Source organism: Lentzea kentuckyensis, from assembly GCF_002150765.1.
Classification (GTDB): Bacteria; Actinomycetota; Actinomycetes; order Mycobacteriales; family Pseudonocardiaceae; genus Lentzea; species Lentzea kentuckyensis.
On record NZ_MUYM01000071.1, the window covers coordinates 1 to 56,721 of the forward strand.

The 56,721-nt window shown below is 68.1% G+C and carries 54 protein-coding genes (1 of these 54 only partly in view); 21 read left to right on the plus strand and 33 right to left on the minus strand.

The annotated features are described in order from the left end of the window. On the minus strand, window positions 1-679 hold a 679-nt coding region (locus B0F77_RS30520; RefSeq protein WP_425435745.1), incomplete at its 3' end, for a DUF6923 family protein. Window positions 680-994: 315 nt separating this feature from the next. On the opposite strand from B0F77_RS30520, the gene B0F77_RS30525 reads away from it, so the two are divergent. Further along, a complete protein-coding gene (locus B0F77_RS30525) occupies window positions 995-1,753 on the plus strand; it encodes a bestrophin-like domain (protein ID WP_086666459.1) in 759 nt (252 codons plus the stop codon). Here B0F77_RS30525 and B0F77_RS30530 read toward each other — a convergent pair. Genes B0F77_RS30530 through B0F77_RS30540 form a run of 3 tightly spaced genes read right to left on the minus strand, consistent with a single transcriptional unit; the run spans window position 1,750 to window position 5,800 of the window. Next, window positions 1,750-2,406: an EcsC family protein gene (locus tag B0F77_RS30530; protein WP_086666460.1), complete on the minus strand. Its 657-nt coding sequence runs from the start codon at window positions 2,404-2,406 to the stop codon at window positions 1,750-1,752. The genes B0F77_RS30525 and B0F77_RS30530 overlap by 4 nt on opposite strands. Window positions 2,407-2,416: 10 nt before the next feature. After that, a complete protein-coding gene (locus tag B0F77_RS30535; RefSeq protein WP_086666461.1) occupies window positions 2,417-4,912 on the minus strand; it encodes a PEP/pyruvate-binding domain-containing protein in 2,496 nt (831 codons plus the stop codon). 51 nt (window positions 4,913-4,963) lie between these two features. Beyond that, on the minus strand, window positions 4,964-5,800 hold the full coding sequence (locus B0F77_RS30540) for an alpha/beta fold hydrolase (protein WP_086666462.1): 837 nt from the start codon (window positions 5,798-5,800) through the stop codon (window positions 4,964-4,966). A gap of 45 nt (window positions 5,801-5,845) precedes the next feature. Here B0F77_RS30540 and B0F77_RS30545 point away from each other — a divergent pair, with 45 nt between their 5' ends. Beyond that, on the plus strand, window positions 5,846-6,304 hold the full coding sequence (locus B0F77_RS30545; RefSeq protein ID WP_158102860.1) for a CGNR zinc finger domain-containing protein: 459 nt from the start codon (window positions 5,846-5,848) through the stop codon (window positions 6,302-6,304). On the opposite strand, the gene B0F77_RS30550 is transcribed toward B0F77_RS30545, so the two are convergent. Together B0F77_RS30550 and B0F77_RS30555 are read right to left on the minus strand one after the other, a co-directional pair. Beyond that, window positions 6,301-7,182 carry an ADP-ribosylglycohydrolase family protein gene (locus B0F77_RS30550; RefSeq protein WP_086666464.1) on the minus strand — a complete coding sequence of 294 codons (882 nt, stop codon included), beginning with the start codon at window positions 7,180-7,182 and terminating at the stop codon, window positions 6,301-6,303. The two genes, B0F77_RS30545 and B0F77_RS30550, sit on opposite strands and share 4 nt — an antisense overlap. Window positions 7,183-7,232: 50 nt before the next feature. After that, a complete protein-coding gene (locus B0F77_RS30555; protein WP_086666465.1) occupies window positions 7,233-7,784 on the minus strand; it encodes a hypothetical protein in 552 nt (183 codons plus the stop codon). A 95-nt stretch (window positions 7,785-7,879) separates the two neighbouring features. Between B0F77_RS30555 and B0F77_RS30560 the strand changes: the two genes are divergently transcribed. Further along, complete coding sequence (locus B0F77_RS30560) at window positions 7,880-8,401, plus strand: HNH endonuclease (protein WP_086666466.1); 522 nt, start codon at window positions 7,880-7,882, stop codon at window positions 8,399-8,401. A gap of 19 nt (window positions 8,402-8,420) precedes the next feature. On the opposite strand, the gene B0F77_RS30565 is transcribed toward B0F77_RS30560, so the two are convergent. Both B0F77_RS30565 and nrdR read right to left on the minus strand, forming a co-directional pair. Further along, window positions 8,421-11,246, minus strand: a complete 2,826-nt coding sequence (locus tag B0F77_RS30565) for a vitamin B12-dependent ribonucleotide reductase (protein ID WP_086666467.1) — start codon at window positions 11,244-11,246, stop codon at window positions 8,421-8,423. 66 nt (window positions 11,247-11,312) lie between these two features. Beyond that, the gene (gene nrdR, locus B0F77_RS30570; RefSeq protein ID WP_086666468.1) at window positions 11,313-11,783 is read right to left on the minus strand and encodes a transcriptional regulator NrdR; all 471 of its coding nucleotides are present in this window, start codon (window positions 11,781-11,783) and stop codon (window positions 11,313-11,315) included. Window positions 11,784-12,090: 307 nt separating this feature from the next. Here nrdR and B0F77_RS30575 point away from each other — a divergent pair, with 307 nt between their 5' ends. Both B0F77_RS30575 and B0F77_RS30580 read left to right on the plus strand, forming a co-directional pair. Further along, window positions 12,091-12,510, plus strand: coding sequence for a hypothetical protein (locus tag B0F77_RS30575; protein ID WP_143466975.1), 420 nt, complete (start codon window positions 12,091-12,093; stop codon window positions 12,508-12,510). 20 nt (window positions 12,511-12,530) lie between these two features. Then, the gene (locus B0F77_RS30580) at window positions 12,531-15,527 is read left to right on the plus strand and encodes an AfsR/SARP family transcriptional regulator (protein ID WP_245848839.1); all 2,997 of its coding nucleotides are present in this window, start codon (window positions 12,531-12,533) and stop codon (window positions 15,525-15,527) included. A gap of 37 nt (window positions 15,528-15,564) precedes the next feature. Here B0F77_RS30580 and B0F77_RS30585 read toward each other — a convergent pair whose 3' ends face one another. After that, the gene (locus B0F77_RS30585; protein ID WP_143466976.1) at window positions 15,565-15,978 is read right to left on the minus strand and encodes a hypothetical protein; all 414 of its coding nucleotides are present in this window, start codon (window positions 15,976-15,978) and stop codon (window positions 15,565-15,567) included. Window positions 15,979-16,410: 432 nt separating this feature from the next. Then, window positions 16,411-16,686 (minus strand): hypothetical protein, encoded by a 276-nt coding sequence (locus B0F77_RS30590; RefSeq protein WP_143466977.1) that lies wholly within the window; start codon window positions 16,684-16,686, stop codon window positions 16,411-16,413. Between the two features lie 234 nt (window positions 16,687-16,920). On the opposite strand from B0F77_RS30590, the gene lexA reads away from it, so the two are divergent. Then, window positions 16,921-17,598, plus strand: coding sequence for a transcriptional repressor LexA (gene lexA / locus B0F77_RS30595; protein ID WP_211294131.1), 678 nt, complete (start codon window positions 16,921-16,923; stop codon window positions 17,596-17,598). Here lexA and B0F77_RS30600 read toward each other — a convergent pair. Beyond that, window positions 17,573-18,334, minus strand: coding sequence for a GbsR/MarR family transcriptional regulator (locus B0F77_RS30600; RefSeq protein WP_086666473.1), 762 nt, complete (start codon window positions 18,332-18,334; stop codon window positions 17,573-17,575). The two genes, lexA and B0F77_RS30600, sit on opposite strands and share 26 nt — an antisense overlap. Before the next feature lie 109 nt (window positions 18,335-18,443). Between B0F77_RS30600 and B0F77_RS30605 the strand changes: the two genes are divergently transcribed. Further along, a complete protein-coding gene (locus tag B0F77_RS30605) occupies window positions 18,444-19,553 on the plus strand; it encodes a cytochrome P450 (protein WP_245848841.1) in 1,110 nt (369 codons plus the stop codon). Window positions 19,554-19,695: 142 nt separating this feature from the next. Here the strand turns inward: B0F77_RS30605 and B0F77_RS30610 are convergent, their stop codons facing one another. The 3 genes from B0F77_RS30610 to B0F77_RS30620 are packed head-to-tail and all read right to left on the minus strand — an operon-like array spanning window position 19,696 to window position 22,635. Next, window positions 19,696-20,652 (minus strand): SdiA-regulated/phytase-like domain-containing protein, encoded by a 957-nt coding sequence (locus B0F77_RS30610; RefSeq protein WP_143466978.1) that lies wholly within the window; start codon window positions 20,650-20,652, stop codon window positions 19,696-19,698. Then, a complete protein-coding gene (gene hflX, locus B0F77_RS30615) occupies window positions 20,649-22,109 on the minus strand; it encodes a GTPase HflX (RefSeq protein WP_086666475.1) in 1,461 nt (486 codons plus the stop codon). Before hflX ends, B0F77_RS30610 begins: the two co-directional genes overlap by 4 nt. A 25-nt stretch (window positions 22,110-22,134) precedes the next feature. Beyond that, window positions 22,135-22,635, minus strand: coding sequence for an ArsR/SmtB family transcription factor (locus B0F77_RS30620; RefSeq protein ID WP_281252558.1), 501 nt, complete (start codon window positions 22,633-22,635; stop codon window positions 22,135-22,137). 54 nt (window positions 22,636-22,689) lie between these two features. On the opposite strand from B0F77_RS30620, the gene B0F77_RS30625 reads away from it, so the two are divergent. Further along, on the plus strand, window positions 22,690-23,931 hold the full coding sequence (locus tag B0F77_RS30625) for an MFS transporter (protein ID WP_086666476.1): 1,242 nt from the start codon (window positions 22,690-22,692) through the stop codon (window positions 23,929-23,931). Further along, entirely contained in the window at window positions 23,924-24,805 is an 882-nt protein-coding gene (locus B0F77_RS30630) for an SMP-30/gluconolactonase/LRE family protein (protein WP_086666477.1), read from the plus strand. The genes B0F77_RS30625 and B0F77_RS30630 overlap by 8 nt, the downstream gene beginning before the upstream one ends. Window positions 24,806-24,835: 30 nt before the next feature. Here B0F77_RS30630 and dapF read toward each other — a convergent pair whose 3' ends face one another. From dapF to B0F77_RS30645, 3 genes are read right to left on the minus strand one after another with little or no spacing between them, the layout of a single operon-like run. Further along, window positions 24,836-25,672, minus strand: a complete 837-nt coding sequence (gene dapF, locus B0F77_RS30635; RefSeq protein ID WP_086666478.1) for a diaminopimelate epimerase — start codon at window positions 25,670-25,672, stop codon at window positions 24,836-24,838. Continuing rightward, window positions 25,660-26,580 carry a tRNA (adenosine(37)-N6)-dimethylallyltransferase MiaA gene (miaA, locus tag B0F77_RS30640; protein WP_425435746.1) on the minus strand — a complete coding sequence of 307 codons (921 nt, stop codon included), beginning with the start codon at window positions 26,578-26,580 and terminating at the stop codon, window positions 25,660-25,662. Before miaA ends, dapF begins: the two co-directional genes overlap by 13 nt. Further along, window positions 26,577-27,257, minus strand: coding sequence for a class III extradiol ring-cleavage dioxygenase family protein (locus B0F77_RS30645; RefSeq protein ID WP_086666479.1), 681 nt, complete (start codon window positions 27,255-27,257; stop codon window positions 26,577-26,579). The genes miaA and B0F77_RS30645 overlap by 4 nt, the downstream gene beginning before the upstream one ends. 170 nt (window positions 27,258-27,427) lie before the next feature. Here B0F77_RS30645 and B0F77_RS30650 point away from each other — a divergent pair, with 170 nt between their 5' ends. Then, window positions 27,428-28,786, plus strand: coding sequence for a DUF349 domain-containing protein (locus B0F77_RS30650; RefSeq protein WP_086666480.1), 1,359 nt, complete (start codon window positions 27,428-27,430; stop codon window positions 28,784-28,786). Between the two features lie 53 nt (window positions 28,787-28,839). Here the strand turns inward: B0F77_RS30650 and B0F77_RS30655 are convergent, their stop codons facing one another. Both B0F77_RS30655 and miaB read right to left on the minus strand, forming a co-directional pair. Next, complete coding sequence (locus B0F77_RS30655; RefSeq protein ID WP_245848842.1) at window positions 28,840-29,331, minus strand: Rv2732c family membrane protein; 492 nt, start codon at window positions 29,329-29,331, stop codon at window positions 28,840-28,842. Next, the gene (gene miaB / locus B0F77_RS30660) at window positions 29,316-30,797 is read right to left on the minus strand and encodes a tRNA (N6-isopentenyl adenosine(37)-C2)-methylthiotransferase MiaB (RefSeq protein ID WP_425435747.1); all 1,482 of its coding nucleotides are present in this window, start codon (window positions 30,795-30,797) and stop codon (window positions 29,316-29,318) included. The genes B0F77_RS30655 and miaB overlap by 16 nt, the downstream gene beginning before the upstream one ends. A gap of 178 nt (window positions 30,798-30,975) precedes the next feature. Between miaB and B0F77_RS30665 the strand changes: the two genes are divergently transcribed. Then, window positions 30,976-31,866 (plus strand): TAXI family TRAP transporter solute-binding subunit, encoded by an 891-nt coding sequence (locus B0F77_RS30665; protein ID WP_245848844.1) that lies wholly within the window; start codon window positions 30,976-30,978, stop codon window positions 31,864-31,866. 26 nt (window positions 31,867-31,892) lie between these two features. On the opposite strand, the gene B0F77_RS30670 is transcribed toward B0F77_RS30665, so the two are convergent. After that, window positions 31,893-33,278 (minus strand): sensor histidine kinase, encoded by a 1,386-nt coding sequence (locus B0F77_RS30670; RefSeq protein ID WP_086666482.1) that lies wholly within the window; start codon window positions 33,276-33,278, stop codon window positions 31,893-31,895. 54 nt (window positions 33,279-33,332) lie between these two features. Next, window positions 33,333-34,007: a response regulator transcription factor gene (locus tag B0F77_RS30675; protein WP_030464939.1), complete on the minus strand. Its 675-nt coding sequence runs from the start codon at window positions 34,005-34,007 to the stop codon at window positions 33,333-33,335. Window positions 34,008-34,166: 159 nt separating this feature from the next. Between B0F77_RS30675 and B0F77_RS30680 the strand changes: the two genes are divergently transcribed. The 4 genes from B0F77_RS30680 (at window position 34,167) to B0F77_RS30695 (ending at window position 37,443) form a co-directional block, all read left to right on the plus strand. Next, window positions 34,167-34,895 carry an amino acid ABC transporter ATP-binding protein gene (locus B0F77_RS30680; protein WP_207311886.1) on the plus strand — a complete coding sequence of 243 codons (729 nt, stop codon included), beginning with the start codon at window positions 34,167-34,169 and terminating at the stop codon, window positions 34,893-34,895. A 39-nt stretch (window positions 34,896-34,934) separates the two neighbouring features. Further along, on the plus strand, window positions 34,935-35,825 hold the full coding sequence (locus tag B0F77_RS30685) for a glutamate ABC transporter substrate-binding protein (protein ID WP_086666483.1): 891 nt from the start codon (window positions 34,935-34,937) through the stop codon (window positions 35,823-35,825). Between the two features lie 80 nt (window positions 35,826-35,905). Continuing rightward, on the plus strand, window positions 35,906-36,553 hold the full coding sequence (locus B0F77_RS30690) for an amino acid ABC transporter permease (RefSeq protein ID WP_086666484.1): 648 nt from the start codon (window positions 35,906-35,908) through the stop codon (window positions 36,551-36,553). Continuing rightward, window positions 36,550-37,443 carry an amino acid ABC transporter permease gene (locus B0F77_RS30695; protein ID WP_086666485.1) on the plus strand — a complete coding sequence of 298 codons (894 nt, stop codon included), beginning with the start codon at window positions 36,550-36,552 and terminating at the stop codon, window positions 37,441-37,443. The genes B0F77_RS30690 and B0F77_RS30695 overlap by 4 nt, the downstream gene beginning before the upstream one ends. A gap of 49 nt (window positions 37,444-37,492) precedes the next feature. Here the strand turns inward: B0F77_RS30695 and B0F77_RS30700 are convergent, their stop codons facing one another. Further along, complete coding sequence (locus tag B0F77_RS30700) at window positions 37,493-37,771, minus strand: hypothetical protein (protein ID WP_086666486.1); 279 nt, start codon at window positions 37,769-37,771, stop codon at window positions 37,493-37,495. 135 nt (window positions 37,772-37,906) lie between these two features. On the opposite strand from B0F77_RS30700, the gene B0F77_RS30705 reads away from it, so the two are divergent. Beyond that, window positions 37,907-38,548, plus strand: a complete 642-nt coding sequence (locus B0F77_RS30705) for a LuxR C-terminal-related transcriptional regulator (RefSeq protein ID WP_342746854.1) — start codon at window positions 37,907-37,909, stop codon at window positions 38,546-38,548. Here the strand turns inward: B0F77_RS30705 and B0F77_RS30710 are convergent. The 4 genes from B0F77_RS30710 to B0F77_RS30725 all read right to left on the minus strand — a co-directional run bounded on the left by B0F77_RS30710 (window position 38,538) and on the right by B0F77_RS30725 (window position 42,298). Next, window positions 38,538-39,284 carry a succinate dehydrogenase/fumarate reductase iron-sulfur subunit gene (locus tag B0F77_RS30710; protein ID WP_086666488.1) on the minus strand — a complete coding sequence of 249 codons (747 nt, stop codon included), beginning with the start codon at window positions 39,282-39,284 and terminating at the stop codon, window positions 38,538-38,540. The two genes, B0F77_RS30705 and B0F77_RS30710, sit on opposite strands and share 11 nt — an antisense overlap. Next, on the minus strand, window positions 39,281-41,149 hold the full coding sequence (locus B0F77_RS30715) for a fumarate reductase/succinate dehydrogenase flavoprotein subunit (protein WP_086666522.1): 1,869 nt from the start codon (window positions 41,147-41,149) through the stop codon (window positions 39,281-39,283). Before B0F77_RS30715 ends, B0F77_RS30710 begins: the two co-directional genes overlap by 4 nt. 9 nt (window positions 41,150-41,158) lie before the next feature. After that, on the minus strand, window positions 41,159-41,923 hold the full coding sequence (locus B0F77_RS30720) for a hypothetical protein (RefSeq protein WP_086666489.1): 765 nt from the start codon (window positions 41,921-41,923) through the stop codon (window positions 41,159-41,161). Window positions 41,924-42,007: 84 nt separating this feature from the next. Continuing rightward, complete coding sequence (locus tag B0F77_RS30725; RefSeq protein ID WP_086666490.1) at window positions 42,008-42,298, minus strand: hypothetical protein; 291 nt, start codon at window positions 42,296-42,298, stop codon at window positions 42,008-42,010. A gap of 227 nt (window positions 42,299-42,525) precedes the next feature. Between B0F77_RS30725 and edd the strand changes: the two genes are divergently transcribed. From edd to B0F77_RS30745, 4 genes are all read left to right on the plus strand, one after another. Next, entirely contained in the window at window positions 42,526-44,382 is a 1,857-nt protein-coding gene (edd, locus tag B0F77_RS30730) for a phosphogluconate dehydratase (protein WP_169731003.1), read from the plus strand. A gap of 303 nt (window positions 44,383-44,685) precedes the next feature. After that, on the plus strand, window positions 44,686-45,309 hold the full coding sequence (eda, locus tag B0F77_RS30735; RefSeq protein WP_086666491.1) for a bifunctional 4-hydroxy-2-oxoglutarate aldolase/2-dehydro-3-deoxy-phosphogluconate aldolase: 624 nt from the start codon (window positions 44,686-44,688) through the stop codon (window positions 45,307-45,309). A gap of 214 nt (window positions 45,310-45,523) precedes the next feature. Then, complete coding sequence (locus B0F77_RS30740; RefSeq protein WP_245848846.1) at window positions 45,524-47,500, plus strand: PEP/pyruvate-binding domain-containing protein; 1,977 nt, start codon at window positions 45,524-45,526, stop codon at window positions 47,498-47,500. After that, entirely contained in the window at window positions 47,500-48,750 is a 1,251-nt protein-coding gene (locus B0F77_RS30745) for an MFS transporter (protein ID WP_086666492.1), read from the plus strand. Before B0F77_RS30740 ends, B0F77_RS30745 begins: the two co-directional genes overlap by 1 nt. Here the strand turns inward: B0F77_RS30745 and B0F77_RS30750 are convergent. From B0F77_RS30750 to B0F77_RS30760, 3 genes are all read right to left on the minus strand, one after another. Then, on the minus strand, window positions 48,710-51,250 hold the full coding sequence (locus B0F77_RS30750) for a helix-turn-helix transcriptional regulator (protein ID WP_158102861.1): 2,541 nt from the start codon (window positions 51,248-51,250) through the stop codon (window positions 48,710-48,712). The two genes, B0F77_RS30745 and B0F77_RS30750, sit on opposite strands and share 41 nt — an antisense overlap. 234 nt (window positions 51,251-51,484) lie before the next feature. Beyond that, entirely contained in the window at window positions 51,485-51,907 is a 423-nt protein-coding gene (locus tag B0F77_RS30755) for a zf-HC2 domain-containing protein (protein WP_086666494.1), read from the minus strand. A gap of 4 nt (window positions 51,908-51,911) precedes the next feature. Further along, window positions 51,912-52,439 carry a sigma-70 family RNA polymerase sigma factor gene (locus tag B0F77_RS30760; RefSeq protein WP_086666495.1) on the minus strand — a complete coding sequence of 176 codons (528 nt, stop codon included), beginning with the start codon at window positions 52,437-52,439 and terminating at the stop codon, window positions 51,912-51,914. 260 nt (window positions 52,440-52,699) lie between these two features. Here B0F77_RS30760 and B0F77_RS30765 point away from each other — a divergent pair, with 260 nt between their 5' ends. After that, a complete protein-coding gene (locus B0F77_RS30765) occupies window positions 52,700-53,926 on the plus strand; it encodes a DUF4142 domain-containing protein (protein ID WP_158102862.1) in 1,227 nt (408 codons plus the stop codon). A 154-nt stretch (window positions 53,927-54,080) separates the two neighbouring features. Here B0F77_RS30765 and B0F77_RS30770 read toward each other — a convergent pair whose 3' ends face one another. The 4 genes from B0F77_RS30770 to B0F77_RS30785 all read right to left on the minus strand — a co-directional run. After that, the gene (locus tag B0F77_RS30770; protein WP_086666497.1) at window positions 54,081-54,473 is read right to left on the minus strand and encodes a hypothetical protein; all 393 of its coding nucleotides are present in this window, start codon (window positions 54,471-54,473) and stop codon (window positions 54,081-54,083) included. A gap of 69 nt (window positions 54,474-54,542) precedes the next feature. Next, window positions 54,543-55,676 (minus strand): AAA family ATPase, encoded by a 1,134-nt coding sequence (locus tag B0F77_RS30775; protein ID WP_086666498.1) that lies wholly within the window; start codon window positions 55,674-55,676, stop codon window positions 54,543-54,545. Further along, window positions 55,669-56,436, minus strand: coding sequence for an RNA ligase family protein (locus B0F77_RS30780; RefSeq protein ID WP_086666499.1), 768 nt, complete (start codon window positions 56,434-56,436; stop codon window positions 55,669-55,671). Before B0F77_RS30780 ends, B0F77_RS30775 begins: the two co-directional genes overlap by 8 nt. 42 nt (window positions 56,437-56,478) lie before the next feature. Then, window positions 56,479-56,721 carry the end of a hypothetical protein gene (locus B0F77_RS30785; protein ID WP_086666500.1) on the minus strand. The gene runs 522 nt beyond the window's last position, so only the last 243 of its 765 coding nucleotides appear in the window; its start codon lies off the right edge, out of view; it ends in the stop codon at window positions 56,479-56,481.

Sequence of the window (56,721 nt, forward strand, 5' to 3'; positions counted from 1 at the left end):
CCTCGGGACGGGGTGCGGGCGGGTCGATGCGGGGTGGCATCGGGTTCGGCAGACAGCCCGCCGCGTCGATCATGCCCAGCTGTGGGCCCGCCGACAGCTCCACCGCGGTGCCGGAGATCCGATAGGTGCGGCTGCGGCCCTGGTAGCCGTTGTTGGTGGCGTAGACGGTGCCGGCCGAGTCGATCACGACGGCGCCGTAGGTGGATTTTCCTGGCAGCTCAGCGATTTCCGTTCTGCTGAGCAGGCGGCCGGACACCGGGTCGAACGTCACGACCTCGCCCGGTCCCCAGCCCGCCGCCGACACGCCGGCCAGCTTGCCGTTCGCCGGGTTCACGGCGAAGTCGTCGAGCGTCAGCGCTGGCCAGTCCAGCACGACGGTGCGCACGATCTTGAGGTAGGACGCGCTCGCGGGGTCGATGTCGATCGCGTGCAGCCGGGCGTTGTCGCGCACGTAGAACGTGGTGCCGACGACCGCGCCCGCGGACACGTCGTCGGTGCGGAACCAGTGCGCGTCAACGGGTCCGAGATCGTTGACCACGCCCTTGGTGTCGATCAGGACGACGTGCGACGGGTTCTTCCACCAGTGATGGCCTCTCGACGTGAGGCCGACCAGACGTCCCAACGACGGCGAGTACCCCAGCGCGTTCACCGCGTAGTCCAGCCGAGCTATCTCCGTCACCCCACCGGATGACGCGTCGAACTTCGCCAACGTCGAGAAATCACCACGATTGGATGAACGGACTTGAAATGCGTCACAGTTCGGCGGTGCAGCATGAGCAACGGCGCTGGTGAACGGCGTGGAAAGCACGAGCAGAGACGAGATGGCGCTCAACGCGAGCAAATCCTGCCGCCACCGGAATGGAGCAGTCCAATACGACAACCGGGTATCACTGCTGTTGCCGCGCATTCCCACCTGACCATTGCTCGTTAACCAGACCGTGCTGTACCGGTCACAGTAGACCGTGGTCTAATCCCACACCAGAAAGGAGCCGAATTGAGCATTTACCTGACCGGCACGCTCTGGGTTATCGGTGCCGCCGTCATCTCCGCCGTCCTCGTCGTGATCACCCGTCGGTTCGGCTCGGAGGAAGTCGGGGAGAAGAACCTCGGCGCGGGCGGATCGGTGTTCAGCATCGTCGCCGGCCTGCACGCCGTGCTGGTCGCGTTCATCCTGATCTCCCTGTTCGACGCGTCCAACGGCGCCGAGGAGCAGGTGCAGAAGGAGGCCAACGCGCTCGTCGCCGTCGACTGGTCCTCCGACTCGCTGCCGGAGCCCGCGAAGACCAAGGTGGAGCAGCTGATCCGGGACTACGTCTCGACCGTCGTGGACGACGAGTGGCCGCGGATGCGCGACGGCCAGGAGGTGGACAACCGGGGCTGGACCACGTTGAACCAGCTCAGGGACACGATCGCGACAGCGGCTCCGGACGGCGCCTGGCAGGAGGACCGCAAGGCCGAGGCGGCGAACCAGCTGTGGGAGGTCTACCAGGCCAGGCAGGAGCGGCTGGACGCGGCGGGCAACGGGATCAACCCGGTGGTGTGGCTCGCGCTGCTGATCGGCACGGGTCTGTCGCTGCTGTTCCCGTTCCTGTTCGGCGGGCCGAACCTGATCTCACAGCTGCTGATCACCATCACGCTGAGCTCGACGCTGGTGCTGCTGTTGTTCGCGATCTACCAGATGCAGAACCCGTTCAGCGGCGGCGTGCACATCCCGCCGGACGCCTTCAGTTCCGCACTGGACCGGCTGAGCTAGCGCGAATCGGTCATTCCGTCCGCGTCTTCGATCTCCACCGAGAGCACCTCGCCGTCGATGACCTTCGGCAACGGGTCCGCGTGAGCGAAGTAGCGATTTGCGAATGCGCCGACCGCTCTGGTAGAGGCGGCGTCGACACCACCACCGATGACGCCGCCCAGCAACGGAACACCCTTCGCCGCGATCGTGCCGAGCTTCTTTGTACCGTATTTTGTGATAAGCGCCGAGGCGGCCTTCTTGGTGAACTGCTTGATGCCGACCTTTTTGAACAGTTCGGTTCCGGCATTGCCGAGCAGGCACAGCAGGATGGCCGTCTGCACCTCTTCGCTGTCCACGTCGTGACCGCGCAACGACGCTATCGACGCGATGAGGTGCGTCTGGATCACGTACGCGGCCGCGACGTTGGACGGCAGTGAGATCGGCAGCGTGATCAGGCCGCCGAGGTTCGTGATGAAACCCTGCGCGCCGGCCAGCGCCACGTGCGTGCGGATGAGGTGCTTGATCGCGTCGTTCTCGTCGCCCTTCTTGACGAGGGCGTCGGACGCGGCGTCGCGCGCGCTCTTGAACGGGCCGAACCCGTCCACCCCGGCACGCAGCAGGTAGTCGGCGAGGCCCTGCTGGACCTTGTTCAGCTCACCCTTGGACTCAGCCACAACTCCGAGATTACGCGGTCAGGTCCTCGAGTGTGGTCACTGCGCCCGTGCTGCCGTCGACGGTGATCCGCTCCCCTGTCTTGATCCGGGTCACGGCCTCGCGCACACCCACGACCGCGGGAATCCCGTACTCACGGGCGACAACCGCGCCGTGCGAGTTCGCACCGCCCATCTCCATCACGAGCCCGCCCGCCGTCAGGAACAACGGCGTCCAGCCAGGATCCGTCGACGGCGCCACGAGGATCTCGCCGGGTTCGAGGTGCGCGCCGACCGGGTCCATCACGACCCGTGCGATGCCGGTGATCGTGCCCGCCGACGCCGGCGTGCCGACCAGATCGCCCTCGGCCGGGGTGCCGTGGTGCACGGCTTCGGGTTCGGTGCCGTCCGAGAGCAGCACGCGCGGGATGTGCCTGCGCCGCATCTCGCGGTCGTAGACCTCACGCCGCGCGGCCACGATCGAACGCAGATCTCCTTCCGCGGCACGCATTTCCTCGAAGGTGAGGAAGTAGACGTCGTCGACCTTGGCGAGCCTGCCCTGGTCCACCAACTCAGCGCCGATGTCCGCGATGCGCTTCCGGAGTGCGCCGAACAGGGTGATGATCAGGTACTTCGGGTACTCCCGCAGGCCGGCGAGCAATCTGGTGCGGCGCAACGCGAAGCGCACGAACCAGCCGCGACCCCAGGCGCGTTTGGCCAGAGTCTCGATCATCGCTTCGGCTTCCGCGGCGCCGCGTGCGAAGACGCCGTCCGGGGCGGCGTTCTCGTCCTCCAGCAGCAGGAAGTTCCGCACCACACCGATGACGTAGGTCGGATCGTCGGACCACCTGGGCAGGCCGAGGTCGATCTCCGCGACGGCGCGGTGGCCCCACGTCGCGAGGAAGCGGTCGAGTGCGGCCGGGCGTTCGCCGCTCTGGAACTGCCGCAGCGCAACAGGATCACGCCTGATCTCCTGCGCGAGATCCCACATCGCCATGTCCATCTCGGTGGTGATGTTGTTGGGCAGGCCACGCAGAACGGTCTGCAGCTCGCCCGGCTTGACCTTGACCACCTTGCCGACGAGCGCGAGCATCACGAACCCGATCAGCGCGGTCGGCGCGAGGCGCGGCAGCACCGGCACGACGCACTGCCGCAGAGCCTGTTCGATCGAGAGGTTCGCGGACTTCTCCAGGATGTCGCGCTCCATCACCAACGCGTTCCGCACGGCCTTTTCCGGGTTCACCAGCGCCTTCGCGGCGATCACCGGCACGTGGAACCGCCGTGCGAGCCGCAGCACGCGCTTGACGGCGGGCATGGGCGACGAGTTCGTGATCGCGAACCTCGGATCGTCGAACAGTCCGCGCAGCACCTCGGAGGAACGCGCCTCCATCACGCCGAGCAGCCGGGTGACGAACTCACGGCCGACCCTGCTCCGCAGAACCTTGGTGGCGTCGAAGAAGATGCGTTCGCCGTTCTCCACATAGGACTGGCTCGTCGGGTCGCCGATCACGATCTCGAAGGCCGACTTGGCGATCTCACGGAACGCCGCGCGGCCCATCGGCGTGATCGGGCGTTCGAGGCCCTGCGCGAGGCTGAAGCAGAAGTAGACGTGGGCAGCGCCGTCGGGGTTGTCGGGCAACGGGAACAGCGTCGTGATCGGCCGGGCCTGGGTGAGGTGCAGCTCGCCGTCCGCGTCGATCGCCCACTCGGTGTCCTGCGGCGAACCGTAGTGCCGCTGCACCTTGCGGCCGAGCACGGCGAGCGCGTGGATCTGCCCGTCGGTCAGGCAGGCCGCGTCGTTCTCACCGACCTCGACGTGCTCGGTGCCGCCGCCCGGCAGCGAGCGGATGACGAACTTCTTGTCCCCCAGCCGCCTTTCGACGATCTCGGTCCCGTCGACGACGAAGTGGTCCGGGTTGACCGCACCCGACACCACCGCCTCGCCCAGGCCGGGGCTCGCGTCGATGACGATCTGGTCGCGCGTGCCGGTGACCGGGTTCGCCGTGAACATCACGCCGGAGACCGCGGACTGCACCATCCGTTGCACCACAACGGCGAGGTAGGTCGTGGTGTGGTCGATCCCGTTCGTGTCGCGGTAGCTGACCGCGCGGTCCGTCCACAGCGAGGCCCAGCAACGGCGCACGGCGTCGACCACCGCGTCCTCGCCGACGACGTTGAGGAACGTGTCCTGCTGGCCGGCGAAGCTCGCGAACGGCAGGTCCTCGGCCGTCGCGCTGGACCGCACCGCCACCGGGACGTTCTCACCGAGCTTGCGGTACCCGGCGACGATCGCGTCCTGGATCTCCTGCGGCACAGGGGTTTCCACCAACGTCCGGCGGGCGTCCTCCGGGGTGGTGTTCGCCAGCTCGTCGGTGGCCGCGACCGCCCGGTACGCGTCCGTGGTGACGCAGAAGCCCTGCGGCACCGGCAAACCCGCCCTGGTGAGCTCGCCCAGGTTCGCCGCCTTGCCGCCCACGGTCGCGAGCATCGTGCCGTCGATGGCCCCGAAATCCACGCAGTAGTCGTCCATGGCCCTGAGGCTACGAGCGTCCGGCCAAAAACTCAACACGTGATGAATAAATCACTCCGTTGAGATGAACGCCCTGATCAGCGTGGCGATCTCCCTCAGGTTCTCCTCCAGCGCGAAGTGGCCGGTGTCGAACAGGTGCAGCTGGGCGCCGGGCAGGTCGCGCAGGTACGCCTTCGCGCCGGGCTCGAGGAAGAACGGGTCGCCGCGGCCCCACGTGATGAGCGTCGGCGGCTGGTGCTCGCGCAGGTAGGCCTGCCACTCCGGGTACTTCGCGACATTGCTGTGGTAGTCGAGGAAGAGATCGATCTGGGGCTGCGGACGCAGGTCGAGGTAGTGCTGGTCGAGGGTCCACGTGTCGGGCGAGATCGCCTCGGGGTCGCGCACGCCTTCGAGGTAGCCGAACTTCGTGTACCGCAAAGCGAGCATGTCGCGCGCGGCCTGCGGATCGCGGTTGCCGATGAAGCCCCGCGCGAGGTCCGAGAGGCCGTCCTCGTAGGCGTTGCCGTTCTGGACGATCAGGCCCTTGATCCACTCGGGATGCCGGGTCGCGACGCGGAAGCCGACCGGGGCACCGAAGTCGAAGACGTACATCGAGAAGCCGGTGAAGTCGATGACCTGCAGGAACTTCTCGATCGCGGCAGCGAGGAAGTCGAAGCTGCAGGGCCGGTCGGGAGCGTCGCTGTGGCCGGAGCCGGGATTGTCGGGCGCGATGACGTGGAAGTCGTCCTGGAGCTCCTCGATGAGCCGCGCGTACTGGTGCGACGCCGACGGGAAGCCGTGCAGGAGCAGGAGTTTGGGCGCGGCCGGGTCGCCGGCCTCTCGATAGAAGATCTTGATGCCGTCGACGTCGGCGAACCGATGCTTCGTCACATGCGTCTTTGCCGTCATGACACATTAGGCTAATGGGTACTTCGCGTGATGTACAGTTAGATGATGCTCGCGCTTGAGTTCGTCAACACGCTGACGTCCGAGGACGACCACTTGGAGGAGTGGTTGTCGTCGCAGGGTCTGCCCTGCTCGGAAGCCCTGAGAGAGCTGCGCGGGCACGTCGAGGCGGCCGTGCTCGCGGCGCGGGACGGCCAGGAGCCTGACCTGGCACCGTTGAACGCGGCTTTGCGCGGTGCACCGGCTTACGACGTGCTGTCGTGGTCCGGCGCGGTGGAGGTCTCGCGCGAACGGGACGGTGACGAGGTCGCGCGGGCACTCGCGCTGCTGGCGGGCGCGGCGGGCGAACTGCTGGCGTCACCGGCCGTGCGGAAGGTGAAGACGTGTGAGGGGCCGGGGTGCCGGCTGCTGTTCGTGCCCGCGCACCCGCGACGCCGGTGGTGCGACCCCGCGACGTGCGGGAACCGGGTGCGGGTGGCGCGGTACTACCAGCGGCACAAGGACTAGCGGCGCACCCAGTCCGGGAGTTCTTCGCGTTCCCGGCGCCACTCCGGCGGCGGTGTCGCGATGATGCCGCCGACGATCGCGGCGGTCGTGTCGACGTCACCGCCTGCTTTGACGCACGCCGTGATGGCGGCACGGTAGTCGTCGAGGTGATGGGCGGCGACCCAGAGCGTGAACGGCACGGTGTCCTGCGCCGTCACGCGTGAGCCGTTACCGAGGACGTAGGCCGCCTCCTCGGCGTTCTCGATCTTGCGCGCCTTCTCGATCCCCTTGCGCACGAACGAATCCTCGAGGTGGTCGAGAACGCTGCCGAGCAGGTCGCTGGGTGGCGATCCGGACAGCCGGGCCTTCGCCGCGATGGCGGCGGCATGGGCCACGGCCACACCGCCCGCGATGCCCTCCGGATGCTGGTGCGTGACCTCGCTCGCCCGGATCGCTTGCGCTGTCACGGTTTTCGCGTCGTCGGCGAAGTACGCGCCGAGTGGCGCGATCCGCATGGCGGCACCGTTGCCGCACGAACCCTGCCCGTCGAACGCGCTTGCGGCCGCCTCTTTCCACGGCGTGCCTTGGCGGATCTTGCGCAGGATGGTGAACGCTCCCGCACCGTAACCGCGGTAGGGCTCGCAGCGGTCGGCGAAGATCGCCGCGAGCCGGTCCTGGTCGACGTCACCGTGATCACGAAGCTCGGCGACGAGATTGCAGGCCATTTCGGTGTCGTCGGTCCACTCCCAGGGCCCTCGTGGCGGCTTGCCGGCCACGAGGTCGGACAGCGAGCGGCCGACCATGAAGAACTGTGCGCCCAGAGCATCGCCGACAGAGAGCCCGTCGAGCGAGTCGTATGCAAGGTCCAGGCGCGCACGTGCATGCAGAACTATGCGCATCACCTGCCATTTTACCTTGCCCAGCAACGGATTTCAGGCGAGCTGAGGAGTCAGCGCGATTGCCCGGCAGGTGTGAAGACGAAACTGTCGCGGAACCCTCCGTCACCCCGCCGCGTCGCCATCAGCCGGAGCTCCGGCATGAAGTGGAAGAACACCAGCGACCCGGACCGGTCCGGATAGCCGAGCGTCTTCGAGTACTTCGGGTTGGTGCCGCCCAGCCACAACGGCGGCTCGCCGTACTCCTCGATCACGTCGTCGAGCAAGCAGTCACGTTCGCCCAGCACACCGGGAATCCGGCTGTCGGCGTCGAGCGACAGCCAGCCCTGCCGGTGCGCGAGGTCCGCGTACACCGAGGCCATGACGTCCTCGCTGCGGTGACCGAGCACCTCGTGCACCGCGCCGCTCACCATCGCCGCATTGGCCGCACCGCGCGCCACCAGCGCGTCGAGCTCGACCTGCCACCGATCCGTGCGGTCGTCGGCGAACGCCAGCGCGTCGAGCAGGGTGAGGATCACCGCCTCGCCGCCGTACATGCCAGGTCGCCGGACAGCGGCGTTGAGCTGGCCGAGCAGGTAGCGGCGTAAATCGTCGAACGAGCGCATCTGTTCCCCTCCCCCGTTTTTCTATCAGTTGAACGATGGTGAAACGCAATCGCCTTCGTCACCGACAGGAAGGTCAACTCAACTGGGGAGGGCACGTGGGCGTCAGCAACGAGCAGATCGTCGGGTACTGGGTCGAGCACGAGATCGACCTGGCCATCGACTGGAGCGAGGCACACGAACGGTGCTGGCGGTGCGGGTACCTGGCGCAGCTGGAGAAGTGCCACGTCGTGCCCGCGGCACTGGGCGGCGGCCACACGGCCGACAACCTGGTCCTGCTCTGTGGCCGGTGCAGTCGCGAGGCGCCCAGCCACCAGGACCCCCAGTACCTGTGGAGGTGGCTGCGGGCGACGTCCGTCTCGTCCTACGACACGTACTGGACGTTGCGCGGCTGGAAGGAGTTCGAGGTCATCTTCGGCCGCAAGCCGCTGGAGTGCTTCAAGGAGGCCGCGGTCGACCACCGCTCGCTGAACGCCGAGTGCCGGGCGCTGGCGGCGGACGAGTTCGCGAAGACCGTCATCCACTTCGGCGAGGGACGGCTCAACCCGTCGACGATCGCGTGCGTGATCGCGGAGATCGAGAAGAAACTGGCGGACCGCCACGGCATCGAGCTGCCGTGACGGTCCGCCAGGTGTTCGATCAGCTGCAGCCGGACGTGCTGCCGCAGCCCTCACACAGGTAGCACGAACCGGCCGGGCGCATCTTCGTGCCACAGGTCATGCACAGCGGCGCGTCCGCGGCCTTGCCGAGGTGCAGCTCCAGCAGCTCGGTCGAGCTGCCCACCTGCTTCGGGGTCTCGACGGCGGCCTCGACCTGCTTCGGAGTGGCCTCCACCGACCCGCGCAGACCCTCGAGGTCCACATCGGACGACGCGGGCGCGCCGTACTCGCCGGCGACCTGCGCGGAACGCTCGTCGGCGGTGAAGATGCCGAGCTGCGCGCGCTTGTCGTACGGCAGGTAGTCCAGCGCCAGGCGGCGGAACAGGTAGTCCAGCACCGACGTCGCGATGCGCACGTCCGGGTCGTCGGTCATGCCCGCCGGCTCGAAGCGCAGGTTCTGGAACTTCGAGACGTAGAACTCGAGCGGGATGCCGTACTGCAGACCCACCGAGATGGACATCGAGAACGCGTCCATCACGCCGGCCAGCGTCGAGCCCTGCTTGCCCAGCTTGACGAAGATCTCGCCGAGGCCGTTGTCCGGGTACGAACCGGCGTGCAGGTAGCCCTCGGCGCCACCGACCGTGAACGACACGGTCTGCGACGGGCGCTTCTTCGGCAGGCGCTTGCGGACCGGGCGGTACTCGACGACCGTCTCGGTCTTGGCCTCGGCACCCTTGTTCGCGCCCTTGCCCGCGGACAGCGGCTGGCCGACCTTGCAGTTGTCGCGGTAGATCGCGAGCGCCTTCAGGCCGAGCTTCCAGCCCTGGTAGTAGATCTCCTCGACGTCGGCGATCGTCGCCGTCTCCGGCATGTTGACCGTCTTGGAGATCGCGCCGGACAGGAACGGCTGCGTGGCCGCCATCATCCGCACGTGGCCCATGGGCGCGATCGAACGCTCGCCCATCGCGCAGTCGAAGACCTCGTAGTGCTCGCGGCGCAGGCCAGGCGCGTCGACGACGTGGCCGTGCTCGCCGATGAACTCGACGATCGCCTCGATCTGCTCGTCCTGGTAGCCCAACGACTTCAGCGCGCGCGGCACCGTCTGGTTGACGATCTGCATCGAGCCGCCGCCGACGAGCTTCTTGAACTTGACCAGGGCCAGGTCCGGCTCGATACCGGTGGTGTCGCAGTCCATCATCAGGCCGATGGTGCCGGTCGGGGCCAGCACGGACGCCTGGGCGTTGCGCCAGCCGTTCTTCGCGCCGATCTCCAGCGCCTGCTGCCACGCCTCGGTCGAGACCTTGTGCACCGCCGCGTCGTTCGCGTGGTACGTGCGGATCAGGTCGTTGGCGGCGGCGTGCTTGCGCATGACGCGCTGGTGCGCCGTGGCGTTGCGCTTGTAACCGTCGTACGCGCCGACCATGCCCGCGAGCTCGGCGGAACGGCGGTACGAGACACCGGTCATCAGCGAGGTGATGGTCGCGGCGAGCGCGCGGCCGCCCTCGGAGTCGTACGCGTGGCCGGTCGCCATCAGCAGCGCGCCGAGGTTGGCGTAGCCGATGCCGAGCTGGCGGAACTTGCGGGTGGTGTCCGCGATCGGCTCGGTCGGGAAGTCCGCGAAGCAGATCGAGATGTCCATCGCCGTGATGATCAGCTCGACGGCCTTGGCGAACGTGACGGCGTCGAAACGGCCGTCGTCACCGAGGAACTTCATCAGGTTCAGCGACGCGAGGTTGCAGCTCGAGTTGTCGAGGTGCATGTACTCCGAACACGGGTTGGACGCGGTGATGCGGCCCGACTCGGGGCAGGTGTGCCAGTCGTTGATCGTGTCGTCGTACTGGATGCCGGGGTCGGCGCACTCCCACGCGGCCTTCGCCAGCTTGCCGAACAGCTCCTTGGCATCGACGCGCTCGATGACCTCGCCGGTCTGACGGCCGCGCAGACCGAAGTCGCCGCCGCTCTCGTAGGCGTGCATGAACTCGTCCGAGACGCGGATCGAGTTGTTCGCGTTCTGGTACTGCACGGACACGATGTCCGCGCCGCCGAGGTCCATGTCGAACCCGGCGTCGCGCAGTGCGCGGATCTTGTCCTCTTCGCGCGCCTTGGTCTCGATGAACTCCACGACGTCCGGGTGGTCGACGTCGAGGACGACCATCTTGGCCGCGCGGCGGGTCGCGCCACCGGACTTGATGGTGCCCGCGGACGCGTCGGCGCCGCGCATGAACGACACGGGGCCGGACGCGGTGCCGCCGGAGGACAGCAGCTCCTTGGAGGAACGGATGCGCGAGAGGTTCAGGCCGGCACCGGAGCCGCCCTTGAAGATCAGGCCCTCCTCGCGGTACCAGTTCAGGATCGACTCCATGGTGTCGTCGACCGCGAGGATGAAGCACGCGCTGACCTGCTGCGGCGAGCTGGTGCCGACGTTGAACCACACCGGCGAGTTGAAGCTGAACACCTGGTGCAGAAGCATGTAGGTGAGCTCGTGCTCGAAGATCTCGGCGTCCTGCTCGGAGCCGAAGTAGCCGTGCTCCTTGCCCGCGCCCACGTACGTCTTCACGACGCGGTCGATCAGCTGGCGCAGCGACTGCTCGCGCTTCTCACTGCCGACGGCACCGCGGAAGTACTTGCTGGTGACGATGTTGGTGGCGTTCACCGACCAGAACCCGGGGAACTCCACACCGCGCTGCTCGAAGTTCACCGAGCCGTCGCGCCAGTTCGTCATGACGACGTCGCGGCGTTCCCAGGTGACCTCGTCGTAGGGGTGGCGGCCCTCGGTGGTGTAGACGCGCTGGACCTTCAGCGCGGCAGGCTTGGCAGCCGCCCGTGCGGCTGTCTTCTTGGCTGAGCCGCCGACGGTCTCGGTCACGGTGGATCTCCCTCGTACTGGTGCTTAGAAAGTGTTGGTGTCTGCACGCGCTTCGAAGCGCGCGGATCACTGCTCGGCCGGAACGTCCTCGGCTCTGGCAGTGCGAAGATCAAGAATTTCCTTCTCGAAGTCCTCGACGGACGAGAAGGACCTGTAGACGCTCGCGAAGCGGAGGTACGCAACTTCGTCGAGCTCCCGCAGCGGGCCGAGAATGGCGAGGCCCACCTCGTGACTGGCGATTTCCGCGCATCCTGTCGACCGGATCGACTCTTCCACCCGCTGGGCGAGCTGCTGGAACGCGTCCTCGTCGACCGGGCGGCCCTGGCACGCCCTGCGCACGCCGACGACCACCTTGTCGCGGCTGAACGGCTCCGTCACCCCGGAGCGCTTGACCACGGCGAGAACCGCTTCTTCGACCGTGGTGAACCTGCGGCTGCAGCTGTTGCAGGAGCGACGACGACGGATCACCTGACCCTCGTCGACCTCACGGGAATCAACCACCCGTGAGTCCGAATGACGGCAAAACGGACACCGCACGTCTGTTCACCCCTCCCCGGCGCAGCACCCGTCACAGCAGCCGCACGAGGTTGGAGTTACCCACAACCTGTGGACTACTTACAACGGTGTAACCACTAGATGTAGGGGTAGAACCTAGATCGCAACGCAAGAGGTTGCAACTCGACACGGCGTGTCGGGCGACACTCGGATGGAGGAATCGTGGGTGAACTGCGGCTACTGCGCACCGGCGCCGGCACGTGACCGTCGCGCAACCTCCGCCGGCGCCCTCGCGTGATATTCCTGTGACGCGTCACTCGGGTGGCGCAACGACCAGAGGGAGATCATCTTGGGGGCTGGGGTGAAGAGAGCCGCGCTGCTGGCTCTGCTGATGGCCGCGAGCGGCGTGGTGGCACCCGCCGCACAGGCCGTCACGGGGTCGGTGACCGCCACCTGCACGGAAGGAGACTTCAGCGGCACGTTCACGCTGTCGTACGACCGCGGCACGGAGTACCGGTTGAAGAAGGGCACGGGCGCGGCCGGTCCTTACATCGCCGACACCGGTGCGATGCACGTCAAGGTCTTCCACAGCCTGGGCACCACGCTGACCGCGGTGCTCTCGCGGTCGAAGTCCGGCCTGAGGTCGGACGAGACGGCCGAGGTGCCCGTCAACGGCACGACGGTGGAGCGCACGGGGCGCGCCTGGGTCGAGGTGAAGTTCGCCGACCGCAGTGGCGCGAAGTGCACGGCGCAGAAGGGTCTGCGCTGAGGTATCTCCTGCTCGGACCGGTGACGGTCCTCGGCCCGGCCGGGCCCGTGCGCCCGGCCGGGCCGAAACAGGCGTCGGTGCTGGCGGCGCTGCTGCTCAGTCCCGGCCGGGTCGTGCCGGAGGACCGGCTGATCGACCTGACCTGGGGTGAGCAGGCGCCGCGCAGTGCCCGCGGGCGGCTGCAGGTGCACGTGTCCGACCTGCGCAAGCTGATCGGCGCCGACGTGATCACGCGCGGCGCGTCCGGCTACTCGATCGAGGTCGCCCCCGGCGAACGCGACCTCGACCTGTTCGACGAGGCCGTCGCCCACGCCAGGACGCTGACCGGTGAGGCCGCCATCGCGCGGCTGCGCGAGGCACTCGCGTTGTGGACCGGCACGCCGCTGGACGGCGTGAGCGACGAGTTGGCCGAGCTGGAACGCCCGGCGCTGGCCGAACGACGGCTCGCGATCGTCGAGGAACTGCACGAGCTCCAGATCGCCGAGGGCCACCACGCGGAAGCGGCGGGCGGCCTGCGCAAGCTCGTCGACGAGCACCCGTATCGCGAACGGCTGCGCGCGGCGTTGATGCTCGCGCTGCATCGGTGCGGGCGGACGGCCGAGGCGCTGGAGGTGTACTCACAGGGACACGAACTGCTCGCGTCCGAGCTCGGCATCGAGCCGGGACAGGCGTTGCGGGACGCGCAGCTGCGCGTTCTGCGCGGCGAGGACCGGGTTCCGGTGCAGGCCGTCACCGAGGTGCGGCCCGCCGAACTTCCTTTGGCGACACGGGGTTTCGCGGGTCGTGCCGCCGAGCTGGCCGCGCTGGAGGACGGCGAGGACGGCGTGTGGCTGATCACCGGCACCGCCGGGGTCGGGAAGACCGCGCTCGCCGTGCGATGGGCGCACGCGGCCCGCGACCGATACCCGGACGGGCAGCTGTACGTGAACCTGCGCGGGTTCGACGCCGACGACGAACCACTCAGCCCGACCGCGGCGCTCGCCCAGCTGCTGCGCGCACTCGGTGCCTCACCGTCCGAATCGGACGACCAAAGTGGACTGTTCCGGTCGTTGCTCGCGGACCGGAAAGCCTTGGTGGTGCTGGACAACGCCCGCGATGCCGCTCAGGTGCTGCCGCTCCTGCCGTCGTCCGGCCGCGTGCTGGTGACCAGCAGGCACCGGCTGGTGGACCTGGTCGCCCGGACCGGTGCGCGCGCGATCACCCTGACACAGCTCCCGGAACAGGACTCGCACGCGCTGCTCGTGTCGGCGCTCGGCGCGGACCGAGTGGCTGCCGAACCCGCCGCCGCGGCCGACCTGGCCGAGGTGTGCGGGCACCACCCGCTGGCGTTGCGCATCGCCGCGGCCGGCGTGGGCACGAGCATCGAATCGGCGGTCGCGGAGCTGCGCGCCGACCCGTTGCTCGCGTTCGACGGCGCGGAGCAGAACGCGGTCGCCACGGCGTTCTCCATGTCCTACCAAGCACTTCCGGCTGACCAGCAACGGCTGTTCCGGCTGCTCGGAGTCGTACCTGGACCGGACTTCACGCCGCACGACGCGGCGGCGCTGCTCGACGCCGACGCCAGTGTGGCCACCAGGTTGCTGCGGGGGCTGAGTGCCGCGAACCTGGTCGAGGCGCATGCGCCGGGCCGTTACCGGTTCCATGACCTGGTGCGCCGCTACGCTGAAGAACGTTCGGGAACCGCGGAGACCACGCCGGCCTGGGAGAGGTTGTTCGCCGGCTACCTCGCTGCCACCGACGCGGCCGTCGCACAGCTGGGCAAGCGGGTCGTGTCGCTCCCCCGCGACGACGAACCGGCCGAGAGCCCGGTGCGGTTCGCGACCAGTGTGGCGGCCGTGGCGTGGCTGGACGTCGAGGCGCCGAACCTGGTCGCCGCGTTGCGACGTGCCGCGGTGACCGGACCGCGCCCGCAGGTCTGGTACCTCGCCGACGCGGTGCGGCGGTTCTTCCACGACCACGGCAGGCGTGTCGAGTGGCTGGAGCTCGCGTCGGAACTGTTGCCAGCGGCCCGGCGGCACGGTGCGCACGCCGCGGAAGCGTTGCTGCGTCTGACGATGGGCGGCGCCGCGTTCCGCGAGGGACGGCACACCGACGGCGTGGCGCACACCGAGGAGGCGGCGCGGGCCAGCCGCAAGTGCGGCTGGCGCGAATGCGAGGCGACGGCCGTGTCGAACCTCGGGTCGATGCTGGACTGGACGGGCAGGATCGCCGAGGCGGTCGAGCACAGCCTGCGCGCGATCGAGCTGTTCCGCGAGCTGGGCAACCCGTCAGGCGAGAGTCACGCGTTGAACTCATTGAGCTGTCACTACCGGCAGCTCGGCATGCTGGCCGAGGCCAGGAAGTGCCTCGACGAGTCGGTCTCGTTGTGTCGCAACAACTCTCTCGCTTTCTGGGAGGCCGCCAACCTGGCGGACCTGGGGTCGGTGCTGCTGGCGCTCGGCGACGTCGCGGACGCCGAGCACACACTCCTGCTCGCGCTGGAGTCGTTCCGCGAGCAGGGATCCCGCTTCGGTGAGGCGACCGCGCTCAGCGGGCTGAGCGCGGTGCACCTGGCCCGCGACGACCACGAGACCGCCGGCCGGACCGCCGCCGAGGCGCTGGAGTGCGCCCGTCAGGACGGTGACCAGCAGGCCGAGGCGATGGCGTTGATCGGACTCGGCCGCGCGAGGTCCGAACGGGAACACCTGGTGCGGGCGTTGGAGATCGCCGCGCGGTCCGGCCTGCGCGGATCGGAGGCGGAGGCGTCCGCCGCGCTCGCCCACGTCCTCGCCGCGACCGATCCGGCGGCGGCGAGAACGCATGCGGCCACGGCCCTCGACGTGGCGCGAGCGCGCGGGTTGCGGCTCCTGGAGGCGGAGGCGCTGCTCGCCGTCGCCGCCGTGGAGTCCGCTTCCGGTGGGAGCGCGCAGGCCGGACACGCGGTGCGGGAGGCCCTGCACATCTGGCGCGACACCGGACACGTCACCGGCGCCGCACGCGCGACGCGCGCCCTCGCGGGCCTCACCGCGCGGTCGTGAGCGGGGTTGACGGACACCCGCTCACGACCCTGCCAACTCAGGCCACGCCGGTGTCGGTGTCGCAGTACTTGAGCGTTGCGCCCTTTTCCTTCTGCAGACACACCTGCAGGTACACCTTGGTGCCCTCGGGGATGTTGATGTCGTCCGGGTAGGTGTTGCAGTTCAACCGCGGGTCCTGGTGGTGGCCCGAGTGGTGCCACAACTTGTACTCGTGCGTGATGCCGTTGTACGTGTAGGTGAGGCGGCCGCGCACGCCGAGGTCGTCGTAGTCGCGGTCACAGATCCCGAAGTGCTCGCCGTAGGCCTTGAACCAGGCCATACCGCCCTTGGGGTCCGGGTCGTCGGTGTAGACGTCGACGTCCCTGGACGCGGCGGCACTGGCGGCAGGCGCCATCGACATCACGGTGCCCACCGCGATCGCCGCTGCCGCGACGATTCGTCCCATCCTCATTCTTGTTTCCCTCTCGGTGTTTCCAGCGAAGAACCCCAGCGCGGAACAGGTGAAGTCCCGCTGCGGCGGCTTTCAGGAGCGTTGTGCGGCGACGTGCCGCTCAAGCGGAGAGCTGGAGTCGTCCAGCCGGTTGAGCACAGGCCTGGAACCAGGTGGCGGCGGGCCTCTCGGCCGCGCCGTGATGGGGGATGCTGCCGTCGTCCGAGCCCAACCCCAGGGGGCTCGTCTCGACGGTCACGGCCACGCCAGGTCCATCGCGATGTCGAGCATCGCGCCGATGATCACACTTCTCACCACGACGTCAGGTCGTCACGGGGGTGATAGGTCCGCGTCGCCATGGTGTGCCTCCGGGGGTCTCGACTGTCACACCGAATGGTGGACAGGGCCACTTCCGTGAGGCTTCGGTTTCGCTTCGGTCCTACTGGGCCGGTCCTACTGGGTGACGCCGACCTGCTGGAGGTAGAGCACGCCGAGGGCGATGATCGTCAACGCGCTCAGCACGCCGACCGCGAGGAGTTCGAGAGCGGACGACTCGCGCTTCGGCCGGACCTCGCACGAGCTGGAATCGCGCGACGAGGGCACCGCGACCGGTCGCGGCTTGGTCGCCGGGCGTCGCGGCATGACACGGGGACCCGAACGGAGTGGCCGCCCCGCTGCGACATCCGCGTCCTCGACAACGCGCAACCGCTTCTCGACGAGCACCGCCATGACGACCTCCATCGCAGGTCAACCACCATGATCGAACAGGGGTTCGATCGAACGTCCGTGCGAATTTCTACCACGCCGACTCGCCGGACGCCACAACACGCGCCCAAATACCTCGAACAGGTGTTTGATCTGTGCAGCAAACACGACTACCGTCGACCACGAAGATCGACGGAGGCCGGAATCCCATTCGAACTGGGGGCGGCGAGGAGGACAGCGACCGTGGCAGGCAAGACGATCGACCCAGACCCCGCTCTTGCTGAGACAGAGGTAAGCGAGATCGCGGGCAACGCCGGCCTGACCCTGCGCCAGCGCAAGGTGCTCGATGTGATCCGCGACTGGGTCGACCGCTTCGGCTACCCGCCGAGCGTGCGCGAGATCGGCGAGGCCGTCGGCCTCACGTCGACCTCCTCGGTCGCGTACCAGCTGCGCGCGCTGGAGCGGAAGGGCTTCCTGCGCCGCGACGCGAACCGCCCGCGCGCGGTGGGCATGCTGCCGTCCGAGATCGATCCCGGTCTCGACCCGATGTCCAAGCCGACGCCCGCGTACGTGCCGATGGTCGGCCGCATCGCCGCCGGTGGCCCGATCCTGGCCGAGGAGTCGATCGAGGACGTGTTCCCGCTGCCGCGCGAGATCGTCGGCGAGGGCGAGCTGTTCCTGCTGCGCGTCGTCGGTGACTCGATGATCGACGCCGCGATCACCGACGGCGACTGGGTCGTGATCCGCAAGCAGCCGACCGCGGACCAGGGCGAGATCGTCGCCGCCATGATCGACGGCGAGGCGACCGTGAAGACGTTCAAGCGCAAGGACGGCCACGTGTGGCTGATGCCGCACAACCCTGCCTACCAGCCGATCAACGGCGACGAGGCCACCATCCTCGGCAAGGTCGTCACGGTGCTGCGGCGCCTTCCGTAGCTCCCTCACGGGTTTTCTCGCGGGCCCGTTTCTTCTTCTCGAAGAAGTCGAGCCACTTCTGCCTGGTGGACTCCATGTCCACCACGACGAACGCGAAGAACTGACCCATGTCCTTGAGGCGTGCACCCACTGGCGTGTCGAGCCCGAAGATCTCGGCACCGTCCAGTGCGGTGTGCGCCCACACGGAGTTGCGTTCGGCGCTGGACAGCCACGCCCGGTACCAGATGTCCTCGTCGAGGAAGTAGCGCATGCGCTTGCCGTCGCGCTCGCCGCGCAGCAACCCCAGGTCCTGCAGGTAGGCCGTCGAACGCGAGACGGTGCCGGGGCTGACCGACAGCCTGAGCACGAGTTCGGTCGCCGACAGGCTGCCCTTGTCGACCATGAAGATCTCGGCCAGGATCCGCGCGGCCGTCTTCGGTATGCCGGTCTGCACGAACGACGCGACGAGCCTCAGGTGGAACTCCTGCACCTCGCCCGGACTGCGCCCGAACGAGTACGCCTCGTCGTCGACGTCCAGATCGTCCACAGCAGGCATCCGGCGCATCGCCCGCTCACTCGCCGCCCGGTGCGCGGCACCCGGCCGGTAGCTGTTGTGGCCCCCATTGCGAGCCACCTCGCGCTGAATCGTGGACGCCGGCCTTTGCAACCGCCTCCCGATTTCCGAGTAGCCCAGCCCGTCCCACAGGAACTGGGCGATGAGCTGCCGTTCCTCTTCATCTAGCCGCTTACCAGGCACAACCCCATCGTGCCTTGCGCTTCAAGCCATTGCAATGAGTCTTTTGACTTCGTCCGCAAACGTTTTTAGCTTGCAAGGAGGGGAAAGACCTCGTTGCAAGGGGGAGGCAATGCCACTCAGCCCGATGACGTACCCGGACGGGCACGCCGGCTGGCGAGCGCACGACCACGCGACCGTGCGCGCCGTGCTGGCGGACCACCGCTTCAGCATCAGGCCGGACCTGATGCACAACCCGTTCGGCCCCGGCAGCCCCGGCGACGCGCCGCCGTCGCCGCCCGGCGCGTTCACCGACCACGACCCGCCCGACCACACCCGCTACCGCAGCAGGCTGACCGGTCAGTTCACCGTCCGCCGCATGCGGCTGCTCGCCGAACGACTCGAAGTGATCACGGCCGAGCACCTGGACTCACTCGCGGCACAGGGCTCGCCCGCGGACCTCGTCGAGCACTTCGCGGTGCCGGTGCCGGGCCTGATGATCTGCGAGCTGCTGGGCGTCCCCTACGAGCGCCGCACGGAGTTCCAGCAGGACGCGATGCTGCTCACGGGCGGCAGCGGCGCCGAAGCCGACGAGGCCGCGGCGATGTCCGCCGCGTTCGAACGGCTTCAGCGGTTCATGCTGGAAATGGTGGCTGCCAAGCGCGCCCGTCCGACCGACGACGTACTCAGCGACCTCGTCAACTCCGGCAGCGATCTGACCGACGACGAGATGGCCACGATGAGCATGATGTTGCTCGGCGGCGGCCTCGACACGACGACGAACATGCTGTCGCTCGGCACGCTGGAGCTCATGCGCGCGCCGACGCGAGTGGACGCGATGCTGGCTAATCCCGACGCCGCCATCGAGGAGCTCCTGCGATATATCAGTCTGACGCCAGCGACGGTGCGCACCGCGTTGGAGGACGTCGAGGTCGACGGCATCCTCGTGCGCCAGGGTGACACCGTGTTCGTCGAGCTGGGCTCGGCCAACCACGACTTGGCGCGCTACGCCGACCCCGACGTCCTCGACCTCGCCCGCGGCGCGGCCGGGCACGTCGCGTTCGGCCACGGCGTCCACCAGTGCATCGGCCAGCACCTCGCCCGGATCGAGCTGAAGATCGCCTTTCCGGGTCTCTTCACCCGGTTCCCGAAGCTGCGCCTGGCCGTGCCCGAGGACGAGCTGCCGCACCGCGCGAGCCTGGTGATCGGCGGTCTGGAACGCCTGCCGGTCGCCTGGGACTAGCCACCGAAACCGATATATCAGTCGGCCGTGAGCCTGCCCGCTAGGCCTTAGCAATGAGTCTTTTGACGACGACGTCCAAAGACTCATTGCTAAGGGGCAGGTCAGCAGGGGCGCGCGAGGTGCGGGAAGCGGGTGGGCTGGGTCAGGCGCGGCGGCGGAAGCGGAGGCCGATGACGAGGGCGGCGATCAGGACGAGGCCGCCGAGGGTCAGGGCCAGGGGCCAGTTCTGCCAGGAGGAGCTCGACGCGTCCGCGGGCGCGGAGGACTGGGGCTGGTCGGCGGCCGGTGGGGGTTGCGTGGTCGTCGGCGCGGGTGGCTGGGCCAGGGCGGCGGCGCCTGCCACGGCGCGGATCGGGGTGCCGACGCCCTCGGAGGCCGAGAGCAGAGTGCCGTCCGGGTCGAAGGCGATGGCCTCGCCCTGGGGTTCGTTCGGCAGCGGGACGCGGACCGGGTCGCCGGAGAAGGCCTTGACGACATCGCCGTCGGGGACCGGGTAGAGGTAGGCGTCGGTGTAGGTGCGCAGGGCGATGACGGAGCCGTCGGACATGGAGGCGGCGCCGGTCACCAGGCGCGAGTCGAGGGTGCCTTCCAGGGGGCCGCCCGGGGTGTCGGTCGTTGCCAGCGACACGCGCGCTACCTGCTCCAACGGGACTGATATATCGGTTCGCAGCGGGGCTGTGGGGCGATATACCAGCGCGGAGCCCAGGGGTTCCTTGGTGATGATGTACGGGGTGCCGGCCTTGTCGATGAGCAAGGCCTCGGCGTCGTGCTTGCCGTCCGGGTAGGTGACGCGGAACCGCTCCACGGCGCCTGAAGGTGAGACCTTGTGCAGGGCGACCGTGGAGCGGGACTTGTTGTTGTCGCCGGTGTCGGAGGCCCAGAGGGTGCCGTCCGGCGTCATCGCGAGGTCTTCGACGTCGAAGGGGTCGACGGGTGCGGTGATCGTGCGCGTGATCACGCAGTCACGGCCCATGACCTGGATGCGCAGCGTGCCGTTGTCGCTGTCGCTGACGGCGAAGAACTGCTTACCGTCGGACGTGAGCCCGGAGAGCTCCTGCATGGCTACCGGGCACACGTCCACCGGTGGAGGCGGGATCAAGCAGGCGTCCCGTTCGTCGCGAACTCCTCGAGCACGCCGGCGAGGTCCGGACGCACGCGGGCGCTGAGCAACGTGCCCGACTCCGTGTGCTTCTCGGACAGCACCTCGCCGTCGCGGTGCACGCGGGCGACGACCTCGCCGCGCGCGTACGGCACGAGGGCCTCGACGACGACCTCGGGGCGTGGCATCAGTTCGGCGATGCGGACCCGCAGCTCCTCGATGCCGAGGCCCGAGTGCGCCGACACGAACGACGCGTCCGGGAACAGGTGCCGCAGCCGGGCGAGGCCGAGGTCGCCCACGGCGTCGATCTTGTTCACGACGAGCAGCTCGCGCGGCATCGGCGTGCCGGTCTCCTCGTTGATCTCGGAGATGACCTCGCGCACGGCGCTGACCTGCTTCTCCGGCATGCCGTCGGAGCCGTCGACCACGTGCACGAGCAGGTCCGCCTGGCCGACCTCCTCCAGCGTGGAGCGGAACGCCTCGACCAGCTGGTGCGGCAGGTGCCGGACGAAGCCGACCGTGTCCGTCAGCGTGTACGCCAGGCCCTCGGGCGTCACCGCGCGGCGCGTCGTCGGGTCGAGGGTGGCGAACAGCGCGTCCTCCACCAGGACACCGGCGCCAGTCAGCGCGTTGAGCAGCGACGACTTGCCCGCGTTCGTGTAGCCCGCGATGGCGATGCTCGGGATCTCGTTCGCCGTGCGGCGGCCCCGCTTGGTCTCGCGGATGACGCCGATCGCGGCGATCTCGCGGCGCAGCTTGGCGATGCGCGCGCGGATCCGGCGGCGGTCGGTCTCGATCTTGGTTTCACCAGGACCGCGCAGACCCACACCGCCGTTGCCGCCGCCGGCACGACCACCGGCCTGCCTCGACAACGTCTCACCCCAGCCGCGCAGGCGCGGCATCAGGTACTGCAGCTGGGCCAGCTCGACCTGCGCCTTGCCCTCCTTGGACCGCGCGTGCTGCGCGAAGATGTCCAGAATGAGTGCGGTGCGGTCGATGACCTTGACCTTGAGCTTCTCCTCCAGCTGACGAAGCTGGCCTGGCGAGAGCTCGCCGTCGCAGATCACGGTGTCCGCGCCGGTCGCCTGCACCACGTCGCGCAGCTCGGAGACCTTGCCGGAACCGATGTACGTCGCGGCGTCCGGCTTGTCGCGCCGCTGCACCACGCCCTCGAGCACCTCGGAACCAGCGGTTTCCGCGAGGCGGGCGAGTTCGGCCATCGAGGCGTCGGAGTCCGCGGCTGTGCCCTCGGTCCACACCCCGACGAGCACGACCCGCTCCAGGCGAAGCTGCCGGTACTCGACCTCGGTGATGTCCTCGAGTTCGGTCGACAACCCGGCGACACGGCGCAACGCGGCACGTTCGACGCGTTCGTAGTCGCCCGTCGAGAAGTCGTCTTCGTCCCACGTCGAGTCGAACTCGGGGTCGAACTCTGTGCTCTGGATGTTTTCCGTCATTTGCCCTTCATCGTCCCATGGACCGTCAGTCCCCCGGATACACCGCGAGGTAGATCGCCACACGGGGAACATCCGGCTTGACCGGTTGCGCGGCCAGCTCATCCATCAACGACGCGAGCCGCTGCTTTAGTTCCTCGGGGTCGACGGTGACGACCAGACGGCTCTGATCCACGTCTTCGAGCCCGATGTCGGCAACCTCGCCGAGGAAAGCGTGCAGCATCGCCTGACCGACGGCGACCGCATTTTCGCTGTTGTCGAGCTGCCACGACAGTCCTGTCGACCGATAGGGGATTTCCTTCGCACCCCGATTGCCCGCGCGCGGCGGCATCGCCTCCAGGAACCCGGCGGCGACGAGCTTGCGGACGTGGTGCAGCGTCGTGGCCGGGTCCTTGCCGAGCCGCTGCGCCAGCTCCTTGTTGGTGAGCGGGCGGTCGAACGTCATGCGGATCATCCGCAACCGCAGGTCAGAGCTCAGAGCCGCGGCTTCCTCGTTCGTCGCGGGACGACGCTTGCGCGAGAGTGGCACGGCACCAGCATAAGTGATTGACAGTTTCCAATCACTCAGCGCAGACTTCTCGGCATGGCGCTTTGGGGGCATCCCGACTTCCGCCGGCTCTGGATCGGCGACACGATCAGCCAGTTCGGCGCGAACGTCGGCATGACGGTGATCCCGCTGCTCGCGGCAGGTGTGCTGAACGCGACACCGTTCGAGATGGGTCTGCTGGCCGCGGCGAGCACGATCGCGTTCCTGCTGATCGGCCTGCCGGCGGGCGTCTGGGTCGACCGGATGCGCCGCAAACCGCTGATGATCGCGATGGACGTCGTCCGCGCCGCGCTGATGCTGAGCGTGCCCGTCGCGTGGTGGCTGGACCTGCTCGACCTGCCCCAGCTGATCGTCGTGAGCCTCGCGGCGGGCGTGTGCACGGTGTTCTTCGACGTCGCCTACCAGTCGTACCTGCCCTCACTGGTCGGTCGCGGCCAGCTCGTCGAGGGCAACTCGAAGCTGCAGGCCAGCCTGTCGGTCGCGGAGGTGTCGGGACCCGCGATCGGCGGTTACGCGGCCCAGCTCCTCGGCGCGGCCAACGGCGTGCTCGCGACCGGGCTCGGCTACCTGAGCTCGGCGTTCTTCCTGGTCCGGATCAAGACCGTCGAGCCGGCGCCGGAACGACACCCCGACCCGCAGTTGCGGCGCGAGATCGCGGAGGGGCTGCGGTTCGTGTTCGGCAACACCACCCTGCGGATGATCGTGGCCTGCACCGGCACGTCGAACTTCTTCCACGGCGTCCAGAACGCCGTGATGGTGCTGTTCCTGCTGCAGACCGTCGGCCTGAGCGAGGGCACGGCCGGTCTGGTGCTCAGCGCGGGCGGCGTCGGCGGAGTGCTCGGCGCGGCGCTCGCCTACCGGATCGGCGTGCTGGTCGGGCAGGCCAGGATGATCTGGCTCATCCCCCTCGTGACCTGGCCGTTCATCCTGGTGCTGCCGTTCGTCTCCGGCGGCTGGGGCCTGGTGCTGCCGATGGCCGGCCTCGCGGTGACCGCGTTCGGGATCGTCGTCTACAACGTCGGCCAGGTGAGCTACCGGCAGGCGATCTGCCCCGACCAGCTGCTGGGCCGGATGAACGCCTCGATCCGCTGGGTGGTGTGGGGCGCGACGCCGCTCGGCGCACTGCTGGGCGGCGGGCTCGGGTCGTGGATCGGCATCGTGCCGACGCTGTGGGTCTCGGTGATCGGCTCGGTGCTCGGGATGGTGTGGTTGCTGCTCTCCCCGTTGCGGTCTATGCGTGACCTGCCGGCCACGTCTAACGTCGAGGCCCATGGCTGACACGAAGGTTGTTCGCGAAGGTCTCCATTTCGGCGAAGGACCGCGACGCGGCCCCGACGGACGCCTCTACTACTCCGACTTCTACGCGGGCGAAGTACACGCCCTCGACCTCACGACAGGTGCCGACGAGGTCGTCGTCGCCTTCGACGGCCAGCCCTCAGGCCTCGGCTGGCTGCCCGACGGCCGTCTGCTCGTCGTGTCGATGCTCGACCGCACCGTGCGCCGCCTCGAAGGCGACGATCTCGTCCTGCACGCCGATATATCGGATATCGCGACCTTCCACGCCAACGACATGCTCGTCGACGGCGAGGGCCGCGCGTACGTCGGCAACTTCGGCTTCGACCTGCACGGCCTGATCGACGAGGTCGGCATCCCGCGGCTGCTCGAGCCGGACTTCGAACCGCAGGGCGCCGCGCTCGCGCTCGTCCAGCCCGACGGATCCGTGAGCGTCGTCGCCGAGGACCTCAAGTTCCCGAACGGCATGGCCCTGCTGCCCGACCCGACGGGTGAGTCCGAGACCGGCACCATGTTGGTCGTCGCCGAGACCATTGCATTCAAACTCACTTCGTTTTCGGTCGACCGAAACGGATCGTTGCAAAACCGCAGGGTGTGGGCCGATGTGAAGGAGTTCGGGATCGCGCCGGACGGGATCGCCGGGGACGGCGACGGCGTGTGGGTGGCGCCGGCGTTGCAGGCGGCGGCGTTCCGGGTGACCGAGGGCGGGAAGATCACGCACCGCGTGGAGACGACGCAGACGTGCTTCGCGGTCGCGGTCGTCGACGATCACCTCGTCTGCCTGACGGCGCCGGACTCGAACCCGAGCGTGGTCAAGCCCGAGCGGCTCGGGAAGATCGAGGTCTACCGGCTGAACTGATATATCGGATATCAGTTCAGGCAGCATCAGTCAGGCCAGGGCGTCCCACCAGGACTTGTCGAGCTCGCCGCGCGCGACGAGCACGGCGGGTCCGGTGAGCGTGGACGTCGTCGGCTCGATCGTCACGAAGACCTGACCACCGAGGACGTCGACGGTCGCCGAGCCGGTCGTACGGCCCTGGCCCGCGAGCCAGGAGGCGACGGACGCGACGGTGCCGGTGCCGCAGGAGCGGGTCTCGCCGACGCCGCGCTCGTAGACGCGCATCTTCAGAGCGCCACCGCGCGGGGAGCCTGCGTCGGATTTTCCCGGGTCGAGCACGTTGATCAGTTCGACGTTGACTCCGTGCGGGAAGAACACCGGGTCGAAGCCGGGCGGCACGGTCAGGTCGAAGCCGTCGACGTCGGCGTCGGTGACGCACGCCAGGTGCGGGTTGCCGACGTCGACGGCGAAGCCGCCGATGCCCTGGCCGTCGACCGCCGCGATGGACGTCCCGGTCACCCGTGCGGGACCCATGTCGTTGGTGACGGAGCCGTCCGGGTGGGTGATGACCGTGCGATCCCCCGCCCGCGTGCCGACGACGAACTCGCCCTGCGGCTGGTGGCCGGCGTCGACGAGGTAGCGGGCGAACACGCGCAGGCCGTTGCCGCACATCTCGGCGATGGAGCCGTCGGCGTTGCGGTAGTCCATGAACCATTTGCCGCCGGAGTCGCCACCGGACCGCACGACGCGCAGCACGCCGTCCGCGCCCAGGCCGCGCTGCCGGTCGCACAGCGCCCGCACGCGCGCCACCGTCAGGTCCAGCTGGTCATCGAGGTCGGGCAGGATGACGAAGTCGTTCTCCGTGCCGTGCCCCTTCACGAACTCCACGGCACCAGGTTACCGGCGGCTGCCAAAAGATCCGGCCGCGCACCGTCCAGCCAGGTGATGCGCTGGTCACGCCGGAACCACGACCGCTGCCTGCGCACGAACCGGCGGGTGGCGCGCTTGGTCTCCTCGGCGGCGAAGTCGATCGTGCACGCTCCGTCCATTGCGGACAGCACCTGCTGGTAGCCCAGCGCCCGCGAGGCGGTCTTGCCGTCCCGCAGGCCCAGCCGGACCAGAGCACGCACCTCGTCCTCCAAGCCGGAAGCGAACATCACGTCCACCCGCCGGTCGACGCGGGAGTCCAGTTCGGACACCTCGCGGTCGACGCCGATCTGGACGGTGCCGTACCGCGCGGGTCCGGGCTTGGGGAGGTTCGCCGAGAACGGCTGCCCGGTCAGCTCGATGACCTCCAGCGCGCGCACGATGCGGCGTCCGTTGGACGGCAGGATCGCGATCGCGGCGGCCGGGTCGAGCGACCGCAGCCGCTGGTGCAGTGCTTCCGGGCCGACCGCCGCCAGCTCCGCTTCGAAGCGCTCCCGCACGGCGTCGTCGGTACCGGGGAACTTCAGGTCGTCGAGCACCGCCTGGACGTAAAGTCCCGAACCACCGACCAGGATCGGCGGGCGTCCGGCGGCCAGCAGGCGTTCGACGACGGCACGCGTTTCGCGTTGGTAGGCAGCTACGGACGCGGTCTCGGTGACGGAGAGGACGTCGAGCAGGTGGTGCGGGATCCCACGCCGCTCGGCCAGGGTCATCTTCGCCGTGCCGATGTCCATGCCGCGGTAGAGCTGCATGGCGTCGGCGTTCACGACCTCTCCCCCGAACCGTTCCGCCAGCGCGACGGCCAGGTCGGACTTTCCGGACGCGGTGGGTCCGACAACAGCGATCGGAACTATTGGGGTCGTGATCACGGGCGCTCCCAGACAGCGACGTGGTAGCCCACGCCGAACGGTGCGAAGAACTCGGCGCCGGCACAGCGCCACGGTCCGGGCACGCCGGCGAGGACCTGCCACGCCGCGCGACCCTGTGCGCCCAGCTCACGGGCGAGTTCGAGGTCGAGATCGAGCAGGCCGTCCACATCGGCGGCCGCCAGCAAGGAGTGCACGTGCTCGTCGAACGGTCCCGAACGCTCGTCGTGGGAACCTGGCGAACGCAGGCCGTGCCGAGTGGATCCGTCACCGAGGATCAGCAGTCCGGCGTCTTCCCCGGCGAGTTGTTGTCCAAACGAGACACAGTCGGCGGGGGGCAGATCCGGCGGCACGAGTTCAACGCGTGACACCTCGACCGCGCAGTGTTCCCGCAGCCACGCGGTGATTAGCACTGGCAACGGAATTCGGGGGTCAGGCCGCAGGTCACCTCCGAGCGACACAGGTACATCAACGCCGAAACCGAGAAAAGTTCCCGACAACGGTGGCACCACCGTCGCGGGCCCGCTGACGTCGGCCGCGACCGCGATCCACGGACCGGGCAGTTTTCCTGCTGCCGCAAGGGTTGCGGCACGCACGGGGGCGGTTTCGGCGGCGGCTCCCGCGACCAGTTCTGGGACCAGAAGAGGCGGGTGGGGCACCACCGCGGCACGGGTGATCACGACGAACCAGGCTACCTATCGTGGACTCCCAGTACCGAGTCGAGCTCTGACCTGTTTGAATGCGCGCGGGGAACTGGGGACGGGAGACGCCTCCAGCGCCCGTATTGCATCGGCCCCGCCGCGGCGGGGCGCCCGTGGCAGGCACGGGCGTCAGATGGGAGGAACCGGCGATGTCGGAGCAGGACAGCACACCGGAGGCCGTGGTCGAGACCGCCCCCGCAGAGGGCGCCGTCGCGGCCGCAGCCGAGGGTGGAGTCGAGGAGACGCCGAAGGAGACCGCGCAGGCGACGCCTCCGGCCGTCCCCGTGGCGTCGGACCACCCTGACCGCTGGGGGCGCGTTGACGCCGACGGCACCGTGTACGTGAAGACCGAGGACGGCGAGCGCGCCGTCGGGTCCTGGCAGGCGGGCGAACCGGTCGAGGGCCTCGCGCACTTCGCGCGGCGCTTCGACGACCTGCGCACCGAGGTCGAGCTGCTGGTGACGCGGCTCGCGTCCGGTGCCGGTGACCCGAAGCACGCGATGACCAGCGCGAAGCACGTCAAGGAGCAGCTCGCGGAAGCCGCCGTGGTCGGCGACCTCGCGGCGCTCGCCCGGCGCGTGGACTTCGTGCTGGAGCGCGCCGAGGCTGGCATGGAGAAGGCGAAGGAGGCCAAGGAGGCCGCCCGCGCCCAGTCCGTCGCCCGCAAGCAGGCGCTGGTCGACGAGGCCGAGTCGATCGCGAACGAGTCGACCCAGTGGAAGGTCGCCGGCGACCGGCTGCGCGCGATCCTCGACGAGTGGAAGACGATCCGCGGCGTCGACCGCAAGACCGACGAGCAGCTGTGGCGCCGGTTCTCGAAGGCCCGCGACGCGTTCAACCGCCGTCGCGGCTCGCACTTCGCGGACCTCGACCGGCAGCGTTCGGTGGCGAAGTCCTCCAAGCAGGCGCTCGTCGAAGAGGCCGAGAAGCTCATCGACTCCGACGACTGGGGCCCCACGGCCGGTCGCTACAAGGAGCTGATGGTCGAGTGGAAGGCCGCCGGGCGTGCGCCCAAGGAGGCCGACGACGCGCTGTGGCAGCGGTTCCGGGCCGCGCAGGACGCGTTCTTCCAGAAGCGTTCCGAGGCGTTCAGCGAGCGTGACGCCGAGTTCTCGGCCAACGCGAAGCTGAAGGAGGAGCTGCTCGCCGAGGCCGAGACGATCGACCCGACCGGCGACCTCGAGGCGGCGCGCAACCACCTCTACAAGATCCAGGAGCGCTGGGACGCGATCGGCAAGGTGCCGCGCGAGCGCATCCGCGAGCTCGAGGGCAAGCTGCGCACGATCGAGGAGAAGGTCCGCGGCGCGGTCGACGCGCAGTGGCGTCGCTCCGACCCCGAGGCCGAGGCCCGCGTGGCGCAGTTCCGCGAGCGCGTGGAGCAGTTCGAGGCGCAGGCCGCGAAGGCCCGTGCCGCGGGCGACAAGCGCCGCACCGAGCAGGCCGAGGCACAGGCCGCGCAGTGGCGCGAGTGGCTCGCCGCCGCTGAGCAGGCCCTGGCGACCCGCTAGTTCCAACGCATGAAGGCCCCCTCCGCGGAGGGGGCCTTCATCGTGTCGGGGGACTACAGCTGCGGCGGGCGGGAAGCCGCGATCCTGACCCACTTCACCAGCAGGACGATCACCGCGATCACCGCGATGATCAGGCCGACACCGGGACCGGGGCCGATCGCCTTGTTGCTCGTGGTCGTCTGCTGCGTCCAGATCGACAGCACGCCCGTCACCGAGCCGGCGAACAAGCCCAGCGTGCACACCCACGCGAGGCCCCAGCGCCGCACCGCGAGCGTGAGGCCGGACCCGACCACGCCAACGCCGAGCGCGAGGAACGAGAACAGCCGCGGGACGAAGCTCGTGGACTCGCCGAGCACCACGCCGAGGCCGGTCTTGTCCCCGACCCACGGCAGCACGAGCGACACCAGCAACGCCAGCACGGCGATGGAGATCGTCAACGCGCCGGTGCCGGGGTCGATCCGCCTGGCGGCCTGCTGCTCCACCGCGTCGATCTCCTTGCGCAGGTACTCGTCGTCGAACTTCGGGTCGCTCACTGGGCCGCGCACCCGGACACGGCGGGCAGCGGGGCGGGCGCGCCGAACGACGGCAGGCCGAGGCCGATGCCCGCGGTCTTGGGCTTGATGCCCGCCTCGGACCTGTCACCGGCCTTGGTACGCCGCCACGTCAGCGGTTCGCCGTCCGCGACGAGGTAGTGCGGGGCCGCGTAGGTCACGACGGTCTCGACGACGTCACCGGGACGCGGAGCCGTGTCGCCGGGCGTGAAGTGCACGAGACGTCCGTCGCGGGCACGGCCGCTCATGCGGTGCGTCTCGGCGTCGCGCTTGCCCTCACCGGTGGCCACGAGGACCTCGACGGTGCGGCCGACCTGCTCGATGTTCAACGAGTGGGTCATCTCGTTCTGCAGTGCCACGAGCCGGTCGAAGCGCTCCTGCACGACAGCCTTGGGCAGCTGGTCCGGCAGGTCCGCGGCCGGCGTGCCGGGGCGTTTGGAGTACTGGAACGTGAACGCGGAGGAGAACCTGGCCTGGCGCACCACGTCGAGCGTGCCCTGGAAGTCCTCCTCGGTCTCACCGGGGAAGCCGACGATGATGTCCGTGGTGATCGCGGCGTCCGGCATGGCGGCGCGGACCTTGTCGATGATGCCGAGGTACTTCTCGGTGCGGTACGAGCGGCGCATCGCCTTGAGCAGCCGGTCCGAACCGGACTGCAGCGGCATGTGCAGGCTGTGGCACACGTTCGGCGTCTCGGCCATGGCGGCGATGACGTCGTCGGTGAAGTCCTTGGGGTGCGGCGAGGTGAAGCGCACGCGCTCGAGCCCGTCGATGTCACCGCACGCGCGCAGCAGCTTGCCGAACGCCAGCCGGTCGCCGAACTCGACGCCGTAGGAGTTGACGTTCTGGCCGAGCAGCGTCACCTCCAGCACGCCCTCGTCCACCAGCGTCTGGACCTCGGCGAGCACGTCACCGGGGCGGCGGTCCTTCTCCTTGCCGCGCAGCGACGGGACGATGCAGAACGTGCAGGTGTTGTTGCAGCCCACCGAGATCGACACCCAGCCCGAGTAGGCGGAGTCGCGCGCGGCCGGCAGCGACGACGGGAACGTCTCCAGCGCGTCGAGGATCTCGACCTGCGCCTCCTCGTTGTGCCGCGCGCGTTCGAGCAGCACCGGCAGCGAGCCGATGTTGTGCGTGCCGAACACGACGTCGACCCACGGGGCGCGGCGGACGATCTCGCTGCGGTCCTTCTGCGCGAGGCAGCCGCCGACCGCGATCTGCATGCCGGGCTTGGCGGCCTTCTGCGGGGCGAGGTGGCCGAGCGTGCCGTACAGCTTGTTGTCGGCGTTCTCGCGGACCGCGCAGGTGTTGAACACGACGACGTCGGCCTGGTCGTCCCCGGTGGCCCGCTCGTAGCCGGCGTCTTCCAGCAGTCCGGCGAGCCGCTCGGAGTCGTGCACGTTCATCTGACAACCGAACGTGCGAATCTGGAAGGTCTTCGGAACCTGCACGGTGCTCACGACCAACACCATAACCCCTGCTCAGAGCCCCAAGTCACGCGGACCGGGCAGAGGTGCGCGCAGGTGCGCCTTGACCAGGCACGACCGGGACACGCCCGAAGAGCGGACCTTCGTCGGGTGCAGGCTCGCGACGCCTCCGTGGCACGATGCGGTGGTGCTGGGACGAGTGCATGCAGCCGTGAGCCTGTTGACCGCCGCGACGGTCCTGACGGGCTGCAGCAGCACGGTGGAGAACATCAAGATCACGATGGCCACCGGCAGCGAGAACGGCGTCTACTACGCGCTCGGCAACGGCCTCGCGGACATCTGGAGCGGGCGGCTCGGCATCGTGCGCCCCCAGGTCGTCCCGACGGACGGGTCGATCGACAACGTCACCCGGCTGGTCAGCAACCAGGCCGAGGTCGGCTTCTCGCAGGCCGACGCGCTCGACGAGGTGCAGGGCTCGTCCCGGTTGCGCGCGCTGGCCCGCATGCACGACGACTACCTGCAGATCATCGTCCGCAACGACCTGCCGGTGACGAAGCTGAGCGAGCTGTCGGGCAGGCGCGTGTCGATCGGCGCGAAGGGCTCGGGGGTCGAGATCATCGCGAACAAGCTGCTGCGGGCCGAGAACGTGACGCCCCAGAAGGTGAACCTCAGCCTCGACGAGTCCGCCCAGGCGATGGAGGAGGGCAAACTCGACGCGTTGTTCTGGTCGGGCGGGCTGCCGACGAAGAAGATCACCGACCTCACCAAGGGGCTCGGCGTGCGCATGCTCGACCTGAAGGAGGAGCTGCCGAAGTTCCGTCGGCAGTATCCCGTGTACGGCTCGGCCACGCTGCCCGCGTCCACCTACAACCTGCAGTCCGGGCCGGTCGTCACGCTCGTGGTGCGCAACTTCCTGCTCGTGAACGAGTCGATGCCGGACGACGTGGCCGAGGCGCTCGTGCGGCAGCTGTTCGAGGGGCAGCCCGATCTCGTGAAGGCGCACTCGGCGGCGCGCACCATCGAGCAGCGGTCGGCGATCGAGACGTCACCGGTACCGCTGCACAACGGCGCCATGCGCTACTACCGCGAAGCCAAAGTGTAATATCCAATATATTAGACGCCGGTACATCAGACGGCCGGCAGCTCGATCACGACCTTCAGGCCGCCGTCCTCCGGCGACTCCAGCCGGACGACGCCGCCGACGCGCTCGACGACCAGGCGCACGATCGACAGCCCGAGACCGGAGCCCGGCACGTTCTGGTGGGCCGGACTGCGCCAGAACCGGTCGGTCGCCCGCTCGAGTTCGTCGGGCTGCAGGCCGGGCCCGTGGTCGGCCACCGAGAGCCGGACGACGCCGTCGGACTTGCGGACGTCCACCACGATCAGCGTGCCCTCGGGGGTGAACTTCAGGGCGTTGTCGAGCAGCGCGTCGAGGATCGTCTCGACGCCGCGCGGCGGTGCGAGGGCCATGCCGACGCGTTGCCCGTCGAGCACGAGGTGGACCTCCTTCGAGGCCGCGGCCGCCTGCCACGCCGAGAGCCGCGCCGCCACGGACTTGTCGACGTCCACCGGCATCGGGTCCACGGAGCTCGACTCGGCGCGCGCCATGGCGAGCAGCTCGTCGAGGATCCGGTTCAGGCGGTCGGTCTCGCTCAGCGCCTCGACCTGGTGCACCTCGGCCTCGGCGTCGACATGACCCTCCAGGTTGGACAGTCGCAGTTTCAAGGCCGTCAACGGGTTGCGCAGCTGGTGTGAGGCGTCGGCGACGAACGCCCGTTGCGCGGCAAGCACATCGCTCACGTTCGCGGCCATCTGGTCGAACGACCGCGAGAGCTGCCGCAGTTCCGGCGGCCCGCTCTCCGCGCCCACCGGCGGCACCGGACGGCCCGACACGACAGCGCCCAGGAGCTTGCCCGTCGCGTCGTCCAGCGCCTGCACCGGCCGCAACGTCCAGCGCACCACCGGTAACGCCAGCAGCACCGCGAGCGCCAGGACCAGCAGCGACGCCGCCAGCAGCAAAGCCCACCACGCGAGCACCTCGAAGCGGGTCTTCGACGTCGGCGAGAACGTGATCACCGCCCCGCGCACCTCGCCGTCGACCAGCACCGGTTCGGCGAGCACCACCTTCGTGTCGCTCCACGGCATGAACAGCGGCGGCGCGACCGGCAGCCGCCCGGCCAGCGCCTTGCTCACCAGGTCCTTCACCGCGCTGTCGCCGAGCGCCAGGTCGTTGCGCGACGCCACCACCGCGACGGTCGGCGCGTCACGGGTCACCACCGCCACGCCGATGTCGTAGAGCTCGTCGTAGCGCTCCAGCTCGGCCCGCAGCAGATCCGGCTTGTCGTCGATCAGCGGCCGTTGCGCCAGCGAGGCGAACCGGCTGGTGTCGGTGAGCCGGTCCAGGAACATCTCCTGCTGCTCCGCGGCCGCCACGCCGCGGCCCAGCGGCAGGCCGAGACCGACGAGCACCAGCACGATCAGGGCGAGCACCACGCCCAGCAGTCGGGACCTCACGAGCCGTCACCCGGCCCGACGACGACACGCCGACGAAAGATCACCCAATGGAGTTCACACCTGCCCCAGCCGATAGCCGACGCCACGCACGGTCTCCAGCAGCGCTGGCCGCCCCAGCTTGGTCCGCAACGTCGCCACGTGCACGTCGAGGGTCCGGTTCGCGCCGGACCACGTCCGCCCCCACACCTCGGCCAGGATCCGCTCACGCGTGCACACCGCGCCACCCGCCGCCATCACCAGCGCGAGCACCTGGAACTCCTTTCGGGACAGCGCGACGGATTCACCCGCGACGGTGACCTCGTGCCGCCCCAGGTCGACCCGCACGTCGCCGGTCTCGAACACCTCCGTCGACACCGCGCCCACCCCGACCGGGTCCGCGCCACGACGGCGTCGCACGGCGTGCACGCGGGCCACGAGTTCACCCACGTCGTAAGGCTTCACGAGGTAGTCGTCGGCCCCGGCGTGCAGGCCGAGGATCCGGTCGTCGATCTCCCCTCGCGCCGACACCACGATGATCGCGACGTCCGACGCCGCGCGGATGGCGCGGCACAGCGTCACGCCGTCCATATCGGGCAGACCGAGGTCGAGCAGCACCACGTCGACGCCGGTGAGGCGATCGAGCGTGCCGCGGCCGGTGGCCTGCCGATCCACGTGGAAACCCCGTCTGGTCAGGGCTGGGACCAAGGCCTCTGCGACCCTGTCGTCGTCCTCGACGAGCAGCACGCGCACTTTCGCTACCTCCCGGGCAACCGATGTCTGCCTGTGACAGAGTTGAGACCCTAAGTCTTGCTCAATGTCCTGGACTGGTGTGGTGGCGGACACCTAGGTTTCCGCCAACGCCGACGACCCCAAATGGAGGACTGGATGACTGCCGCCTCTGCCCCGCCGATGATTCGTGTGGCGGGCGTGGACAAGTTCTTCGGCCCACTGCACGTGCTCAAGAACGTGCAGCTGGAAGTGCCGAAGGGGCAGGTCGTGGTCGTGCTGGGGCCGTCGGGTTCCGGTAAGTCGACCCTGTGCCGGACCATCAACCGCCTCGAACCGATTGATTCCGGTGTCATCGAGGTCGACGGGCAGCCGCTTCCCGCCGAAGGAAAAGAACTGGCCCGCCTGCGCGCCGATGTCGGCATGGTGTTCCAGTCGTTCAACCTTTTCGCGCACAAAACCATCGTCGAGAACGTCATGCTCGCTCCGACGAAGGTGCGCAAGACGCCGGCCGCCGAAGCGCGCAAGACCGCCATGGAACTGCTGGAGCGGGTCGGGATCGCCAACCAGGCGGAGAAGTACCCGGCTCAGCTCTCGGGTGGGCAGCAGCAGCGCGCCGCGATCGCCCGCGCGCTCGCGATGAAGCCCAAGGTGATGCTGTTCGACGAGCCCACGTCCGCGCTCGACCCGGAGATGGTCCAGGAGGTCCTGGACGTCATGACGGGCCTGGCGAAGGACGGCATGACGATGCTGGTCGTCACGCACGAGATGGGCTTCGCCCGCAAGGCCGCGGACCGGGTGATCTTCATGTCCGACGGCGAGGTCGTCGAGGATTCCACCCCGGAAGAGTTCTTCTCGGCCCCGAAGTCCAACCGCGCGAAGGACTTCCTTGGCAAGATCCTGACTCACTAGTAGTCAGCCCACTTTCGAACGAATGGCAGGAGAAGGACGATGAGGGTTCGCACCCTTGCGGCGGTGCTGCTCACGGGCGCACTGGCCCTGACCGCGTGTGGCAAGGAGGGCAGCCCGACCGACCAGGCGGCGCCCGCCGGCCTCTTCGAGGTCGCCAAGGACGTCAAGGTCGAGGGCTCGCCCACGTTCGACAAGGTCAAGGCGCGCGGCAACCTCGTCATCGGCGTCAAGGAGGACCAGCCGGGTCTCGGCTACAAGGACCCGACGACGAACAAGTACAGCGGTTTCGACATCGACATCGCGCGGCTGATCTCGGCGAAGCTGGGCTTCGACCCCGAGAAGATCCAGTTCAAGACGGTCCAGTCGGCCGCTCGCGAGCAGGCGCTGATCAACGGTGACGTCGACTACTACGTCGGCACCTACACGATCAACGCCGGCCGCAAGGAGAAGGTCAGCTTCGCCGGCCCGTACTTCGTCGCCGGCCAGGACCTGCTGATCAAGGCCGACAACACGACGATCACCGGCAAGGAAACCCTCAAGGGCAAGAAGGTGTGCTCGGTGACCGGCTCCACGCCGGCCAAGCGCATCAAGGACGAGGGCCTGACCGAGGCCACGAACGTCATCGAGTTCCAGGGCTACTCGCAGTGCGTCACGAAGCTCCTCGAGGGTGAGGTCGACGCGGTCACCACGGACGACGCGATCCTCAAGGGCTACGCGGCCGCCGAGGAGGGCAAGCTGAAGGTCGTCGGCAAGACGTTCTCCAGCGAGCCGTACGGCATCGGCCTGCCCAAGGAGGACAAGGCCCTGCGCGACAAGGTGAACGACATCCTGCAGGCCTCGCTGGACGACGGCACCTGGCAGAAGATCTACGACGGCACCCTGGGCAAGTCTGGTTCGGCCGCCCAGAAGCCGAAGATCGACCGGTACTGACCGGGGAGTTCACGTGGCCGGTGGATCCCACGTGGGTCCACCGGCCGTTCCTTTAGAGGCGGACGACGGCAAGGAAACCGATGAGCGTCCTCACCAACAACCTCCCGCTCTTCCTGGACCTGTTCTGGAAGACACTTCAACTCTTCGCGGTCTCCGCGGTGCTGTCGCTGGTGCTGGGCACGATCCTCGCCGCGCTGCGGGTCAGCCCGGTGCCGGTGTTCCGGGCCATCGGCACGGGGTACGTGACCGTGCTGCGCAACACGCCGTTGACGCTGGTGTTCGTGTTCTTCGTCTTCGCGTATCCACTGCTGGACATCCTGAAGATCGAGAACTACACCGCGGCCGTGGTGGCGTTGTCGCTCTACACGGCGGCTTTCGTGTGCGAGGTCGTGCGATCGGGCATCAACACCGTGCCGGTCGGCCAGGCGGAGGCGTCCCGCGCGCTCGGGCTCACGTTCGTGCAGATGCTCGGCAACGTGGTGCTGCCGCAGGCGTTGCGCTCGGTGGTGCCGCCGATGACGAGCACCATGATCGCGTTGCTGAAGAACACGACGGTGGCGTCCGGCTTCGCGGTCGCCCAGGCAGGCAACATCCGCGACTCGCTGTCGGAGCAGGGTGAGAACGTCCTGTTCGGACTCCTGTGGGTGGCGCTCGGGTTCGTCATCCTGGTCATGCCGCTGACGTACGTGCAGCAGGTCTTCGAGAAGCGGTGGAGCGTGGCCCGATGAGCATGGTGCTGTTCGACGTCCCCGGCCCGAAGGCCCGCGCTCGTCACAAGATCATGGCCGTCATCGGCATCGCGGCGGTGCTCGCGGGCCTGGCGTACGTGGCCATGCGTTTCATCTCCACCAACCAGTTCTCCGCCCGCAGGCTCGACTGGATCAACTACAAGCAGATCCAGCTCTCGCTCGTCGAGGCCATCGGCAACACGCTCAGCGCGTTCGCCGTCGGCGCGGTGCTGGCGCTCGCGTTCGGTGCGATCTTCGCCGCGGCCAGGCTCTCCGACCACGCGTGGGTGCGCACTCCCGCGGCGGTGATCGTCGAGATCTTCCGCGCGATCCCGCTCGTGATCATGATGTTCTTCTTCTACTACGGCCTTCCCGTGGCCGGGGTGAAGCTGAGCGCGTTCACGGCGGTCGTGCTGAGCCTGATGCTCTACAACGGCTCGGTGCTCGCGGAGATCTTCCGCGCGGGCATCAACTCGTTGCCGAGGGGGCAGAGCGAGGCGGCGTACGCGCTGGGCATGCGCAAGACGCAGGTGATGACGCTCGTGCTGCTGCCGCAGGCGTTGCGGGCGATGCTGCCGACCATCATCAGCCAGCTGGTCGTGCTGTTGAAGGACACCGCGCTCGGCTTCCTCATCACCTTCGAGGAGCTGCTGCGGTGGGGTACCCGCATCGGTGGTGACGCGGTGAACTTCGGTCGTCCGATGATCTCGGTGATGATCGTGGTCGCACTGATCTACATCGGCCTGTGCCTGTTGCTGACGTGGCTCGCGACCTACCTGGAGAAGCGCAACCGCCGCAACAAGAAGGTCATCCACCTCGATGACGACGCGGCCGGTCAGGTCCAGCTCGGCAACGCGTCGACCACGATCGGCGTCGGGTTGACCGTCTGACGCCGAAACCGTGAAAAGAGGGCGTGTCCACATCGGACACGCCCTCTTTTCACGCGTGGACGTTCCAGTCGACGACACCGCACCAGTCCTGCCCCGGACCCACGACGTCCAGCGAGAAGGTGGTGCCGGCGCGGAAGTTCGTCCCCAGGCAGCGCCTCGAGCGATCCCCCGCGGGGAACAGCACGGGACTGCCGGCCACGCGGCGGTCACCGTCCTGGTAGCAGCGGATCTCCAGGTCGACGGGACTGGACGTGACCCGCAGGTAGACGTCCGAGCCGTCGACGGTGATCGTGCGGACGGAGAGCAGGTCGGCCGATGCGGTGCGCATGCAGCGGAACGTATCGACGCGAGCGGAACCGGGTCGTCTCACGAAGAGTGGATCTCCCGTCAACTTTCGCGGTACGCTCTGAGTTGGGGGATCTACCGCGGTGACGTCACATGAATGAGGGGCATTGTGACGCGCGTGTTCGTTGTCGACGACCAGCCGTTGTTCAGAGCGGGCCTGGTCGCGTTGCTGAACGCTTCACCTGATCTGACCGTCGTCGGCGAGTCCGCGGACGGCGAGACCGCCGTGCGGCTGGCCGAGTCGCTGAGTCCGGACGTGATCCTGCTGGACATCCGCCTGCCGGGAATCGCGGCGCTCAAACGCGTCGCGACGTCCGCGCGGTTGCTGGTGCTGACCACTTTCGACCTGGACGAGCACGTCCACGAGGCGTTGCGCCTGGGCGCCGCCGGATTCGTGCTGAAGGAGTCGGAACCGGCCAGGCTGATCGCCGCGATCGCCGCCGTCGCGTCCGGGGAGATGCAGTTCAGCCCCACCGTCATGCGCCGGCTCGTGGCCGCGTACCTGCGGGGTGACGCGGTGGTTTCCCCGTCGGGTTCGGTCGGTCTGGACGAGCTGACCGGTCGCGAACGCGAGGTGTTGCGGCTCGTCGGCACCGGTCTGACCAACGCCGCGATCGCGGCCAGGCTGACCGTCACGGAGGGCACGGTGAAGACCCACCTCAACCGCGTGATGACGAAGCTGCGGCTGACCAGCCGGGCGCAGGCCGTGGTGATGGCCTACGAGTCCCGGCTGGTCATTCCGCAGGCCGTTACCGCCTGAACAGCTTGTTGCCGAGCCAGACGATCGGGTCGTACTTGCGGTCGGCGACGCGCTCCTTCATCGGGATGAGCGCGTTGTCGGTGATGTGGATGTGCTCGGGGCACACCTCGCTGCAGCACTTGGTGATGTTGCAGAGCCCGAGGCCGTGCTCCTCCTGCGCCTGGTCGACGCGGTCCGCCGTGTCCAGCGGGTGCATCTCCAGTTCCGCGACCCGCATCAGGAACCGGGGCCCGGAGAACGCCTCCTTGTTCTCCTCGTGGTCACGCACCACGTGGCAGGTGTTCTGGCACAGGAAGCACTCGATGCACTTGCGGAACTCCTGCGAGCGCTCGACGTCGACCTGCTGCATCCGGTACTCGCCCGGCGCCAGGTCCTTCGGCGGCGCGAACGACGGCACCTCGCGCGCCTTGGTGTAGTTGAAGGACACGTCGGTGACGAGGTCTCGGATGATCGGGAACGTCCGCATCGGCGTGACCGTGATCGTCTCCGCCTCCTCGAAGGTCGACATCCGGGTCATGCACAGCAGCCGCGGGCGTCCGTTGATCTCCGCGGAGCACGAGCCGCACTTGCCCGCCTTGCAGTTCCACCGCACCGCGAGGTCCGGTGCCTGCGTGGCCTGCAGCCGGTGGATGATGTCGAGCACGACCTCACCCTCGTTGACCTCGACGGTGAAGTCCTCCAGCGAGCCGCCGGAGTCGTCACCGCGCCACACCCGGAACTTGCCCTGGTAGCTCATGACAACTCCTCCGCGGTGAGGTACTTCTCCAGCTCGGTGCGGTCGAACAGGTCCAGCAGGTCGCCGCGGATCGGGATCTGCGGTTTCTCCTCGACGGTGACAGCATCGTCGGAAACGTTGCACACCAACAGCTTCCGCCGCCACTCAGCGTCCATCACCGGGTGGTCGTCGCGGGTGTGACCGCCACGCGACTCCGTGCGCAGCAGTGCCGCCTTCGCCACGCATTCCGACACCAGCAGCATGTTGCGCAGGTCGAGCGCGAGGTGCCAGCCGGGGTTGAACTGCTGGTGTCCCTCGACCGTCAGCGCCTGGGCGCGCTCCTTGAGCTTCTCCAGACGCTGCAACGCCTCTTCCATCTCACCGGCGCGCCGGATGATGCCGACGAGGTCGTTCATCGACTGCTGCAGCTCCATGTGCAGCGTGTACGGGTTCTCGCCGCCTTCCTGCTGGAACGGCTTGAGCGCGGTCGCCCGTGCCTCGGTGACGGTGTCCTCGGAGACGGTCGGCCTGGAGCCGAGCGCCCGCACGTATTCCGACGCACCCGCACCAGCACGGCGGCCGAACACGAGCAGGTCCGACAACGAGTTGCCGCCCAGGCGGTTCGAGCCGTGCATGCCGCCGGAGACCTCGCCGGCGGCGTAAAGCCCTGCCACGGAAGAGGATCCGGTGTCCGGGTCGACCTCGACGCCGCCCATCACGTAGTGACAGGTCGGGCCGACCTCCATCGGCTGCGCGGTGATGTCCACGTCGGCCAGTTCCTTGAACTGGTGATGCATGGACGGCAGTCGCTTGCGGATCTCCTCGGCGGGCAGACGCGTTGACACGTCGAGGAAAACGCCGCCGTGCGGTGATCCGCGCCCGGCCTTGACCTCGGAGTTGATCGCGCGCGCGACCTCGTCACGCGGCAGCAGCTCCGGTGGGCGCCGGTTGTTCGCCTGGTCGGTGTACCAGCGGTCGCCCTCCTCCTCGTTGTCGGCGTACTTGTCCTTGAACACCTCGGGGATGTAGTCGAACATGAACCGCTTGCCGTCGGAGTTGCGCAGCACGCCGCCGTCACCGCGCACGGACTCGGTGACGAGGATGCCCTTGACGGACGGCGGCCAGACCATCCCGGTGGGGTGGAACTGGATGAACTCCATGTTGATCAGCGAGGCGCCCGCGCGCAGGGCCAGCGCGTGGCCGTCTCCGGTGTACTCCCACGAGTTCGAGGTGACCTTGAACGACTTGCCGATGCCGCCGGTCGCGAGGATCACCGCGGGTGCCTCGAACAGCACGAAGCGGCCGGACTCGCGCCAGTAGCCGAACACGCCGGCGATGCGGTCGCCGTCCTTGACGAGGTCGGTGACGGTGAACTCCTGGAACACCCGCAGGCGTTCCTCGTAGTCGCCGAACTCCTTGAAGTCCTCCTGTTGCAGCGAAACGATTTTCTGCTGCAACGTGCGGATGAGTTCGAGGCCGGTGCGGTCGCCGACGTGCGCGAGGCGCGGGTACTCGTGGCCGCCGAAGTTGCGCTGCGAGATGCGGCCGTCCTTCGTGCGGTCGAACAGCGCGCCGTACGTCTCGAGTTCCCAGACCCGTTGTGGTGCCTCCTGGGCGTGCAGTTCGGCCATCCGCCAGTTGTTGAGGAACTTGCCGCCGCGCATGGTGTCGCGGAAGTGCACCTGCCAGCTGTCGCTCGAGTTCACGTTGCCCATGGCGGCGGCGATGCCACCCTCGGCCATCACCGTGTGGGCCTTGCCGAACAACGACTTGCAGAGAACGGCGGTGCGCATGCCGTGCTCACGGGCCTCGATCGCGGCACGCAGTCCGGCACCACCGGCGCCGATCACGAGAACGTCGAACGAGTGCCTTTCCAGCTCGGGCAAAACCACTCCTTAGTTGATGAAGCGGAGGTCGGAGATCGTTCCCGAGGCGACCAGCGCGACGTACAGGTCCGTGAGGCAGACGAAGATCAGCGAGGCCCACGCCAGCTGCATGTGCCGGTTGTTCAGCTTCGAGATCTGCGTCCACATCCAGTACCGGACCGGGTGCTTGGAGAAGTGCTTGAGCCGCCCGCCCGCGATGTGGCGGCACGAGTGGCAGGACAGCGTGTACGCGCCGAGCAGCGCGACGTTCGCGAGCAGGATGATGTTGCCGAGCCCGACACCGGTGCCGAACGCGAGGACCGCGTCGTAGATGTTGATCAGCAGCAGGATCGAGGCCGCGTAGAAGAAGTAGCGGTGCAGGTTCTGCGCGATCAGCGGGAACCTGGTCTCACCGGTGTACTTGCTGTGCGGCTCGGCCACGGCGCACGCGGGCGGCGACGCCCAGGCTGCCCGGTAGTAGGCCTTGCGGTAGTAGTAGCAGGTGATCCGGAAGCCCAGCAGGAACGGGATGATGATCACCGGCGGGGTCAGGAAGCCGGGCAGCGCCGGGAACCACTGACCGAAGTGCGAAGCGGCCGGGACACACTCCTCGGTGAGACACGGCGAGTACATCGGTGTGAGGTAGTGGTACTGGTCGACCCAGTAGTAGTCCCCCTGGAACGTGCGGAACGCCGCGTAGATCGAGATGAGCAGCAGGCCGACGAATGTCGTCAGCGGCGGCAACCACCATCGGTCCGTGCGCAGAGTCCTGGCGGCGATCTCTGCCCTCGCCATTACTCACCTTTCTGGGGGTCCACGTCGTTGTGGAGAAACGCCGAACGGCCCCCGCGTCGGCGGGGGCCGTCTGATCAGTTCGGCTCAGGTCCGGTTGCGGTAGCCACCGAGTCCTTCGTCGTCCGCGTCCTTCCACAACGACTCGTCGTAGGGCGTGTCGGGCACGACCACGACCTCGCGTTCCACTTGAGGAGCTTCACGCTGCCTCGGGGTGCTGAGGTCGACGAGTTCGGTGGCGTCGATGTCCATGCGTTCAACGTCGTTGGCAAGGCGCTGAACCGCTGCCACGTCGCCATACCTGCCGCGCAACGCGCTGACGGCATGTCGCATCTGACCGATGACCCGGCGCAGTTCGACGATCTCCGTGGACGTCATGGGACACCTCCGTTCCAAGGTCGTGCCCCGCACTCTGCCCAATCTCAAGCCATGTGACAAGCACCACACGCGAAGATTCAAAACTGGACCCCTCCCAGTTACTGAATCGTTTTTGTGTCTTCCACCAGCCATGACTTACTGTGTGTGGCGTCACGCCCGTCTGTGGGACGCCACCGTTGTCGTCTCGTAAGGGCCCCACCACGGCCCGTGATGACCCGGAGACCCCCATGACCGAACTGCATCCTGTTCTGACCGAGGTCACCCGCCGGATCGCCGCCCGCAGCGCCGATTCCCGTCGTGTGTACCTCGAACGTGTGGCCGCGGCCGCGCAGGACGGAACGTCCCGGTCCGGCTTCGCCTGCAGCAACCTGGCGCACGGCTTCGCCGGAATCACCGGCGGCGACAAGGCGGCGCTGCGGGCGCTGCGCAAGTCCAACGTCGCGATCGTGTCGTCCTACAACGACATGCTGTCCGCCCACCAGCCGTTCCAGGAGTACCCGGCCTGGATCAAGGAAGCGGTCCGCACGGCGGGCGGGGTGTCCCAGTTCGCCGGTGGCGTGCCCGCCATGTGCGACGGCATCACCCAGGGCCGGGACGGCATGGAGCTGTCGCTGTTCAGCCGCGACGTCATCGCGATGTCCACCGGGGTGGCCCTGTCGCACGAGATGTTCGACGCCGCGGTGTTGCTGGGCGTCTGCGACAAGATCGTGCCGGGCCTGCTGATCGGCGCGCTGTCGTTCGGTCACCTGCCGTCGATCCTGGTGCCCGCGGGTCCGATGTCGTCCGGCCTGTCGAACAAGGAGAAGGCCCGCGTCCGGCAGCTCTACGCGGAGGGCAAGGCGTCGCGCGAGGACCTGCTGGAGGCCGAGGCCGCCTCGTACCACTCCCCCGGCACCTGCACGTTCTACGGCACCGCGAACTCGAACCAGATGGTCGTCGAGGTCATGGGCCTGCACCTGCCGGGCGCCTCGTTCGTGCCGCCGGGCACCTCGTTGCGACGCGCGTTGACCGAGCAGGCCGGCCGCCGCGCCGTCGAGATGGCCCGCGGTGACGACTACACCCCGATCGCGCACATCGTCGACGAGAAGGCCGTGGTCAACGGCGTGGTGGCGCTTCTGGCCACCGGTGGCTCCACCAACCACACGATGCACCTGGTCGCCATCGCCGCCGCCGCGGGCATCGAGCTGAGCTGGGACGACCTCAACGACCTGTCGGCGGTCGTGCCGCTGATCGCGCGGGTCTACCCGAACGGCAGCGCCGACATCAACCACTTCCAGGCCGCGGGCGGCGTCCAGTTCGTCGTGGGCACCCTGCTGGACGCCGGTCTCCTGCACGCCGACGTCAACACGGTGGCCGGTTTCGGCCTCGACCGCTACCGCCAGGAGCCGACGCTCGTCGACGGCTCGGTGGTCTGGGTCGACGGCCCCGGCCGCTCGCTGGACCTCGAAGTCCTGCGTCCGGCCACCGACCCGTTCGCCCTGGACGGCGGCCTGCGGATGCTCACCGGCAACCTCGGCCGCTCGGTCATCAAGGTGTCCGCGGTGGCGGCGGAGAACCACGTCGTCGAGGCGCCCGCCCGCGTGTTCACCACGCAGGAGGCCTTCCAGGAGGCCTTCCAGGCCGGCGAACTCGACCGCGACGTGGTCGTCGTCGTCCGCCAGCAGGGCCCGCAGGCCAACGGCATGCCCGAACTGCACAAGCTGACCCCGCCGCTGGGCGTCCTGATGGACCGCGGCTACAAGGTGGCCCTGGTGACCGACGGCCGCATGTCCGGCGCCTCGGGCAAGATCCCGGCCGCCATCCAGCTGACCCCGGAAGCCGCGGTCGGCGGCCCGCTCGGCCGCGTCCGCGACGGCGACGTCGTGCGGCTGGACGCCTCCGCCGGAACGCTGGAGGTCCACGTGCCCGCCCAGGAACTGGCGTCACGACCCCTCGTCGACTTCCCGCCGACCGGCCGCGAATGGGTCGGCACGGGCCGCGAACTGTTCGCCGCCCTGCGCCGCACCGTCGGCCCTGCCGACCGCGGCGCGACGGTGTTCGGCCCCATCACCGCCGATCACTTCGCCCCGGTCACGCACCACTGACCGGCCCGCACCGCCAATATATTACTTCCGCACCATCGCTGACCTGCCCCTTAGCAATGAGACTTTGGACTTCGTCGTCAAAAGACTCGTTGCAAAGGGGTGGTGGCGTCCGACCAGCCCGCCCGCCACACCCGCCCCGCCGGTCCGGCAGTCCAACCCTGCCGACCCACCCCGCCAGCCTTTGCAATGAGTCTTTTGACTTCGTCCGCAAACGTTTTTTGCATCCGGGTGGGTGCGGGGCAGGTGTGACAGCATGCGATATATCGGTTTCCGATCCCCCAAGATCTGGCTAGGAGAGCAGCAGTGACAACCGGCGCGGACCTTCTCACGCTGTCGCCCGTCATCCCCGTCGTCGTGGTCGACGACGCCGACCACGCGGTGCCGCTCGCCCAGGCGCTGCTGCGAGGGGGCGTCCGCGTCATCGAGCTCACGCTGCGCACGCCAGCCGCGCTCGCCGCGATCGAGAACGTCGCGCGGGAGGTGCCGGAGATCGTGATCGGCGCCGGCACCATCACGGCGCCGGAGCACGCGGAGCAGGCGGCGAAGGCGGGGGCGGCGTTCCTCGTCACGCCCGGCACGACCGACCGGGTGCTCGACGCCGCCGACGCGACCGGGCTGCCGTACCTGCCGGGCGCGGCGACGGTGTCCGAGGTGATGCGGCTGGCCGAGCGCGGGCTCAGCGCACTGAAGTTCTTCCCTGCCGAGGCTGCCGGTGGCGTCGACTACCTGAAGTCGATCGGCGGGCCGATCCCGCACGTGAAGTTCTGCCCGACCGGTGGCATCACGCCGCAGACCGCGCCGAACTATCTCGCGCTGCCGAACGTCGGCTGCGTCGGCGGCTCATGGCTCGCCCCGAAGGACGCGCTGGCGAACGGCGACTGGGATCGCATCGAGACCCTCGCCCGCGAGGCGAGCCGACTCGGGTAACCCAGGTCACGGACCGGAAATTCGGCTCACATCACGAGACCGGCGTCCCACCACGTTGGAATCTTCACCCAACGGGAGGTGACGCCGGTCTCTAATTGACGGGAGTTTGATGAAAGGTGAACTAAATCGTCGCCTATTGAGATTTCTCCCGGAATAACGCCCAGGCCCCCGGTGTCACACTTGCTCGTTGCAATGGCGCACGAGAGGAGCGGGTGTGGCTGTCCAGGAAGTCGACGTAGCGGGATTGGTGGGGGAACAGCTGACGATGTCGGCATTCAACCAGCTGTCCGGCAGTCTGGGTGGATATTCCTTCGTCAAAGTGGTCGTCGACCGACACAACGAGACGATCCACTTCCTGAACAACGCGCGCCACGAGTTCCACGCGCTCTACATCGGACAGGAGATCCTCGGCATCGGCGGCGAGGAGATGCGCGCGCGGATCGACGAGTTCAACCAGAGCTTCTACCACGCCTCTGACCGGCGGTTCTTCCTCGGCATCCTGTCGCTGCACAAGCGCGAGGACAGGCGCATGTTCTCGCTGGAGACGGTCGAGGTCGACACCATGTCGGCGGACATGATCGAGTTCTTCCACGCCGAAGTGCGCAGGAACGTGGACCCCGCGACGCCGTTGTTCTTCAAGCCCGCCAACCACCTTCAGGAACAGGCGGTGGCGGAACTTCCCGCGGAAAGGCTTCCACGGATCCTCGCGCACGAATTGTTCTCCACCGCCGAGTTCGTGGCGTTGAACCCCGGTACGACCAAGGGCCGGTTACGCGCATTCCGTTCCGAGCAGGAGTATCGCGAGAACTCGCTGGAGTGGTTCGACATCGTGGTGATGCACCGCGTTCCCGACGACATTCCGCGGCTGGCCGGCATCATCAACGCCAGCCACACCACTCCCCTGTCGCACACGAACGTTCTCGCGACCGGATGGTCCATTCCGAACGCGATCCAGCTCGGCGCGTTCGACCTGATCGACCGGGAGAACCTGGACGGTCAGTGGGTCGAGTACGAGGTGTCGCCGAAGAGCGCCGAGGTCGGTCTGCGGCTGATCGACGAACCGGAGGACCTCGGTCAGCGGCCCGCCTGGTACGCGCAGCGCGTCACGCTCGAGGAGCCCGAGGACACCTACAACCCGATCCTCGACCTCGGCAGGATCCGCTACAACGACAGCCACCGCTACGGCACCAAGGCCGCGAACCTCGGCGAGCTGCACCACGTGCTGGCGGCCGAGTCGCCGCGTCGCCTGCTCGGTTTCTTCTCGGTGCCACGTCCGCCGCGGGACAACCTCATGCCGTACCTGGCGAAGCTGCTCGGCAACAGCGACAACAGCGACAAGGGCGACCTGCTCGCCGCCGCCCAGCAGTTGCTCGCGGAACGGGTACGGGTGCCGCGCGGCGTCGCGCTGCCATTCTCGATGCACCAGGGCTTCCTGGAGTCGTCGCCGAAGATCCAGCAGGCCATCGGCAAGCTGAAGATGGCGCTGGAACTCAACGCCCGCGAGATCGAGCCGCTGTGTATCGAGCTGCAGCAGCTGATCCGCAAGACCCGCGTGCCGGACTACCTGCTGTCCGAACTGGACACCGCGCTCGTCGAGAACCTCGCGGGCGTGCGGACCTTCGTGGTGCGCAGTTCGTCGAACGCCGAGGACCTGGCCGGGTTCTCCGCCGCGGGCATCTACGAGTCGTACAACCACGTCACCAGCGCCGAGAAGATCGTCGAGTCGGTCAAGGAGGTGTGGGCCTCCCTGGTGTCGGCGCGCAGCGTGCGTCTCCGGCAGCAGGCCGGCATCTCGCTCGACGACTGCTTCATGGGCGTCGTGATCCAGGAGCAGGTCAAGGCGGACTTCGGCGGCGTCATGGTCACCACGAACCCCATGAACCGCAACGACTTCCGCAACGTCTACATCAACGTCTCGCCGAACGTCACCGACGTCGTCGAGGGTTCGAAGCAGCCGATGCAGTACCTATACTCCACTGTGGAGGGTGGCGGACGCACGGTCTCCCTCGGTGACGCCACGGAGGATCTGAGCGTCAACGGACACGCGCAGTTGCAGCGGCTCGCGATCGTGGGCCGGTTGCTGCAGTCGCACTTCTCACCGGACTACACGTTCGACTCGCCGGTCGACATCGAGTGGCTCGCCACCGACGAAGTCCTGTACGTCCTGCAGCTGCGGCCGTACTCGATCTGATGCTGGGTCTTCGCGTACCGGCGACTCCGGAAGTGGCGCGTGCCGTCCGCCTGACGTACGGCTTCCAGTTCTTCTTCGGGCTGCTGCTGTGGATCCCGATCTTCTACGAGTACCAGAAGCAGCTCGGGCTGACCGACGCCGAGATCTTCGGCATCCAGTCGATCTACTACATCGCGTTCTGCCTCATGGAGATCCCGACCGGCATGGTCGCGGACCGCTTCGACTACCGCACGTCGTTGTGGCTCGGGGCGAGCGTGCTGGTGGGAGCGAACCTGGTGCCGGTGTTCGCGGGCAACTACACCGGATTCCTGGTTCACTTCCTGATGATCGCGCTGGCGAGGTCGTTGATCTCGGGCGCTCAGAGCGCGTACCTGTACGAGTACCTCAACGCGCACAACGCCGGGCATCTCTACCTCAAGGTCGAGGGCGTCGGACGGTCCTACAGCCTGGTCGGCAAGATCGTGTACTGGCCGGTCATCGGCCTGTTGATGCAGTGGAACATGCCGTCGCCGTACTGGCTCACTGCGATCAACGCCGCTGTCGCGGTGGTCCTCGCCCTGAGACTGCCGCCGATTCCGGGCTGGGCACGGCCCCAAAATGATCCAACACAGCGCAAGACGTCCAGGCTGCTCGCGGGTGTCGGTGGCGCGTTCGGTTCGCTCAGGACCTCGCGCTGGCTGCTCCTGCTGATGGTCCAGGGCATCGCGATGTTCACACTGGTGCGGATCCTGCAGGTGAACCTGTTCCAGCCGGTGCTCGAGTCGAAGAACGTCTCGGTCACCTGGTACGGCTCGGTACTCGCCGCGATGACGATCTTCGAGGCCGTCGCCGCCGCACGCCCGCATCGGCTGTCGAAGAAGATCGGGCCTGCGAAGTCGGTGTTCCTGCTGACCATCGTGATGGCGTTGGCCATCGGCTGCATCGTGCCGTCCGGTGGCGCCGTGACGATCGTGTTGCTGTGCCTGTTCTCCGTGACGGCGGGCATGAGCTTTCCCATCCAGAAGAAGCTGCTCAACGACGCGATTCCGGACTCCCGTTACCGCGCAACGCTTCTGTCGATGGAGTCCATCATGGACCGTGCGGTGTGCGCGGTCGTCGCCGTCGCGCTCGGCGCCTACCTCGCCGGCGGGCGGCTCAACGAGTTCCTGGTGCTGTCGTCCGTCGTCACGGTGATTTTGATGGCGTTGCTGGCGGGCCTGCTGATCGTCGTCAGGACCACAAAGCGGCGACGAGCTCAGCTCGTCCCGTGATGCCGAGCTTGCGGTAGGCGCTCGACAGGTGCAGCTCCACCGTGCGGCGGGTGAGGTGCAGGGTCTCGGCGATCTGCCGGTTCGTCAGGCCCTGCGCCGCCATCCGCGCGACGCGGTTCTCCTGTTTGGTCAGGCCCTGCACCTGGTCGTCGCCGTCCCGGACCTCGTCACCGGCGAGCTTGGCCAGCGGGTGCGCACTGAGGTGGCGGGCCAGTTCGAACGCCTGGCGCAGGTGCGGGGCGGCGGCGTCGGTGCGGCCCTTGCGGCGCAGGTGGTGGCCGAGCCAGTACGACGACTGGGCGTGCAGCAGCCGGTGCGGTGACGAGGCGAGAAGTTGTTCCGCCTCAACGAGGACATCGACGTCATCGGTGCTGATGCCCACGCTCATCAACGCTGTTCCCACGACGCGCGTGGAGCCCCACCTCTTGGCCAGGTCAAGCTCTTCGTGCGCGAGCCGCGCGGCGTCGTCGCGGTTGCCCAACGCCAAATACGCACGCACGGCGTGGTGCCGCCAAGCGACGAGCGCCGGGTTGGGCATCTCGCGTGCGGCGAGTCGGCGTCCCGCTTCGAGCAGGTCTTCGAGCGCGCCCTCCGCGTGGCACGACGCGAGCTTGAGCCGGCCGCGGGCGTAGACGACGTTGATGTGCTGCAACAGCTCGCCGTCTTCGGTGACCAGCGGCGCGGCCTCGTCGAACTGCCCCATCTCGACGCACACCTCGGCCAGTTTCGCGCTCGCCAGCAGGACCGAGGGGCAGTCGAGGTTGCCGGTCGAGACCGGTGGCGTCAGGAACGTGTAGGCGCGGGCGAGGTCGCCGCTGTTGTGGAAGGCGGTGGCGCGGGCGATCATGCTGAGCATGCCGCGGCGCAGATGCGGGTCGTGCGAGACCGGCGCTGTGCTGTGCGAGAGCCAGAGCTTGTTGATGTGCTCGGGATCGTCGCCGAGCACCGGCACCAGGAACGTGAACAGGTACGACTCGCCGAACACGTCGACCCATTCGCCGTCGAGCGCCTCCAGCGCGTGCCGGACGGCTTCCGCGGACGAGTCGCCGCTGCGGGCGTTGCCGACCGCGAGCAACGCCGACCGCGCGCGCTTCAGGTTCGGGTCCTGCGGGATGTCGCCGATGAGGTCCTCGAAGTACTTGCCGGCGCAGTTCGCCATCCGCGCGTCGCGGTTGGCGGAGAGCAGGTAGGTGGTGCAGACGATGTGCCAGACGAGGTCGCGGTCCTCTGGCAGCAGCCGGGCGATGACCATGATCGCCAGCGAGACCGCGAAATGCGCGTCCGAATCCGTGCACATGCGCTGGATCAACGACAGCGCGACGTTCGCGGCGAGATGCGGGTCCTCGCACTTGACCAGCGCGTCGCGGACACGGTCGCGGCCGAGCGCGTTGTCCTTCAGGTGTTCCGCGTGGCCGAGTTCGACCTCGATCGACAGCCGGTCCTCGTCGGACAGGTGTTCGTCGAGCGCGCGTTCCAGGTGCTCGACACCGCCGACCTCCCGCAACAGGTCGACAGACCACGGCAGGCGGACCGACCTGGCCTTCAGCACATGTTCGGCGACGCGCTCGTCGGGTGCGTCCGACTCGAACAGCAGCCAGGCGGCGCGGGCGTGCGCGGCGGAACGGACCGCGACCGGCATGTCGGCGAGGATGCTGTTGCGCACGAACGGATGCCGGAACGTCAGCGGGTCGGTGTCGGCGAGCACGCCGAGACGGACGAGTGTGTCGACGGCGGGCAGCGCGTCGAAGCCGGTGAGCGCGGACAGCAGTTCGAGCCCGGCGTCGCCGTCCAGCACGGCGGCGGAACGGGCGACCTCGGCGGCTCCGGTGTACTCGCGCAGCCGCATGCCGATCATCTCGCCGACGGCGGCCGAACCCTCGCCTTCCTCACGTAGCAAGGCTTGTAGCAGGTAGGGGTTGCCGCCGGTGAGCTCGTGGCAGCGCGCCGCGTCACGGTCCGGGAGGTTCTCGGTGAGGCGTTCGACGGCCGCGATGTCGAGGCCGTCGAGGTCGATGCGGTGCGGGTGGCCGCCGGCGATCTCGGGCAGCGTCACCTCGTCCGTGGAGAGATAGCCCTGCGACGCGCCGAACGCGATGACGACCGGCATGTGCTGCAGCCGCGGGCGCAGGTAGGCGAGCGCGCGTTTGGAGAACGTGTCGGCGACGTGCACGTCGTCGATGACCATCAGGATCGGCGCCCTGCGGGCGGAGTTCGCGGCGCGCGCGTACAGCTCTTCGAGGTCGTGCTCGTTCGCGAGGCACGGCGCGAGCTGGCGGACCACCGCGCCGGGCAGGTGGCTCTCCAGCCGGGCGCTCTTGGCCAGGCGGACGGTGAAGCCGCGCTCACGGGCCTCGGCGGTGAAGGCCTCCAGCAGCGCGGACTTGCCGACGCCGAACCCTCCGGTGACGACCACGCACGAGCCGGTTCCCCGCACCGCGTCGTCGAGCAAGCGTCCGAGAGCCGCGAGTTCCGCGTCCCGGCCGAGTAGTGGAGATGTCACCGCTGTCTTCCCCTGACTTCGGTACCGAGAGGACCGCAGGTCGAACGTTTCGGTGTTCCTTCGGTGAGGACCGTAGAGACCTGCGCTTCGTCGTCGGGCAAACTTACCCACAGGTAACGGTTAACGGAACTGTGAGCTGTGCGGGAGCAAGCGATGATCTGGGCCAGGCTGGTGCGAGGGTGGCTCCGCCTCGCCTGCCTGCTCGCTGACCCGATCACTGTCCCACTCACCCGCTCAAACGTGCCAGAACAGCGGAAACGACTCGACGTGAGCAGACTCCGCGCGCGTGAGATTGCTGATCTCGACAGGGTCGTCGGGCTGCGAGGACCACGACTCGACGACGGACAGCACCGCCGCGACGGCCACCACGAAGCCGGCCGCCACCAGCAGGATGCCGCGGGTGATGCGACAGGGCGGACGCCCGGTGGGCTGACCGACGACCTGACGCAGCACTGGCGCGAACATGCCGAAGTCGGCCGCGTCGCACTGGCAGCTCTCGCACCCGGCTAGGTGCCGGGAGAAGATCACGTGCTGCGCGGGGTCGAGGACTCCGAGCACATACGCCGCGACATCACCGCACGGCCCTTCCGGGCTCGTGCGGTTTTCGTCGTCCTCTCCTACGTGCGCGTCCTCGTGATGTGGTTGACGAGTCACCATCGCGCTAGCTCCTGTCCTGCAATGCCCGGCGGATCGTGTGCATCGCCTTGTACAGCCGGGACTTGACGGTTCCTTCCGGGACTCCGAGAACTATCGCGGCCTCCTTCACCGTTCGTCCCATGACATACGTTTCGTAGATAGCCGAACGGTGTTCATCACTCAATTGGCGTACCACGTCGGTAATGACCATCACTGAAAGTGTCTGTTCGGTGTCGTCCGGAGATTCGGCGATGTCCGGGCGAAGCAATTCCACTTCCTGCGGGCGTGCCTGTCGGCTGCGCCATCCGTCGATCACAATGCGACGAGCCACAGTACAAAGCCAACCACGCAACATCCCCGGTTCACGAACGAGATGTGCGGAGTTCTGCCAAGCCCTGATCAACGTCTCCTGAACAACGTCTTCCGTCCACTGACGGTCGTAGTTGGTCAAGCACAGGACCTGCGAGAACAACATCCGCTGGAACTGCCCGTAGAGCAGCGTGAGCAATTCCTCGTCCTGATGGGCTTGTGCGACCTTGCCCTGATCAGCCATGAAGCTTGCGCCCTCCCCAAATATCGGCGACGTGTTCGCTTCGGGCGGCAGACCTAGCGACTCGGTGGCCGAGTGTGGAATCCATCAGATCCTACATCGTGAACACGAAATCCTCTCGGGTACGTAAATCAAGTCCCAATGGTTCGCAAGTTCCACTGTGATCCACATCACATACACATCTTCGCATGTCAGATGAACCAGAGCACCACCAGCGCGTATCTACTTCGAAGGCAGCTCGATCGCGGGGAGGAACGGGCACTATGCGTTACCGGTTGGGCACGCTGGGACAGCATGCAGCGCTGTTTGCTGCCCTATCTGTCGTATTTTTCGGGGCCGTTGTGGGAGCCGTCCCGGCACATGCGCAGTCAACGGAAGTACAGCCGTCGGACCGCTCTTTCATGGTGTCTCTGCGTCAAGCAGACTCTTGGCTGATACCGGTGAGCAAAGAAGCGCCGACGCGGACGACGAATGCGGGCATCAGCAATGCCGGAAAGGAAATATTCGAAGGACATTCACGCCTCGACGTCGAGCTTCTCAAAGCCGCCACCGATCTCGACGTGGTGCTGCCGAACGACGTGAGCAGTGAACACCAGTCACTCATCAACGAGATGGCCGCACGCACCGGAGACAACCACGATCGCGCCTACGCGACGATCGTCCGGCAGACCCAGGGCGGGCTACTCGTGATGGCCACGCAGACGCGGGCCACAACGCAGAACACCACAATTCGCACGCTCGCGCACCAGACCCTGCAAATGCTGATCCGCACGATGACGACCCTGGAGAACACCGGTTTGGTCGACCCGTCCGCACTTGAACTGGTGACGGCCAAGGCGCAGGTCAACGCGGTTCGCGTTATCGGCCAGAACATAGAACCGTCGGACCGGGAATTGCTCATTCTGCTCGCCCAGCATTCGCTGTGGCAGAAACCGGCCAGCCGCGAGAGCTCTGACCGGGCCCGTGACGCGAAGGTCCGCAAGGTCGCGGGGCAGCTCGCCTCCGAGCACACCCAGCTGACCGCGGCGGTCGCCGAGGCGGCCCGGCAGATCGGCGTGGATCTCCCGTCCGAACCGACGACCGAGCAGAAGTCGTGGGCGAACGCCATCTCGTCCAGTTCGGGCGACGAGCTCGACCGCATGTACGCGAACCTCTCGCGAGCCGCTGACGGCTCACTCATCACCCAGGTCGCTCAGGCCCGCGCGACGACCAAGAGCGCCCCCACCCGGATCGCCGCGCAGACCGGCCTGACCCTCCTGCTCAAGCACATGCTGCTGCTGGAGGGCACCGGCCTGGTCAAGTCGAACTCGCTGCAGATGACCGACCCGGCCATCGCCCAGCCGAAGCCCAACTCCAGTCCGTCACCCCAGCCCGACGACTCCTCTACGAGCATCGGCTTCCTCACCGGCATCGCCGTCCTGGTGGTCGCCGCCGCCGGCACCCTCTGGCTCGTCCGCGCCGTGGGCCACCGCGGCGAACACCGCCGCTAGCCACCACCCGATCGGCCTCACTGATATATCGGCTGCCGCCCTCGCCACCCGATATATCGCCGCCCCCGCCAGCTCTTGGCAATGAGTCTTTTGACGACGTCGTCAAAAGACTCATTGCTAAGGGGCAGGTCAGCGGGTTGGTGGGTTGACATAATCAGGGTTGAAGGCGGAACGTGCCGAGCACTTCGAGGCCGGTTCGCCCACCGTCGCGGCTGTCGCGGACGACGGCGACGTGGTCGGCGTCGGGTGTCGCGGGCACCACGACGGTGAGCACGCGTGGGGTGTCAGCACTGATATATGGATCTTGGGGGAACGTTTCTACAGTGCTGCCGACGCCCGTCCACACCGGCACACGGCTCACGGTCTGGCCGTCGCGGTTGCGGACCTCGACGTAGTCGCCGGTCTGCGGATCCCGGGAGGCGCCGGCGGTCACGTTCTTCGGGACGCTTTTCGGGACGTTGACCGAATGCTGTTCCAGTAGCCGGACACCGTCCGGGCCGAACTCGAAGATCAGGCGGACGGATCTGGCCGGCGCGCCGTCGGGCATGGCGAGCTCCTCCCCGGGATCGGGACGCTGGTCGGGCAGCGTCCCCTGTAGGAGGCATCGGCGGCGGGGCTAAGTACGTGTCGAAGTCTGTGCTGTGTCCACCCGTTCGACGGCATGCGCCTCGGTGACGTCGACCGCTTCCCACTTGTCGACGAGCCGGTCGATCACCGCGGCCGGCACCGGTTCCGGGCGGGCGCGGTTGCGGGCGTGGATCACGTCCTTCGGTGCTTCGAGGCCGACCAGCGTGATCCGGGCGCGGTAGTCCGCGGCGAGCCCGACGCACCGCTCGCGCAGCTGCCGCGAGATGTTGGTCGCGTTCCAGACGAACCGCTCCCCCGCCCTCAGCAACGTCCGCGCTTCCTCGAACGCCGCGGCCGCCACGGCTCGTTGGTCGCCGTCGGGAGCGATGCCGAGTCGCGCGCGCACGGAGTCGAGGCTCACGACCGGCCAGCTCGGCCGATGAGTGGCGATCCAGTGGTCCTTGCCGACACCGGGGAGGCCGGACAACACCGTCACCTCGACGCGCGTGTCGTCGTAGGCGGCGTAGTCCGGGTCGCGGCCGGGCGTGCGGAAGTACTGGAACCGCGCGTGGTCGGACGGGAACGAGCGCGGCCGGTCCAGGCAGTCGCGGTCGCGGCAGTACTCCTCGAACAGCGCGATGTTCTCCAGCACCGACTCGGCGTCGCCGCAGATCCGGCCGAGGATGTCGGCGCGGGCCAAGGTCGCCAGGTCGTCGTTGCGCGCGAGCAGGCTCACGCGGAACGCGATGCGGTCGAGGTCCGGCCGCTCCAGCGCCCAGAACGGCACCTGGTGGTGCCGCACCAGCGCGGCGACGTGCTCGCGCCAGGCGATCGGGCGTCCCATCTCCCACAACACCTTGCGCGCCAGCAGATCCCCGGCACGGGAGTGACCGTGCGCGGTGATCCGGCCGTCGTCGATCTGGGTGCGGAACGGCTTCGCCACGTCGTGCAGCAGGACGGTGGCGAACAACCGCACCCGGTCCGGCTCCGGACGGGCGCGCCACTCCGGCAACGACACGAGCGCCTCGCACGCCATCCGGGTGTGCGTGGCGACGTCACCCTCCGCGTGGTGGATCGGGTCCTGGTGCACGCCTTCCAGGGCGCGCAACCAGGAGAACGCCGAACGCACGGCGTGCCAGTCGAGCGTCCACTGTGGACCGCTGGGACAGAGCGCCTCAAACACGGGTCACCACCCGGTTCGGCAGGATCGGGCGGTCCTGCCAGTGGCTGCCCGAGTCCAGCACAGCGGTGAGGAACGTCGGCCGCACCCACTTGTACCGCTCGACCGTGCGTCCGTCCTCCTCCACCTTGATGTAGAGGCCTTCCATGTCGTCGTCCGAATCCGTCTCCGCGACAACGACATCCGGGTCCTGTCCCGTCGCCCGCGCCGCCTCGACCAGCACCTCACGCCAGCCGGGCGTGCGGCAGGTGGACGGCCCGATCAACGTGGTGAGGTCCTTCAACCTCCGCAACGGCCCCTCGTGCAGCACCGGCACGGATACCACCGGCGTGCCCGAGAGCAGCCGGCGACGTTCCGGTGTGGACAGGAACTCCCCGGTCTCCCGGTCGAGCAGGTCGAACTCGCAGAAGTGGTGCGGCAGCGCGTCGTAGAACACGGTGTGCTTGGCGTACAACCATTCCCCGTAGAGCACGAAACGGGTGCCGAGCCGTTCCCACAGCACGCCCTGGTGCGTCGCGGCCCACGCCTTCAACGGAGCGAACTGCCGCTCGCGCGGTCCGCCGACCAGGAAATGGCCGCGTGACTGCAACTTCAGCGTGCCGTCCGAATCGAAGCTGATGCCCGCGTTGGCGCCGTCGAGCTTCTCCTCGACGACGAGGTGCCGTCCCGCGATCGCGCGGAACGGCACCTGGTCGAGGTCCTCGTCGCCCGGTTGCAGGCGCGAGCCCTCGAGGTGGGGCGTCCGCGGATACTTGCGCAACATGCCCCGATTTGTAACCCGTTCGAGCGCCCGCTGGCGAACGGTTTACGCCTGACCGACGAACGCCGCCTTGTCGGCGTTGAAGCTCGGCTCGAACACGAGCTGCATCTCACCCGGCTGCGCGCCGACGGAGTACGCGACCTCGTAGGTGTAGGTCTTGCCGGGCAACACTGTCGCCGTGTCGAGTGTGCCGCCACAGGCGCCGCTGGTGTCGAAGATCCGCTCGGCCTTCTGGCCGTTGTACTGCGCGTCGTTGCCCAGCAACAGCAACGCGGTCTCGAACGCAGC

What these genes read in the sequence shown, in the direction of transcription:
- B0F77_RS30630 (WP_086666477.1), top strand. Translation starts at nt 23,924, where the DNA reads ATGGCTGACACGAAGGTTGTTCGCGAAGGTCTCCATTTCGGCGAAGGA.
- B0F77_RS30755 (WP_086666494.1), bottom strand. Translation starts at nt 51,907, where the DNA reads ATGGTGACTCGTCAACCACATCACGAGGACGCGCACGTAGGAGAGGAC.
- B0F77_RS30535 (WP_086666461.1), bottom strand. Translation starts at nt 4,912, where the DNA reads ATGGACGACTACTGCGTGGATTTCGGGGCCATCGACGGCACGATGCTC.
- hflX (WP_086666475.1), bottom strand. Translation starts at nt 22,109, where the DNA reads ATGACGGAAAACATCCAGAGCACAGAGTTCGACCCCGAGTTCGACTCG.
- B0F77_RS30585 (WP_143466976.1), bottom strand. Translation starts at nt 15,978, where the DNA reads ATGAGGATGGGACGAATCGTCGCGGCAGCGGCGATCGCGGTGGGCACC.
- B0F77_RS30555 (WP_086666465.1), bottom strand. Translation starts at nt 7,784, where the DNA reads ATGCGCTCGTTCGACGATTTACGCCGCTACCTGCTCGGCCAGCTCAAC.
- B0F77_RS30745 (WP_086666492.1), top strand. Translation starts at nt 47,500, where the DNA reads ATGCTGGGTCTTCGCGTACCGGCGACTCCGGAAGTGGCGCGTGCCGTC.
- B0F77_RS30710 (WP_086666488.1), bottom strand. Translation starts at nt 39,284, where the DNA reads ATGAGCTACCAGGGCAAGTTCCGGGTGTGGCGCGGTGACGACTCCGGC.
- B0F77_RS30690 (WP_086666484.1), top strand. Translation starts at nt 35,906, where the DNA reads ATGAGCGTCCTCACCAACAACCTCCCGCTCTTCCTGGACCTGTTCTGG.
- B0F77_RS30590 (WP_143466977.1), bottom strand. Translation starts at nt 16,686, where the DNA reads ATGGCGGTGCTCGTCGAGAAGCGGTTGCGCGTTGTCGAGGACGCGGAT.
- B0F77_RS30765 (WP_158102862.1), top strand. Translation starts at nt 52,700, where the DNA reads ATGCGTTACCGGTTGGGCACGCTGGGACAGCATGCAGCGCTGTTTGCT.
- B0F77_RS30680 (WP_207311886.1), top strand. Translation starts at nt 34,167, where the DNA reads ATGATTCGTGTGGCGGGCGTGGACAAGTTCTTCGGCCCACTGCACGTG.
- B0F77_RS30650 (WP_086666480.1), top strand. Translation starts at nt 27,428, where the DNA reads ATGTCGGAGCAGGACAGCACACCGGAGGCCGTGGTCGAGACCGCCCCC.
- B0F77_RS30550 (WP_086666464.1), bottom strand. Translation starts at nt 7,182, where the DNA reads ATGCGCATAGTTCTGCATGCACGTGCGCGCCTGGACCTTGCATACGAC.
- B0F77_RS30540 (WP_086666462.1), bottom strand. Translation starts at nt 5,800, where the DNA reads ATGACGGCAAAGACGCATGTGACGAAGCATCGGTTCGCCGACGTCGAC.
- B0F77_RS30605 (WP_245848841.1), top strand. Translation starts at nt 18,444, where the DNA reads ATGCCACTCAGCCCGATGACGTACCCGGACGGGCACGCCGGCTGGCGA.
- B0F77_RS30695 (WP_086666485.1), top strand. Translation starts at nt 36,550, where the DNA reads ATGAGCATGGTGCTGTTCGACGTCCCCGGCCCGAAGGCCCGCGCTCGT.
- B0F77_RS30780 (WP_086666499.1), bottom strand. Translation starts at nt 56,436, where the DNA reads ATGTTGCGCAAGTATCCGCGGACGCCCCACCTCGAGGGCTCGCGCCTG.
- B0F77_RS30760 (WP_086666495.1), bottom strand. Translation starts at nt 52,439, where the DNA reads ATGGCTGATCAGGGCAAGGTCGCACAAGCCCATCAGGACGAGGAATTG.
- B0F77_RS30685 (WP_086666483.1), top strand. Translation starts at nt 34,935, where the DNA reads ATGAGGGTTCGCACCCTTGCGGCGGTGCTGCTCACGGGCGCACTGGCC.
- B0F77_RS30720 (WP_086666489.1), bottom strand. Translation starts at nt 41,923, where the DNA reads ATGGCGAGGGCAGAGATCGCCGCCAGGACTCTGCGCACGGACCGATGG.
- edd (WP_169731003.1), top strand. Translation starts at nt 42,526, where the DNA reads ATGACCGAACTGCATCCTGTTCTGACCGAGGTCACCCGCCGGATCGCC.
- B0F77_RS30545 (WP_158102860.1), top strand. Translation starts at nt 5,846, where the DNA reads ATGCTCGCGCTTGAGTTCGTCAACACGCTGACGTCCGAGGACGACCAC.
- B0F77_RS30700 (WP_086666486.1), bottom strand. Translation starts at nt 37,771, where the DNA reads ATGCGCACCGCATCGGCCGACCTGCTCTCCGTCCGCACGATCACCGTC.
- B0F77_RS30625 (WP_086666476.1), top strand. Translation starts at nt 22,690, where the DNA reads ATGGCGCTTTGGGGGCATCCCGACTTCCGCCGGCTCTGGATCGGCGAC.
- B0F77_RS30725 (WP_086666490.1), bottom strand. Translation starts at nt 42,298, where the DNA reads ATGACGTCCACGGAGATCGTCGAACTGCGCCGGGTCATCGGTCAGATG.
- B0F77_RS30770 (WP_086666497.1), bottom strand. Translation starts at nt 54,473, where the DNA reads ATGCCCGACGGCGCGCCGGCCAGATCCGTCCGCCTGATCTTCGAGTTC.